Raw genomic sequence first — 57671 nt, 5'->3', positions numbered from 1 at the left:
GCGGCGGGGCCTGATCGGGGGCCTGGCGGCGGCCGGACCGCTGGCCGCCTGCGCCACGGCCCTGCCCGGCGATCGCCGCATGATCCAGGTCAACCTTGCCGACACGCCCCTGCCGCCAGCGCCCGCCGATACGGCGCCATCCTCCGCCGCTGATGCGGTCCTTCAGGCCGGTTTCGACCCCGTCCAGCGGATGACCGTCCCGGTGATGATCGAGGGCAAGGGCCCCTTCACCTTCGTCGTCGACACCGGCGCCAACCACTCGGTGCTGTCCATCGAGACCGCCCAGGGCCTGGGTCTGCCCAGCGGCGGCGCCGCCGCCATCCATGGCATCGCCGGGGTCGAACCCGCCGAGACCGTCTATGTTCGCCAACTGGCCATCGGGAGCGTCGTCTCCAAGCGCATCCGCATGCCCCTGTTGGCGCGCCGCAACCTTGGCGCCGACGGCTTGCTGGGGGTCGATGTCCTGACCCGGCGCGACGTCCAGCTCGACTTCGAGCGCAACCGCTTCAACATCGCCCCCTCGAATTCCAGCTTCCGCCAGACGACAACGACCGGCGGCACGGGCCGACTGGGAACCCCTGTGTTCAACCCCAACATCGTCGTGGTCGCCGCGCGCTACCGCTTCGGCCAGTTGACGATCATAGACGCCGAGGTGGGCGTCGGCCTGGCCATCACCGCCTTCCTGGACTCCGGAGCCCAGTCGACCGTGGGCAACCTGGCCCTGCGGAACGCCGCCTTTCTCCAGGAGCCGGGCCTCGCCCTGCGAACGACGCGGGTGCAACTGGTCAGCGCCACGGGGCAGACGGTCTCAGGCGACCTGGCGCGGCTGCCGGGCCTGCGCCTGGGAGGCTTGCGGATCGGAAACCTCTCCTGCGTCTTCGCCGACCTCCACACCTTCAAGATCTGGGATCTGGTGGACCGGCCCGCCATCCTGATCGGCATGGACGTCATGCGTCACTTCAAGACCATCGAGCTCGACTTCGGCCGCCGGGAGGTGGTGTTCGAGACAGGCGCCAAGGCGGCCCCTTCCGTCGTGGGCCTCCCCGGTTCGGCGCCGCCGACCTGACTAGAATGGCTGGGGGGCCAGGACGGCGGCCTTGCCGCCGCTCCGCAGGCGCTCGTCCACCAGTCCATCCAGGGTGCTCTGAGCGCGCGGGTCGCCGAGGATCCAGGCCGCCGCCGCCAGGGTCTGCAGCGAGGTCGCCGACACGCCGAGCGCGCTCTCCAGGGCCTCGAAGGGTGAACTCTGCCGGGTCATCCGCTTCAGCCTCACCTCGCCTTTGAGGTCGGCCAGGGCCTTGGCCTTGTCCACGGCCTGATAGAAGCCGCCGATCTCGTCGACGAGGCCCAGCTGACGCGCCTGGGCCCCGGTCCAGACCCGGCCCTTGGCGATTTCGCGCACCCGGGCTTCCGGCAGACGCCTGCCCTCCGACACGCGGGCGATGAAGTTGGCGTAGATCCGGTCCATCCATCCGGCGAAGGCGGCCTGGTCGCTGGCCGAGAACTCCTGGCCCACGCCGAAGGCGCCGGCATAGGGGCTGCCCACCGTGGTTTCGCGCACGTCGACACCGTACTTGGCCAACGCGGGACCCAGGGCGAACTTGCCGCCGTAGACGCCGATGGAGCCGGTGAGGGTCGTGGGCTGGGCCACGATGGCCGAGGCCTCGGATGAGATCCAGTAGCCGCCGGAGGCCGCGTAGGTCCCCATCGAGACCACCACCGGCTTCTTGGCCGCCTTGGCCGCGCGCACCGCCGCCAGGATCTGCTCTGACGCCGTGTCCGAGCCGCCGGGCGAGGAGACGCGCAGGACGATAGCCTTGACGTTCTTGTCTTCCACGGCGTCGTAGATCGCCTTGGAGAGATCGTCGGAAAAGATGGTCGAGCCGCCGGTGAACGGGTTGCGGGCGCCGTCCTTGCCGGTGACGATCGCACCCTCGCCCTCGATCACCGCGATGGCGGGGCCCGAGCCGGTGCTGCGGTCGTGGTTGGCGCGCATGTAGTCGTCGAAATCCACTAGCTTTGCGCCGTCGCCGGCCTTGGCCAGGATCGCCGTCTGCGCCTCCTTCACCTGGCCGACCTTGTCGATCAGCCCCAGCCTGGCGGCGTCCTCGGCGAGATAAGGCCCGGCCTCGATGGAAGCCTGCAGGGCGGCGGGGTTCTTCTTGCGGTCCAGGGCCGCCGTGGTCAGGCCGGTGCGGTAGACCGACCCCATCCAGGACAGGGTCCCTTCCTTGTGGGCGGCCGTGTAGTCGTCGTGCAGGAACGGATTGACCGCGTTCTTGTACTCGTAGCGCTGTTCGTAGTCGGCCTTGACGCCATACTTGTCGAACAGGCGCTTGAAGAAGACCTCCTCGCTGGCCAGGCCGGTGACCTGGAACGAGGCCCCCGGCTGCATCCAGAGGTTTCCGGTCGAGGCGCCGAGCATGTAGGTGGCCGTCACCACGCCAGAGGGATAGAGCCCTTGGCTGTGGGCCAGGATCGGCTTGCCCGCCGCCTGGAAGTGCTTGAAGGCCAGGCGCAGTTCATCGGCCTGGGCCGGCTCCATGCCGCCCTCGGGCAGGCGCACCAGCACCGCCTTGACCTTGCCGTCGGTCTCGGCCCGGCGAAGGGTCTCGATCACCGACATCACCGACATCGACCTGCGGCCGAAGGCGGCCAGGGGATTGGAGGGGTCCTGGTCCGAGAGCGACTGGCGCAGGTCGAGGGCCAGGACCGCGCGCGCCGGCGTCACGTCAGGCCGCGCGGCGCTGGCGGCCATGGCGATCAGTAGGAAGGGCACGCCCACGAGGAACAGCACCAGGCCCGCGAAAACGCCGGCCGCGGTGATCAGAAACTGCTTCATGGGAATCCCGCGCGAGAAAGTCGCTCTAAAGCGTGACAGCCGGAAGTGGATACCGGTTCAAGCGACCGTCACGCTTTAGACGTAAGAAATGAGCCTGTTCATCCGTTTCAGATGAAGCCATCTGAAACGGACAGGCTCAGGCTATATGGCCACGGGTTTGGTTCAAATGAAGTCCCTGCAATCCGGGCGGGAGAATTTCCTTAGGCCGCCAGGGCCAGGCTCTTGGGCAGGACGTTGTCCAGGGACAGCAGGCTGACGATGCCCTCGTCGGTGGACATCACCGCGTCGACGAACTCCCGCACCTGGTCGGCGCCCACGTCCGGCGGCTCGTGCAGCATGTTCTCGGTGACCGTGAGGATGTCGCAGACCGCATCCACCAGCAGGCCAACCTCGCGGTCATGGATCTGGGTGACCACCACGACGGAGGACTGGTTCGGCGTCGCCATGCCCAGGCCCAGGCGCGAGGCCAGGTCCACAACTGGCAGGATGGAGCCGCGCAGGTTGATCATGCCCAGCACGTGGGATGGCGCGTGGGGCAGGGGGGTCGAGGCGGTCCAGCCGCGGATCTCGCGCACCGACATTATGTCGATGGCGAACTGCTGCCCGCCGGCCATGATGGAGATAAGCTCGGCGCCGACGTGCGGCAAACCCCCGGTCGCTTGCATCAGAACTTCCCCGCTGGATGGCCTAGCGGCGCCGTTGCGCACGACGCCAGCCCCAGGTCTGAACCGCTACGGTTAATGTTTCGGAAATCGCGGTCCCAGGCTTGGCGCTCACGGGCGTGGCGCGTTGTCGCGCCCGCGACGGCTGCTGTCAGCGATCCAGATCGCAGGTCACTTGGACCCGGGGGGCGGTCCTTGTCGGGTCGCCTGGTCGCTGGGGGGTATCGCCCAGGGGTTCCAGGGGCCGGCCTGCGGATCGCGCGCCGTAAGGATCACAACCTCGGGGCCATCCAGGCGAACAGCGCTCAAAACCCCCGTCGCGTAGGCGCCGGTATCCAGCCCGACGCGATGACCCAGGACCTCGGCCGTGTCGCCGCGCCAACTGTGCCCATGCACGATGATCTTTTCGTACGGCCCGGGCGCGTCGGTGAACGCCTCCCGGATCCCCAACAGATCACGGGTCTCCTGAGCGGCAAGGGGCTTGCTTGGCCGAATTCCGGCGTGGACGAACGCGTAGTCGCCCACCACGACCATCAGTTCAAGGCTGTCGAGCAGCCTGAGGTGCGAAGCTGGCAGACGCGCCAGAAGATCGTCGCGGGCGCGGAACAGGTCCACGATCCCCGCATCTGGACGCGGCGCCTCAACCCCGTACGCCGCCAGGGTCGCCAGGCCGCCGAACTCAAGCCAGCCGCGGCCCGCATCGGGGTCGTCAAGGAAGGTCAGCAAAGCCTGCTCGTGATTGCCCTTCAGCAGCCTGACCTGCAGGTGAGCATGACGCTGCAGCCAGATCAGGGCTTCCAGGACGGCTGCGGACTGCGGGCCCCGGTCGATGTAGTCGCCGCAGAAGATCAGCATTGGCCGACGCCCGTCTGCGCGCGTCGGATAGTCTTGTGTAATCGTGAGAAGCAGGGCTTTCAGCAGATCATAGCGTCCGTGGATGTCGCCAATGGCGAAGACGAGTTCCCCCGCCGTGCCCGGCCCTGGGCCCCCGTCGGCGGTCGAGGCGGGGCGGATTTTGTCGATGCCGGAACGGGCCATACGCAACCGCCTAGAATTCGGGGAGATCTTCGGCGCGATCACGCTCGACCGCAGCATGCCGGTCGAGTTCGGCGGCCAGGTCCCGGTAGCCCGCCGCCACCGCTAGTGGCGGGGCTTCGGCGCTCTGCAGGAGATCAGCCCAACGGTAATTATAGTTCGCCAGCACCTCGCTTGGGACGCCGGCGCGGCGGGCTTGGGCATAGGCGCGCCGCAGATGCTGATCGGCGGTCATCATCGCCTCATGACCGCAGTGGGCCTGCTCATAGTCTGACCCGCCCGCGCAGTCCGTCGCCGGCGCGGCGCGTTTCACGGGATCGCGCGCGCGGCTGACCAGGGCGGGGCGCAAGGCGACCCGGGCGGGCTGCTGTTGCGTTTCCCGGGGGACCGGCGTTGCCGATACAGCCGCGGCCTGGACGGGCGCAGCTGGGGAGTCGTCGATAGCCGGGGCCTGTCCAGTGACCATGTCCGCGGCTGTCGGCGCCGGCGCGCTCACGATGACCCGCGGCGCCGGCGGAGTCCCTGGGCCGGGCGCCGCCCTCTGGGGTGGGGAGCCGGGAGAGGGTCCATCAAGCATGAAGGCGAACAGGGCGCCGGCGGCGATGGCCACCACGAGGGCGCCGAGGATTGTCCGAACGCGAGGCCTCGATCTTGTTGTGTCGGGCAGGGCTTCAGGGGCTTGCGCGGCGGTCTGGTCTACGGGCGGGTGCAAGACCTGAGCGCCGAAGATGGACTCCATGTCGCTGGCGACCTGACCAAAGGCCCATGGATCATGTGGGGGCCCTGCAACTTGGCCCGATGGGCTGGCCGACGCGCCGGGTCCCGGCCGCCCAACCGTTTCGTATACCATTGAACTCGGGCTCTCCATGGGCTGCGACCCGTCTGGGCGGCCGGCATGTGGAGATAACGAGGAGCGGCGAAGATTGATCCCGTCGACGCCGTCAGGGCGGCAAGCGCGGGGTCCGGTCGATGAGTCCCGGACCTCAGCGCGAGGCCTCGGCGCAGCAAGAGATCAGGCGAACAATCAGATGATGAAAGTGACCGTCGCCCAGACGAGCGAGGCGAGCAGCACCCAGGCGAGCGAGGCGGCGACCAGAATGAAGAGCTTACGCGGCGCTAGGCCGGTGTTGTCGCCGGACTTCATGGTCGTCCGCTCGACGGTTGGATAGGGCGCAACAAGCGGCGCCTGAGCGCCGGTCGGCACGGTGTCTGCGGAGACCGCATCCATCGTCCGCTGCAGCGATTTCTCGCCTACCGGTCTCATAGGTCCTCCACAGCTTGCGGGCATGCGGTCGAGCCAGCACGCGCCTTCCAGGCCTGTCCGAGAAATCTACCACATCTGAAATGCGCCGGGCTTGTAAATCTTCCTCTCTGCAACCGCGCGATTGGCGTCAGGGCCGCGGCGCGATGGGAGCCACGCGGGGCGTGCTGCGGCTGAACCAGGCCGACAGCGGCCGTTCGACCACCGCGTAGACCACCAGGCCGCTGGCGACGCCCACCACCAGGGACGCCCCGAACGTCACGGGCGGAGGCAGGTCCGCGAGGGGCCGCAACAGCCGGACGACGGCCGAGATCGCCAGGCCGTGAACAAGGTAGATCGAGTAGGAGGCGTCCCCCAGGCGTTGCATCGCGGGCCAGGCCGGAACGCCGAGATGACGCTCGATGGCGACGCAGCCGGTCACCAGCAAGGCGGCGGGCGCCCCCCACAGCAGCAACCGGGCAGGCGCGACATCCACCCCGGAGACGGCTGTCCAGGCCAGGGCTCCGAGCCCGCCGGCGATCAGCAGTCCCGCCACGGCAGGCCCCGGAAGACGGTCGTTGGACCAGGCCCAACCCAGCCAGACGCCGGCGGCGAACTCCAGGAGGATGGGATCGGTGAAGGTCGCCCACAAGGCGTTGCTGGGGTCGCCAAGCGGGCGCGCGAGGACCAGGGCCAGAAGGCAGCCGCTCACCAGCCACGCTCGCAACCGCAGCGGCGCGAAGAGCAAGGCGGCGAATATCAGATAGAAGAAGAACTCGTAGCTCAGGGTCCAGCCGGGCACGATGAGCGGGGCGATGAGCCCGTCCGGCGCGACGTGCGGGATGAACAACAACGACTGGCCGACGTGCGCGAGGGTGGGACGCATCGCCGGAAAGGCCATGGGCGCCGCGATGGCCAGCGCCGCTGTGGCCAGTGTGACGAGCCAGTAGAGCGGAACGATGCGCTCGATCCGGCGTAGCAGGAACACGCCGGGGTGGGGCGGTCGGCCGGAGGTCACGACCCACATGATGAACCCGGAGATCACGAAGAAGACGTCGACGCCCGCGGCGCCCACTCCGAATGACCCTCCGGCGCGGTCGGCCGCGTGGAACACCACGACCGCCAAGGCGGCGACGCCACGCAGGTATTGGATCGAGCGGACCAGGTTCGGCGCTGACGGCCGGATCGCCGCGTCGGCCGGTGAAGCTGAGGTCATTGGGAGTCCGATCCGCGCCGGCTTGTCGCGCCTGGGCCCAAACGGCCTGTCGCGCGTTTGGTTCGCATCGCGCCAACCCCCACCGTGGATCGCCCTTTGAAGCTCGCCTATTTCGTACACGATCTCAACGACCCGGCGGTGGCGCGCCGGGTGCGCATGCTGCGCGCCGGCGGCGCCGAGCCGGTGGTTCTGGGGTTCTACCGTGGTGACGCTCCGCCCGACATGATCGCCGGCGCCGAGGCCATCGACCTGGGCCGGACCTATGACGGCCGCCTCGGCCATCGCGCGCGCGCCACGCTGCGCGCCACGCTGGGCGCCGGGCGTCTGCGTGAGATCCTCGCCGGCGTCGAGGTGGTTCTGGCGCGCAGCCTCGAGATGTTGCTGGTGGCTGTCGCGGCCCGGCGGCTATGCGCTACCAGCGCCGGGGTCGTCTATGAGTGTCTCGACATCCATCGCGTGATGTTGGGGCAAAATCTGGCGTCCCGGACCATGCGCGGCCTGGAACGCGCCCTGATGAGGCGCTGCAGCCTGCTGGTCGTGAGTTCCCCGGCCTTCACGCGCGAGTATTTCGAGGCGCTGCAGGGCCTCGGCCCGGACGCACCGCCCCCTGTGCTGCTGCTGGAGAACAAGGTCCTCGAGCTCGACGAGCCGTCGCTGTCACGGGCGCGGGAGCGGGAGCGGTCGGCAGCTCGGCCTTGGCGTATCGCCTGGCTTGGGGCCATCCGGTGCCGCCGGAGCCTCGACATCCTCACTGACCTGGCCCGTCGGCGGCCAGATCTCGTCGACGTCCGCATCCATGGCCGGCCCGCCTATTCGGAGTTCGCCGATTTTGCAGCTCAGACCACCCAGACGCCCAACCTGATGTTCGGAGGCGCCTATGTGGCCGATGACTTGCCGCGGCTCTACGGCGACGCCGACTTCTGCTGGGCGATCGATTACATGGAGGAGGGCCAGAACTCGGCGTGGTTGCTGCCCAATCGCGTCTATGAGAGCTCCCGTTTCGGCGCCACACCCATCGCGCTCAAGGGCGTGGAAACCGGGCGCTTCCTGGAAGCCCGTGGGTTCGGTGTCCGCCTGGCGGACGGCCTCGATATCGAGGCGTTCCTGGATCAGCTGACCCCCGAGGCCTACGCCGCCCTTCGGACCAGGCTGCAGGCCGCGCCAAGCCACGATTTCTACGCTGATCGTTCGGACTGCCTCGCGCTGGTCGAGACTCTGTCGGCCGCGCGGCGCCTCCCGACGGACGGGGGAAAGTGAGAGCCAAAACCCGACAGCAAGCGGAACCCTAGGACGATCCAGGGCTTCCCCTGTTGGGACGTGCCAGCCCTTCGTGGGCCACGGCGACGGTGAGACTTTATCGCATGCAAAACGCCAATCCAGACGCTACGGCGCGTCTTGACCGGAGATCGGATGTCCTGACCGAGCGCCCGCCGAGTCGAAGGGTGCGGGTCTCCAAAGGGCGTCCGTCGGACAGTGGCTCGTGGTCAGGCTTGAACACGGCCACGGCGGATCAGGCACTGATCGTTATCCCCTGTCTGAACGAGGCGCCGATCATCGCCGACGTCATCGCCGCAATTCTCCAGGACGATGGGCTGAAGCGCCCGCTCGTCGTGGTCGCCGACGGCGGATCCACGGATGGCTGCCTGGAGATTGTTCGACGCCTCGCGGCGCAGGATGACCGTATCCGCCTCCTGCCCAATCCAAAGCGCCTGCAGGGCGCGGGCGTGAACCTGGCGGCCTTGGGCGCCGAGCCGGGAACAACCTGGCTGGTCCGCGTTGACGCCCATGCGGAGTATCCGCCGAACTACGTATCGACGCTGATCGCCGAGGCGCGCCGTACGGAGGCGACCTCGGTGGTGGTGGGCATGGACACCCAGGGGACCGGCTACTTCCAGCGGGCGGTGGCGGCGGCGCAGAATTCGCGACTGGGAGCCGGTGGATCAGCCCACCGCAACGGAGGCGCCGCAGCCTGGGTCGATCACGGTCATCATGCCCTGTTCAGCCTGGCCGCGTTCCACGCTGCGGGGGGGTATGACGAGAGCTTCAGTCACAACGAGGATGCGGAACTCGACATCCGTCTTGTTCGCCAGGGCGGGCGCATCTGGCTGACCGACAAGGCGCAGATCGTCTATCACCCCCGCAGCAGCCCGCGGGCCCTGTGGCGTCAGTACTTCAATTATGGAATTGGCCGGGCGCGCACCGTCCTGAAGCACCGCACCCGGCTCCGACTTCGTCAGGCGCTGCCGCTCGCCGTTGCGCCGGCGATCATCCTGGCCGCCGCCGCGCCTTGGGCGTGGCCCCTGGCGCTGCCGGCGGTCGCCTGGGCGGGTCTCTCCCTGACCTATGGATTGGCGCTCGGACTTCGTCGCCGCGACGCTGCCTCGGCCCTGTCTGGACTGCCCGCCATGATCATGCATCTGGCCTGGTCGGCCGGTTTCTGGGTCGCGCTGCTGCGCGCACGCCTCTCCGCTGCGCGTCCGGGCGGCTAGGCTCTCCATGGCAGACGAGCGGCCGCTGGTCTCGATCATCACCGCAAACCACAACGGCGCGGCGTTCCTCGCCGCCGCGGCGCGTTCGGTGCTCGGCCAGACGCTGGCGGCGTTCGAGTGGATCATCGCCGACGACGCCTCCACGGACGACAGCCTTGCGGTGATCGCCGCGGCCTGCGGCGGCGACTCTCGCGTTCGGGTCCTGCCGGCGGCGGTCAACGGCGGACCCGCGATGGCGCGCAATCGAGCTCTCGCCGCGGCCCGCGGCGCCTGGGTCGCGGTCTTCGACAGCGATGACCTGATGGAGCCCGATCGCCTGGAGCGTCTGCTCGCCGAGGCGCGGTCCAACGACGCCGACATCGTGGTCGACAACCTGCGCGTGTTCAGCGCGGTTGACCCGACCGGCCAACCCCTCCTGAACGGTCAGGCCTATGCGGACCCGCGCTGGGTCACCCTGGCCGATTACATCACCAGCAGCCGGATGTACGCACCCCGACCGGGGCTTGGTTACCTCAAGCCGATGTTCAATTCTGACAAGCTGGGGCCACTGCGCTACCGCGAGAACCTGAAGATCGGCGAGGACTATGACCTGGTCCTCAGCTTGATGGCGCGCGGCGCCCGACTACGGTTCACGCCGCCGGCGCTCTATGGGTACCGCAAGCACGGCGCCTCGATTTCCGCGGTGATGCGGGGCGATCATCTCGTGCAGATGATGGCGGCCGACGCCGAATTTGAAGCGGGCCTCGCGGCCCACCCACCACAGGTACGACGCGCCCAGCAGCGACGTCGGCGCTCTCTGGAAACCGCGCTGGCCTACGACACGATCATCTGCGCCCTCAAGCGTGGGGATCTGCGCGCAGGGTTGGTGCTCAGTCTGCGACAGCCCCGGTCATGGCCCCTGCTGACCCTGCCCGTGAGGGTGCGCGTCCGGCGGCTCTGGACACGCCTCTCGGCCACCTGCCGCACGCTGGTGCTGAAACCCATGTCGCGTTAGGCCGCGCCTTGGAGACGCGGTGCGGCGTCGGCCGCAGGCGGCGGGCCGTCGGACTGAGCGCTTGCGAAGGCGCGGGCGTCCTGCAGGAGCTGGCCACGAAAGACGAATATGACCGCGCCATAGCTTATCGCAGCCGTGGCGACTGTCGCCCCGAACACCACCAGCGCGAGCTCCTGACCGAGCAGCATGCGCGTGGCTAAGGCCACAGCGGCCATCACGGCGGTGGCCGTCGCCGCGGGCGCCAAGGCCGCCAGAAGTCTTGGAGCGGGCAGGGTCAGGTCGCGGGCGAGGCGGACAACATAGAGCGCCCACACCCCCGCGATCCCGGCCGCCAGGGCCGCCGCCACGGCCCGCAGGCCGAACCGCACACTGACCGCGACGACAAGGACGCAGACGATCGCCAGGATGATCGACATGCCCAGCTGCAGGCGTGAACGCCCCAGGCCCATCGCCGTCGTGCTGAGGATGGAGAACATGCAGAAGAAGAAGCCCGCTATGGCCAGGAACTGCAGCGCCCCGACCGAGCCCAGCCACTTGGGGCCGAGCACCAGCGCGACCGCCAGGTCCGCCACCAGGGCGAGCCCGCAGAACAGGGGGGCAAGGGCGACCGCGCCGAGCCGCAGGCCGGCGATGGCCAGGACCCGCGCCGACTGGCCGCTGGGGTCGCCGGCCGCTCGCGCCACCGCGGTGAAGATGTACAGATAGAGCGGCCCCGAGATCAGCATGTCTGGCGCGCGGACGATCTGGTAGGCCATGGCGTAGTAGCCCAGGGCCGAAACGCCGAGCACGCCTCCGACGATCAGGCTATCGAGGTTGCGCGCCACAAAGTCGGCGAGGATCGCCCCGATGGTGCTGCCGCCGAACGCCAGGAGGCCCCGGGCCTCCTCGAACCTGCAATGGAAGCCGATCTCCGCGCGGCCGTTGACGGTCACCCAGACAAGCTTGGCGCCCCACAGCACAAGCTGTTGCGCGACCAGGCTCCAGGCGCCCCAGCCGTTCATCGCGGCGGCCAAGGCGGTCGCCGCGCCCAGGATCGTGGAGATCACGTCCCCCACCGCAAACACCGCGAAGCGCCCCTCGCGGATGATCCGCCCGTTCGAGACCGCCGTGAGCCCGTTCATGAAGAGGATCGGGCTGAGGGCCATGATCAGCGCCGGTAACCGCGGCTGCTGCAGGATCGCCCCCATGGGCAGGGCGGCGAGGCAGCAGGCGAGGGCGAGCGCGGCGCCGAGCCCGGCGGTCAGCCAGAAGACGGTCGACTCCAACTCCCGGCTGGCCTGGGCGCGCCGGCCGAGCGCGTAGCCCATGCCGCCGTCCGACAGCACGTTGGCCAGCAGAATGAACGGCATCGCCAGGGCCACCAGCCCATATTCGGCAGGTCCCACCAGGCGGGCCAGGATTGGCAGCAGGGCGAGTTGCAACAGCAGTCGCAGGCTGCTGGCCGCGGTGAGGGCGAGGGCGCCGAAGGAGGTGCGGTGAAGGCGGGGCTTGCGCGACGCCAGGGGTGAGGGTTCGGCCCCGGCGGGCGGACTCATGGCGTGGGCTGAGGCGGCCGCCAGATCGAGCCCCCAGCGGCGCCATCGCGACCTGCCCGGCCGTGGCCCGTGCGGTCCACCTCCCAGGCGCGAAGTTGCAGCACCGGGCGCCTCACGACCGGACGCCGTCGGGCCACGGTGACCTGACGAACCCCGCCGAACGCCGCCCCCAGCGCGCCGAAGGTCAGGACCGTCGAGAAGTAGAAGGGCGCGATCCCGATTGTCTCGATCGGCGTGCGCGCCATCTGGTAGAGGAGAATGCTGATCCAGAAGACCAGCGACAGGTCGGGGCGCGCCACGAAGCGGCGAAGGATGGCCGCCATCGCGATCAGCACCACCACGGCGATCACCACCACTCCCAGCCATCCCAACGTGACCAGGATGTCGACGAGGGTGTTGTGGAAGGTGAAGCCTCCGCGGCTTTCGATCCCGAAATAACGCCAGAGGCCTTCGGCGTCGGTGTTCCCCTGACGCCAGAAGGCATAGTAGCCGCGACCCAGCATGGGCTTCTCGTGGATCAGGTCAGCGGCCCGGTACCACAGGTAGGTTCTTCCGGTGAGCGTCGGATCCTTGTCGAAGAGATCGGCCCCCAGGTTGATCATTCCGGCGACGATGGTTCGGTAACCCAGGCCGCCGGCGAGCAGGCAAAGGGCCACCGCCCCGGTGAGCCAGCCACGCAGGAGGGGCCCGACCTTGGTGAGGGGCGTCAGGGCGCACATCGCCCCAACCCCCATGCCGAGACCGAGAAGCGCACCAGCCGAACGCGCCGCGACCACCGCATAGAGGTCAAGGCCCATGGCGAGGCCGCCGATGGCGACCCAGGTCCAGCTGCGGCTGCGGATCGCCATCATGACCGCCGCCATCGAGACCAGCAGGCCGGTTGAGGCGATGTCGCCGAGCAGGTTCTTGCTCTCGGTCAGGCCGGCCAGCGCCTCGCCCCCGGTGCCGACGCCGATGCCCACTCGGCCGCCGGCCAAGACCGCCACCGCGACATAGGTGAAGAAGGCCAGGGTCATGCCGCGGATCACCGTCTCCTGGCGGGGAGCCGATGACAGCAGCAGGCCCGCGAGCGCGGTCAGCCCGAGTTGGGCGGCGAAGCGGAAGGTCTCTCGCGGCGCTTCCGACCAGAGCACCGACAACATGGCGAACGCCGGCACGATCAGGAGGAAGGCGCGCGGCAGCAGTGCGCGGACCAGCCCCTTGCGACGGACGAAGAGATAGATCGGCGTCAGGGCGGCGACAAAGGCGGCCCCCAGGGTCGCCAGCTGCACGATGAAGAGCAGCGGCAGGAAGATGGCCAGAGCGAACAAGCCGTTGGCGTCAAGCGTGAGCCGACCGATGCGAAGTCCAGATGGGCGCTCGGGCGCGTCCTGGTCGATCACGGCCTGCGACGCTCCGCGGTAGCGCCGCCATTCAGGATCTGCCGCCGGACCTACTCCTGGCCGCAGGCGCCCGTACAGAACGGGCGCCCGGGTCTCGTTTCCCCAGCTGCTCACGGCGCGAACCTGTAAGCGCGGATGTAGTCGATTACGAACTGGGCTGGAAACGGCGTGGTTGCGTCAGGAGCGCCAGCCCAATCGCCTCCGATGGCCGTGTTGGCCAGAAGGTACATCGGCTTGTGCATATCCATCGGGGTCGGCTGGCGACGAACCTCCTGTCCATCGACATACCAGATCAGAAGGTCACGGTCCCAACTGACCGCGTAGGTGTGGAACTCGCCTGGCGTCACCGACACCTCTGTCCCGGTGCTTTTTGCGGCCTTGGAATGGGACGTGACAAAGACCTTCGCGGGGTCGCCCACACTTTCCATGACATCAATTTCAGGCGGCCAGTCGAAATCACTCGGCAAGAGCCAGAAGGCGGGCCAGATCCCCTTGCCTGCGGGCAGGAGGGCTCTCATCTCGAAGTACCCATAGGTCTGACTGAAGGTCGGCTGAGTGGTGATCAGGCCGGAGGTATACTTGAAGCCTCCGAGCTGATCCTGCAGGCGCGTGGGTGTGCGGTCCGTGGTGATATGCAACGCGCCTCCACGGACACTGAACGGGTTCAGCCCTAAGGGCCGGCCGGCGAGGGCCGAGGCCCCCTTGGCCTGGTCGGACACGGTGTTGTGCTCACCGGGGTGGGCGCGCATGCCGGGGTCGACGTATAGCTGCAGTTCCTTGTTCCATTTCAGGGTTCGCAGGTCGTAGTCGTCCTCCGCCTGACCGTCCCGAAACGTGGTCCGCCATACGCCCGACCCGCCACTCCACGGCCGGAAGCTGTCGAAATCGTCGAAAAAGGCGAGCGCCAGGCGGCGACCGTCAGGTGTCGCCTCGAGAGGCGCGCTGCGAGCCGGCGCGCAGGCGGCCATGATCGCACCCGCCACGAAACAGGCTAGGATTCTGGCGTCGAGGCGTGCGCACGAGAGAGAAGCGGAACGGAGCAGCATCGCGTCTGCGCCTAGGCCGCCGCGATGTAATAGTTCTTGAAGTAGCCGTAGTAATCGCTGGAGTCCCCGTACCCGTAGCGTGCCTGCCCCTTCACATCGACCTTGGTCAACAAGGCGCCGGCGACGTTGGCCCCGCAGTCGTGGAGGATCTCCACGGCCGACTGGGCGGCGCGCAGGGGGGTCTTGTTCCACTGGACGATGTAGAGCACCAAGTCGGCCTTGGCCGCGAGGATCCGGGCGTCGGCCACCCCCAGGATGGGCGGGGTGTCCAGGATCACGTAATCAAATTGGTTGGCCAGGCTGCGCAGGACGGCGTCGGTCCTCGGGTCGGAGAACAGATCGTGAGGCACCGATTTGCCGCTCGCGGGCAGGATGAAGAGGTTGGTCTTGGGGTCGTGGATCAACGCCTCGCGCACCGAGACACCGTTCTCGACCACTTCAACGATGCCGATGTCGCGATCTCCGACCAGCTTGCTGACGCCGCGTTGGCGCAGGTCACAGTCGACGAGGGCGACGCGCGCGCCTGACAGAGCCAGGGTTCTGGCCAGGCAAAGCGAGGTCAGGCTCTTGCCTTCGCGCGGCACCGCCGAGGTGATCGCAAACAGGCGGGCGTCATCTCGGCGGGCCGAGATCATCAGGAAGGCGCGCAGGTTGCGGAAAGCCTCGGCGAATCCGGAATAGGGGTGGTTGAGCAGGAACTCCGCCGGCGTGGCCTCCAGACCGCGCAGGCCCTTGGGCTGGATCGACCTGAAGTCGGGCAGGACGCCAGCGAACGGCACGCCAAGGTCACGTTCGACGTCCGCCCGGCTGCGAAGCTGCTTGTCCCAGAACTCCGCCATCAGCATGGCGCCGGCTCCAGCGATGAGCGCCCCCAGAAGCGCCAGAACCCCGGCGATCTTCATGTTGGGAGAGGAGGGCGACGTGGGGAGTGTCGCGGGCGAACTGATCTTCGCGTCGGATTCCTGCAGGCTGCCTTCGGCGGCGACCTGTTTGGCGCGATTCAGGTAGGCCTCATAGATCTGCTTGGCCGCGTCGGAACGCTGCTGGATCGCCAGCAACCCCACCTGCGCCCGGCTGTTGGACGCCAAGCCCCCTTGCGCCGCTCCGCGACTGCCGGTCAGCGAGGCCTCGCGGCCCGCCGCGGCGCTGGATTCCGCCCGCATGCTGGAGAGGATGCGGTTGATCTCTGCCTGGATCTGCGAGCGGATATCGTCGAGCTGGGCCTGGGTGCGCAGCACCTCCGGATACTCCGGCTTGAAGTCTGCTTTCAGCTGGGCGAGGCGGATGCTGGTCTCGGCCTCCTTCTTGCGGAGTTCCTTGACCGTGTCCGACCCAAGCGCGGCGCCCACATCAGCGCCGCCGCTGCCGTTGCGAAGCTGGGCCAGGGCGGCCGCCAGACGGGCGGCCTTCTCGGCATGATCGGCCTTTGAAATCGCCACTTGCTGGTTGAGCGTGGAAACTTCCTGCTCGGCCATGGTGGCGCCTTCGGCGCTCAGCAGGCCGTTGGCGTTCTTGTACTGTTGAACCCGCGCCTCCGCGGATTCCGCTTCCTGGCGCATCTTTTCCAGGCTGGCGCCCAACTGGGCGTTGGCGCGGGTGACTGCGACGACCTTCTCGTCGAGCTGGCGGGACAGATAGGTTTCGAGGATCGTGTTGGTGATCAACGCCGCCTTCTGGGGCGACGCCGCGCTGACCCCCACCTGGACGACATAGGTCAAGCCGGCCCGACGCGCCCAGGTTCGCGCCATCATGTTGTTGGTCACCTTGGCCAGGGTGCGCGCGTCCGGTTGGTTGATCGGCTCTTGGCCCGGGATCGCGCCGAAGAACCGAGGTCCCATGGCCGGGTTGAACTCTGGGTCATTGTACAGCCGCAGGCGCTTGACCACGTCCTGGGCAAGGGCAGGCGAGCGCAGAATTTCCACCTGTGTGTCGACCGCGCTGGTGTCCGGCGGCAGGCCGCCCTGCTGGAAGGAGGTGTCGGTCAGATTCTGTTGTTTCGGATCGATCACCACCGAGCCGACCGCCGTATAGGTGGGTGTCTGTAGGGCGAAGAGCCCCAGCACAACGACGAAGATGACCGCAGCCACCGCCAGACCCAGGGGCGCGCGCTGCAGCACGATGCCGAGCAATTGGCGCAGGCGCATACGCTCGGGTTCAGTCGGACGAAACGATGAGGGGCCGGGATGGGCGGGCAGTTCGGCACCAGCGACCGGTATTATAGCGTTCATGGGAAGCCTGTGTTTCGCAAATTCGAGGTCAGCAACCGGGTTGGCGCGTCAAAGCCAGCAAGCAAGATCAGGCACGCGGCCAAGTGGGTCGGCGTGGTGTGTCAGTCTTTTCGTCGAGCTCGCAGAGGTCTGTGCGCCGGACTTGGCCAAGCTTGGCGGCTTGGTCACCAGGGGCGGACGAGCATCCCCAACAGGCCAAACGACCCCTGGAAATTCTGGAAGAAGGACTTCGAGCCGGAGGTGTCGACCACGACGATATCGTTGCCGTAGATTTCCGGATCCTCGGCCTTGCCGCTCCGCACCTGCCCGAGATCATAGAAAGCGCTGCGACGCGATCCGCCGACGGTGCGGAAAATCGCCACGCGCTTGATGTTCGCCAGGCGCGGATCAGGGCCCTTGGCCAGCGAGACGGCCTGCAGCAAACTCGTCCGGCCGGTGAGAGGATAGACGCCAGGTTGGACAACAGCCCCATCGACCGTGACGCGCTCGCTCTGCGCCTCCTTCACCGACACCGTCACCTGCGGATCCTTCATGAAGGACTTCTTCAAGGCGGTGGCGATATCGTCGGAGAGTTCACTTGGCGTCCGGCCGCTCGCCTGAAGCGAGCCCAGCAGGGGCAGCAAGACCTTCCCCCCGGAGTCGACGGTGACCGTCCGGCTCAACTCAGCGATCTGGAAGACATTGATGTCGAGCTTGTCGTCGGGGCCGATACGATAGCCGCTGGCGCCCACACGCGTCGGCGCACTATCGGGCGGAGGCAGCGGCGCGGCGAAGGCGGGTTGACCGAGCGTCAGCAACACGAACGCTGCGGAAATGACGGAAAGGTGCAGACGCATTTAGCAGGCTCCGGGGGCAACGGCGCGGCCACGAAGGGGCTAGCCACAACTCACTGAGCCAACCAACGCTGACATTGCCGCAGTGTTCCGTCGGCCGTCCGGAGATTTCGTCAGTACAGCTCAAGCACCTTCAACCCGGCGAGCCGCGCGACGGCGCCGGCGTGAAGCGCGCCGCGCACCAGCCAGCGGGTGCGCGACTGGACCGAACCGATCGCGGTCAGGGCCCCGCCGAGGCAAAGGGCGACCTTGGCGCCGGCCATCGCGATCTGGACACCTCGAGCAAACCAGCCTCGGCGCACGAGCAGCCTCGAGCCATGGGTCTGGCCGGTGCGAAAGCTGCGCTTCAGCAGCCAGGTCAGGCTCAGGCGCGCCGGGGTCACGGGCTCATAGGCCACCGCGTCACGCGCATAGCCTATCGACCCCCCGCCATCGGTCAGGCGATAGAAGAAGGCGTCGTCCTCCCCTCCCATCCGCCCCAGAGCCGGGTCGAACCGCAGACCGTATTGCTCGATGGCGCTGCGCCGGATCAGGACGTTTCCAGCGTAGCCCTTTAGGATCCGTCCATTGGTGAAGGTCGGCGCCGTCGAATGGAAGTCGGCGGCGACCAGCCAAGAGGGAGCCTGCGGCGGGTAGGTCGCCTTCACTGGCCCGAGCACGGCGTCGCAGCCGGATCGCTCGACTTGCGAGAGCAGGGCGACCAGCCAGCCGGGGCCCGCAGTTTCGTCATCGTCAAGAAACGCAAGCCAGTCTCCCGTGGCCACGTCGAGACAGGCATTGCGCGCCACGCAGATATTGCGCTCCGGCGCGTGGACATAGGCGACTGAGAGTCCGTGCAGCTCCGCCGCGGCGAGGACGCGCGCCTCGGCTTCACGGCCGGTGTCGTTGTCGGCGACGATGACCTCAACCCTAACGCCTTCAGGCAGCTCCTGCTGCGCGATGGACGCGAGGGTGGCGACCACGGCGGGCCGGCGATAGGTGCAAACCGCTACACTGACGACCGACGCGATCATGATCGACCCCCGTGAGAGCATCCCCAACGATAAATGGGGCGTTGCGTTCCCTGTAGGTTGAAGAAGCGATGTTAGCTTGACCAGAACGCAAGCTTTGCGGTTCGGATGAGAGCTAAATTCTTTGCTTAAGCTTGGAACCACATGCTTGGGCATGGACGTTGTTGCGGCAAATCAGACGTGCATTTGGTTCGTCGGGATCTTCTAGTAGCGGTCATGTCAGAAATTTTTCGTACCACCCCCCAGCCGCAAGCCTTTTCGCAGACACTTGCTCCTATGGACGATGTCGCATCCGAGGCGATGCATTTCGCCATAGCCCTCGTGGCGCTGATTTTCGTCGCGCCCTTGATGCTCTTTGTCGCCTTGGCGATCTTCTCCCATGATCGGGGTCCGATCATGTTTGCGCACCGCCGGATTGGTCGGGGTGGCGCGAGTTTTCCCTGCCTTAAGTTCCGCAGCATGGCGGTGGACGCCGAGGCGCGCCTCGCCGAAGTTCTGGCCAGTGATCCGGACGCCCGCGCAGAGTGGGATAAGGATCACAAACTGCGCAACGACCCGCGTGTCACCAAGCTGGGCGCCTTCTTGCGTCGCACGAGCCTCGACGAGCTTCCCCAACTGTTCAACGTGTTAGCGGGCGATATGAGCCTTGTCGGCCCGCGACCGATCGTCGACGCCGAAATTCAGAAGTATGGCCGGCGCTTCCAGCAATACTGCGCGGTCAAGCCTGGCATCACCGGCCTATGGCAGGTCAGCGGGCGTAATGACACGTCCTACCGCGCCCGCGTCGCCCTGGACTGCATCTACGCCAAGCGCCGCACGGTCGCCCTGGATCTGGCCATCATGTTCAACACAGTGCCCGCCGTCCTACTGCGACGCGGGTCCTACTAGCCGGGGCGGACCGCCGCCTGGGTACTTAAAGCCGCGACCCGATTTCCGAAGCTCGACCTCGACCACCTCAACATCATCCCTTCAGCGGCCTCGGCGCGGATCGTTTCCACGCCGGCAGCGCCGCCATTTTCCGGGCGTAGTTCGCGATGACCTATTACAATTATCTCGGCCAGGCGATGGCGGTATCGGCGCCGGAACAGTCGAGCATCGATGGCTCCCCGGCCGGCGACGAAACCATCCAGGCGTCTGCCGGAAGCTCCTCCATCTCCGGCGGCGGTGGCGGTGACCTGTTGATCGGATCGTCCGGCGACAACCGCTTCTACATCAAGGACAGCAACGACCGCGTCCAGGAACTGCCCGGCGGGGGCGTAGACACACAGATCGCCTACACCTCGGTGATCCTGGCCCCCAACGTCGAGAACTTGACGGTCCACATGGACTTCAACTTCGCCGTGGGCAACGGGCTGGACAACCTCATCATCGTGGACGGGAGCCAGTGGATCAACGGCCTCGCCGGCGATGATGTCCTGGTCGGGTCGGTAACCCAGCGCACCTCGTTCCAGGTCAAGATCGGCGAAGGCAACGACGTCATCTACAATTGGAACGGCAACTCCCAGCTACAGCTCCTGAACGCCGCCGGCTTCGAGACCGCGGCGGACGTCCGCGCGCAGATGACCCAGTCAGGTGCGGACACCATCCTGCAGCTCTCGCCGACCGAAACCCTTACGTTCCGCAGCATGACGCCGGCCGAGTTTACGGACCGCCAGCTGCTGGGCGCATTGGACACCTCCAAGCTCGGGGCCCTGACCTTCAGCGACGAGTTCAACAGCCTGCAGATACGCGATCCGTCGCTCGGCGGGGGTCAGTGGAACACCAATTTTGGTGGCAATCTGAAGGACCAATACAGCTACGCCCTGGTCCAGAACGGGGAGCAACAGTCTTATGTCGCGCCGGGGTTCCAGGGACGTGGCGACCACGACATCGGGGTCAATCCGTTCTCGATCGAAGACGGCGTGCTGACGATCACGGCGGCGCCCTTGGCGGTTGAAGATGTCTATGCCGCGTGGGGCGCCACCCACACCTCCGGCATGCTCAACACCCTCGGCAGTTTCGCGCAGAAGTTCGGTTATTTCGAGATGCGGGCGGAGGTCCCCACGGCGGCCGGCGCCTGGCCCGCCTTCTGGATGATCCCCAGCCCCTACAAGCCGAACGCTGAGGCCGACATCATGGAAGGGCTGGCCGCCACCCCCAATGTTGACTACCGGCGGGCCTATGGCGGCGCCGAGGGGTCCGAGACGCAGTACGACAACGTCCTGACCGTCGATCCCGCAGGCTTCCACACCTACGGGATGTTGTGGACGCCCCAAACCGTGACCTTCTTCTACGACGGCGTCACCGTGCTGCACGGCGCGACGCCCTCCACCTGGACAAGCCCGATGTCGCTGATCGTCAACCTCGCGGTTGGCGGGTGGGGGGGCGAGCCGGATCCGACGGCCTTCCCGGCGCAGCTGAACGTGGACTATGTCCGCGCCTATGCGCTCGCCGACGGGTCGAGCGAGGTGCTCCACCTGACGCCGCCGCCGCCGGTGGCCACGTTGCAGGACAACGGACCGGCCAGCGGTCAGGTGAACACGCCCGTCACCTTCGAGGCGGGCGGCGCGGCGGTGACCACCTCCCACATCCAACTCTCCTCGGCACCTCCGACGACGCTGCCGCCGGGCCAGACCATGATGATCTGGGAAGACGCTGGCGCGGTGTTCGGCGCGGTGTCCGACGGGTCCAATCTCGCGGTGCCCACTGCGCTGATGGCGGGTTCGATCAGCCAGTTCACCGGAGCGGGAACCTGGCTCACCAGCGGCAAGGTCGTGTTCGCCTACCTGCAACCCGGCAGCGACGGTGGTCAGCACCTGTGGGACATCGTCTTTGATCCGGTGCGCAAGACCTTCGTCCGCCAGGATCTGGGCGCGGCGAGCGCCACCCCGGACGCCACCTTCGTCGCCACCGGCCACGGCGGCTTCGCGGTCAGTTGGCACACCCCTGACGGCACGGTGGTGGCGCGGGGATACGATGAGTATGCCTACGGCGGCGACGTGCCCGGCTGGTATGGTCCCGCGCGCGAAGTGACCGGAGATCTCGTCGGGGTCACGGCGGGCGGTCAGGTCATCGCGGCCAATGGCGCCGATCAGCAACTCTACACCCTGGCCGACGCATCGACCTACACTCCCTCGACCGTCGCGATCCAGTCGGCCCCGGTCGCCCATCTCGAAGGCGACACGGGGGTCACAGCCTTCACCTACACGGTCGTGCGCACCGGCGACACCTCGGCGGCGGGGGACGTCTCCTGGAGCGTGTCCGGCGCCGGGACGCACCCGGCGGTCGGCGCTGACTTCCAGGGCGGCGCCCTGCCCACCGGAACCGTGAGATTCGGCGCCGGCGAGCTCAGCAAGACCCTCACCGTCAATGTGGCCGGCGACGCTGTCTCGGAGTCCGACGAGGGTTTTGTCGTGACGCTTTCCAACCCGACCGGCGCGGGCGTCGAGCTGCGGAACGCCACCGCCAGCGGGGTCATTGAGAACGATGACACCGGCGCTGGCCCGACAGACCCCAGCGGCTCGGGCCAAGTGTTCACCGCCTCCGGTACCGGCGCGACCCTGGCCGGCGGCGCCGGCGACGATACGATCTACGCCAGCCAGGGGAACGACGTCCTGACCGGCGGCTCAGGCGCCGACCAGTTCGTGTTTGGCAAGGAGCCCTGGTCGCCCAACCGGATCACCGACTTCACCGTCGGTTCCGACAAGCTCGACCTTTCGGCCCTGCTGCAGGCGGCCGGCTATACGGGATCGGACCCCGTCGCCGACCAGTACGTCAGCCTGATCGACGACGGGGTAGGGGGGACAAAACTTCTGTTCGACCGCGACGGAGAGGGGGCGAGCCCGCAGTGGGGGAACTACGTCATCCAGCTGGATCACGTGTCGAGTTCAGGGCTCACCTGGTCGGCGCTCAGCCAGGGCGCCGGTTCCCCGCCGCCGCAACCGCCCGGCGCCGGGACGCTCGTCGTGTTTGCGGGTCAGTCAAACATGGGCGTCTACGGGACCGATGCGTCAAACATCTCGAGTCTCTGGTCGCAGAGTCCTCTGACCCAGATCTGGAACCAGACGACGCAGGCTTTCGAAGAGATGCGCCCGGGCGTCAACACCGGCTACGCCGGCGCGCCCAATGGGTGGGGCCCCGAGGTCGCGTTCGCGATCGACATGCGCGCCGTCCACCCGGGAGAGACCTTGTACATCGTCAAGTCCGTGGCCGGCGGCACTCAGCTGGCGCAGGATACTGCGCAGTATCACGCCGACTGGTCGCCCATGAGCGCGGGCGAACTCTTCGACCAGACCACCCAGATGATCAGCCAGGCCAGCGCCGCGGCCGGCGGCCTGCGGCCCGCGGCCGTGTTCTTTGGTCAGGGAGAGGAAGACGCCAACTACCAGGCGACGGCTCAGGCCTATGGCGGCAATCTGACGGCCTTCTTCTCGGCGGTTCGGGCCGATTGGCTCCAGGACCCCAACGGCAAGATCGGCTTCTTCGCAATCGGAACCTCTCCGCTCTATGCGGCCGATGTCCGGGCTGGTCAGCTGAGCGTCGATCAGGCTGACGCGAACGCCCTGAGCTTCGACGCCGCCGGCCTGCCGCTGCAGGCTGATGGCCTGCATCTGGCGGCCGAGGGCGTCAACACATCTGGCGATAACTTCTTCCAGATCTTCCAAAGCTGGGCGGACGGCTCAACAGGCCCTGGCGGCGATGTCTTCATCTCCGCGGGCCCGGGTTCGACCTTGGCCGGCGGCGCGGGAAACGACACCTTGATCGGCGGCCGCGGCGACGAAGTCCTGACGGGCGGCGCTGGCGCCGATACGTTCTCGTTCCCGGCCGAGCCCTGGTCGCCCAACCGGATCACCGACTTCACGGTGGGCGTCGATCGGCTGGACCTTTCGTCGCTCTTCCAGAAGGCCGGCTATACGGGGGCCGATCCGGTCGCCGACCGCTACGTCACTCTGCTGGACGATGGAGCCGGCGGCGCTCAGGTGCTGTTTGATCGCGACGGAACCGGCCCCAGCCCGCAGTGGGCCAACTACATCCTCAAGCTCGACAATGTGTCGGCCTCAGGCCTGACATGGTCGGCCCTGACGGGCGCCGGAGCCTCGAGCCCGCCACCTGTCCAGGCCCCCCAGCTGGCGTTCAGCTCCTCGGCGGTCAGCCTCAACGAGGGCGATAGCGGGTCGACGGCCCTGGTCTTCAACGTGAGCCGCACCGGCGACCTCAGCGGGACCGCCAGCGCGTCCTGGTCGGTTAGCGGATCGGGTGCGGCGCCCGCCATGGCCTCCGACTTCGCGGGTGCGATCCTCCCAGCCGGCACGGTGGCCTTCTCGGCCGGCGAGGCGAGCAAGTCGATTGTCGTCCAGGTCGCCGGAGACACGACTGCCGAAACCGACGAGAAATTCACGGTCACGCTCAACAACGCGACAGGCGCCACGCTGGGGGCCAAGACCGCCGTCGGGACCATCCTTGACGACGACGGCGCGCCCGCGCCGCACGAGACAGTGCGGACGTCGGCGGGGTCCTACACGCTGTCCGGATCCGACTACAACCTCGAGCTGGTCGGTTCGGCCCCCCAGAGTGGTACGGGCAGCGCGCTCGACAACACCCTGACGTCCAATGACCACGGCTCCAGCCTCCAGGGGCTGGACGGCGCTGACACCCTGGTGGCGGGCCATGGCGCTGACATCCTTAGCGGCGGCGCCGGCGCCGATGTCTTCGCCTTCCGGGTGCTGCCTTGGAATGCGGGCCACGTCACCGACTTCGTGGTCGGAAGCGACAGGCTCGATCTCAGTGCGCTGTTCAATTCCAGCGGCTATTCGGGCTCGGACCCGGTCGGCGACGGGTATGTGAGCCTGTCGTCTGACGGCGCGGGAGGCGTGCGGATCGCCTTCGACATCGACGGCCCTGGCGGCGCCAACCCCTGGCCCACGACGATCACCACGCTTGATGGGGTCGCGAGCACGGGTCTCACCTACGCCCAGCTGGCCGCGGGCTACTCCACCCCGCCTCAGCCTCCGCCTCCGCCTCCGCCTCCGCCCCCGCCCGCCGGCGACGGGACAGGCGGTCAGGTCCTCACTTCAGCCAAGTACGGCGACGTGCTCGCCGGCGGGAGCGGGGCCGACACGCTCAACGCCGGGCAAGGGCCCGACATGCTGAGCGGCGCGGGGGGGGCAGATGTGTTTGTCTTCGCGAACGCCCCCTGGAACGCCGGCCACATCACCGACTTCACGCCAGGTACGGACGTGATTGACCTAACCCAGCTGATGGCCGCCACGGCCTACAGCGGCGCCGATCCGCTCGCTGACGGCTGGCTTGAATTCCGCGCCGATGGCTCGGGCGGAACCCAGGTCTATGTCGACCTAGACGGCCCCTCGGGGTCGCAGTGGCCGACTTTGGTCACCACCCTTGATCACGTGAGGCCGGCGCAAATCTCGCCCCAGGACTGGCTGTTCCACTAATGGAACAGCCAGTCACCCGCTCTGATCGTGTTGAGGGCGACATGGTCGAGGGTCGTGATCAGGAAAGGCCACTCCGCACCCTGGGGGCCGTCGATGTCCACGAAGACCCGGACGCCTCCGGCTCCGTCCGACTGGAGGCTGAAATAGCCGTCCATCAAGGGATCGGATCCGCGGTAGTTGGCGGCGGCGAAGATGGCCCTGAGGTCGAGAACATCCGACCCGGGCGCGAAGTCAGTGATATGACCGGCGTTCCAGGGCGTCTCCCGGAATACGAAGTGGTCGGCCCCCGCGCCGCCGGTGAGCACATCGGCATAGCGCCCGGCCATGAAGGTGTCGGCTCCCGCGGTCCCGTTGAGGCTGGCCGCCGGGCCAGTTGAAGCCACCACGAGGCCGCTGGGCTGTTGCGTCCCCGTCGGTGTCATCAGCTTGGCCGCGGTGAGATCCCCGGGGCGAACCCCGTCCAGCGTCGTGACGGTGATTGGCCATGGATTGCCGATGCCGCGACCGTCCACGTCCCAGAGCACCTGGCTTCCGCCGGCGCCGTCGTCGCGCAGCACCAGGTAGCCGTCGGCGATCGGATCGGCGCCGGTGTAGTGGGATTGGGCGATGAATGCGGAGAGATCGAGACGATCCACCCCCACGACGAAATCGGTGATGTGACCGGCGTTCCAGGGCAGGTTTGCGAAGGCGAAGCTGTCGGCGCCCGCTCCGCCGGTGAGGACGTCAGGGCCTTGGCCCGCATTGAGGGTGTCCGAACCCGACCCGCCCGTCAGATGGTCCCTATAGGTTTCCGACTGCAGCGCGACGCCGCCTGAGCTGGGGGGCGGGCTGCCTGGGGTTGCGCCCGTCGGCGTGGCGGTCTCTCCGAAGACCTTCGCGGCGGTCAGGCCGACCGGCGACACGCCGTCGAGGGTGGCGATGGTGAACGCCCAGGGACTGCCGCTCGCGGGGCCGTCGATGTCGAGCATGACCTTCGTCCCGCCCAGTCCGTCGGAGACGAAGGAGACATGGCCGTCGGCCACCGGGTCTGCGCCACTGTAGCCAGCCTCGTACAGGGCGGAGAGGTCGATCTTGTCGACGCCGACCTGGAAGTCGGTGATGTGGCCGGCGTTCCACGGCAGGTTCTTGAAGACGAACGCATCGGCGCCGTCCCCTCCGGTGAGCCTGTCGGGGCCCTGGCCAGCAGTGATCGAGTCCGCGCCCGCGCCGCCCGTCAGGGTGTCGGCGTAGCCGGAGGCGGTGAGGCGGAGGCCTGAGGAGCCAGCCTGGGCCGTATCGGTCGGGACCGTGCCCGGGAGCGCATAGGCCCGGATGTAGTCGATCTTCATCTCGGCCGGCAGGGCGCCCTGGTCAATCGCGCCACCCCAGCCGCCGAGGGCGAGGTTGGCGATCATGTACATGGGCTTGTTCATGTCCGCCGGAGTCGCGGCCTGGAACACCTCCACGCCATCGACGTACCACTTCAGGCTCGTGGCCGTCCAAAGAACGCCATAGGTGTGGAAGCCGTCGGCGGTGTCGGGCACGAAGGCGGCCTGACCCGAGGAGACGTGGTCGCCGTTCAGCCCCGAGTGGGCGGTGGTCCAGGCCGCTCGGGGATCCGATGAGAGGGTCTCCATGACGTCGAGTTCCGGCGGCCACGATCCGTCGGCCGGCAGCAGCCAGAAGGCCGGCCAGGCGCCGGCGGCCTCGGGCAGGTCGGCGCGCATTTCGAAATAGCCGTAGGTCTGGCTGAAGGTCGGCCGGGTCGAGATCATGCCAGAGGTGTAGTCGTAGCCGTAGGTCTCCGGGTTCGAGGTCGGCCGCGCCTGGATGGAGAGCGTGCCGTCCGCGTTGGAGGTGAACGGCGTCACCGCGAAGTCCCCCGCGTGACCGCGGAAATAGGGGGAGACGTAGACCTGTTTCTCGTTGTTGGTGGCGAGGGTGTAGGAGCCCAGACCCTGCTCGCCCTGGTACCCGTAGTCGGGACGCCAGACGCCGGTCGGATTGCTTTGCGCATCCCACAGCGACAACGGCTGGTCGAACTCGTCACGGAACGTCATGGCGCCCAGTTGGCCGGGGTCCAGCTGCAGTTCGAAGTCCTGGGCGCTGAGCTGTGAGACGGTGAGGTTCCTCAGCATCAAACCGTCACCGCCGCCGAGATCGAGCTTCACGTCGCCGCCGACCTGGGTCAGGTGGGCCTGCACTTGGCCGAAACTCGTATAGCCGCCAGTGAGGCGGATGACGTCCTCGCCCGGGGAGAAGTCCTGGATGACGTCGCCGCCCTCACCCTTGACCACCACGAACACATCCGAGCCGGCCCCGCCGATCAGAATGTCCTGCCCGCCCCCGCCATAGAGCTGCTGGGATCCGGCCCCGCCCTGGATGATGTTGTCGCCAGCGCCCCCGGCGCCGTAGGTGCGGTCGCCATTGACCTCGAGGTTCTCAACCTCGGCGTACATCGGAAGGTAGACGTTCGACCAGGCGACAATCTTATCGACCCCGCCATTGGCCTGTTCGACCACCTGATCGGATGACGATTTCAGATAGTAGGTGTCGTCCCCGGCGCCGCCCACCATCCGGTCCCCCTGGCCGCCCCACAGGGAGTTGGCGTCGGCGGTTCCGGTCAGGGTCTCTCTGCCGTCGGTCCCGTAGAGGTCGGAGACAGGCGTGTTTGTTCCGACGGCGACTGAGCCGTCATATTTGAGCCAGGACATCTAGTTTCCCCGATCCGGAGTTCGACCCCTGACACACCAGGAGTCTCTCGCGGTCCAGCAACGCTAGCGCTGAGAGCCTTTCCAACACATGACCCAAGATGTCGCACAAATAGTTTCCACGCTGCCTGGGAGGGCATGGATGCTGTTTCTACGGTGCGCTGGTAAGCTTAGCCATAGGCGGGTTAAGACGTCTTGGGTGCCTCGTCCGATGAGAAAACAATATCCTTAGAGGCTTGATCTAATAGGAGAACAAGCGTCACCTTGAGTGCGCCCCGCCTGCCCAGATACGTCGAGCCGTCTGCGTGTGGATACCGGCGATTTTTGGGTGGGAGATGTGGCAATTTGACCAAATCCCCTGGGCCGCCGTTGGCCCGCGTGGCCCCTGGCGCGGGGCTCAAGTCCCTCGCGCTCAGGTCAGGCGCCTCTCGACCTGAGCGCAAGTCACGGAGTTTACGCCAGCCAGTCGGTCGAATGCAGGGCGCCGGGCTGGACGTGGTCCAGGGTCGTGACCGTGATCGGCCAGGGGTTGGCGCCGCCGCGGCCGTCGGAGTCGAACATCACCTTGGTTCCGCCCGCCCCATCGGCCACGAAGCTGAGGTACCCGTCCGCCACGGGGTTTGAACCGCTGTACCGGCTGGCCGCGAACAGGCCGCGCAGATCGAGCACATCGACACCCGGTGTGAAGTCGGTGACATGGCCCGCGCTCCAGGGCGGCGCCTTGAATACGAAGCTGTCAGCTCCGGACCCGCCGGTGAGCCGGTCCGACCCCTGGCTGGCGTTCAGGGTGTCGGCCCCGGCGCCGCCAGTCAGTGTCGCGCCCGGATAGGGCGATGTCTGCACCTGGCCGGCGACGCCCGGCGCGGGGGCGGACGCGCCCCCGAGCAGGCTAGCGCTGGTCAGAGACGCCGGCGCGACGCCGTCCAGGGTGGTGATGACGAACTTCAGGCTGTTCGCGCCGCCCGGGCCGTCAGTGTCGAGCAGAACCTTCGTCCCCCCGGCGCCGTCTGACACCAGGCTCACATAGCCATCCGCCACGGGGTTCGCACCCGAATAGCCGTTCGTGTAGAGGGCGGAAATGTTCAGCCTGTCGGTTCCCACCTGGAAGTCGGTGATGTGGCCGGCGTTCCAGGGCAGGCCCTTGAAGAGGAAGGTGTCGGCTCCGGCGCCGCCGGTGAGCCGGTCAGAGCCCTGGCTGGCGTTGAGGGTGTCCGCGCCAGGTCCGCCGGTCAGAGTCGCCCCGGGATAGGGCGAGGTCAGCACCTGCCCGCCGCCGCCCGGAGCGGGGGCCACCGTCTCAGGCCCGCCGCCGACGAGACTGGCGCTGGTCAGGCTGGCGGCCGCCACCCCGTCCAGGGTTGTGATCTGGAACTTGAGGCTGTTGGCGCCGCCCGGGCCATCGGTGTCCAGCAGAACCTTGGTCCCGCCGCCGCCGTCGGAGACAAAGCTCACATAGCCGTCAGCGACAGGATTGGAGCCGTTATAGCCATTGGCGTAGAGGCCGGAGAGGTCGAGCTTGTCGGTTCCCACCTGGAAGTCGGTGATGCGGCCAGCGTTCCAGGGGATCGCCTTGAACACGAAACTATCGGCCCCGGCGCCGCCGGTGAGCCGGTCCGACCCCTGGCTCGCAATCAGGGTGTCGGCGCCGGTTCCGCCGGTCAGTGTCGCGCCGGCGTAGGCTGAAGTCAGCACCTGGCCCGCGCCGCCCGCCGCCGGAGCGGGGGCCGGGGGAGGCGCCGGGGGAGGCGCCGGTGTGGCCGGCACCCCGCCGTCGGCCTGCGCCAGACTGAAGGCATGGATGTAGTCCACGCGCAGGTTGGCGGGGAACGGCGTGGACGCGTCCGGCGAACCCGCCCAGTGGCCACCGACCGCGAGGTTCACCAGCATTCGCATGGGGGCATGCATGTCCGTCGGCGTGACGGTCTGCCAGACCTCGGCGCGGTCCACGTAGAAGGTGATGGTCTGCGCGGTCCACTTCACCCCGTAGGTGTGGAAGCCGTCGCCATAGGGGTTGAAGGCGGCGTTCCCCAGGGTCGGGACACTGTTGCTGTGGATGGCGTTGTGCGCCGCCTTCGTATCGCTTCCGAGCCCTTCGAGAACATCGATCTCCTTGTTCTCGGGACCCAGCAGCCAGAAGGCCGGCCACAAACCCTGGCCCTGCGGCAACTCGGCGCGCATTTCGAAATAACCGTAGGTCTGGGTGAAGTTGGAGACGAGGAGGCCCGACGAATAGTCATAGCCCCACATCTGGGCCGATTGCGCCTCCGTCACCGGCTGGGCGGTGATCGTCAGCACGCCGTCATTGAAGGAAAACGGGTTCAGACCCAGAGGCGAGGCGGCGGTCCCCTGGAAGGCCGAACTGGTGTAGATTTGCTGTTCGCCATTGCGGGGAAGGGTGAAGCTGTTCAGCCCGGTTCCGGCATAGCCAAAGTTGGTGGCCCAGTTCGCCGAGATTGTCTGCGGGCTGTTGAACTCTTCGCTGAAAGTGGCTCCGCCCAGGCTGGCCGGGTTCAACGGCAGCTTGAAGTCATTGGCGGTGAACTGTCCCGTGGCGGCGTTGCGGAAGGCGATCATCGTGCCGCCGTTGTTCAGAACGACGTCTGCGCCCTGCTGGGTCATCGCAGCCTGCACCGCCTGAAAGGTGACCAGAGGTCCGCCAATCAGGCGAACGGCGTCCTGCCCATGGCCAAAATTCTGGATGACCTTGTCGCCTTCGCCGAGCGCAACGATGAAGGTGTCCCTGGAGTCGCTCCCGATGAAGACGTCCTGTCCGGTCCCGCCATACAGTTGTGCATCATGACCAAGCGACTTGATGATGTTGTTCTGGGAATTCCCGGCCGCATATTGATTGTCGCCGAATGTTGTTAGATTCTGGACCGAATGCGGCAGAGTGTAGGATTGCCATATCTGTACAGTATGCGGACCTGTTCCGGGATTTTGAGAAATAGGCTGATAGGGGTTGCTTAGCCAATCAATAGACCATGGCGAAGTTTCAGGCAAAATGGTCCCGGAGTAGTTTGCGTATCCCATTGGACGTTGCTCTCACGCGCTCTGATTGCAGAAAAGTTAACGCCGCTTCCCGCCCCTGAGGCAACCGACCCGAGGCGAGATAGATGGCGCGTTTCAGTTCAGCAATGCAATTGTATTGTAGAGCTTGAATTCTCTTTAGCTGTACAATTAGAATTCGCGATTTTCAACATCTTGGCGAGATGGGCCAAAATTTTGACACGAATACACGTCGGAGATAATAAATCCGCGCTTGATTGCGCCATCGACATTGCTCGTCCGCTGGCGGCCTCCAGCACTTATGAACCTGCAGGACAACGTCGGAATCCGCCGGCGTGCGGGGCCCCCTCTCTCACCTGATCTGTTCCCAGGGCCGGAAGTCGGAAAGTCCTCCCTAAGGGTCCCACCAGCTGCCTCGAGCCCACGCGGGGTGAGAAGGAGCGGGTGACCGAGCGGTGTCGGGCCTCTATGAGAAGCGTGCAACGTCTGCCCCTGACATAGAGACTTCCATGAGCCAAGCCGCCGCCCAGCGCCCTGAGACCCTGGCCATCCACGCCGGAGCCACGCCCGACCCAACCACCAAGGCGCGGATTACGCCGATCTATCAGACGGCCTCCTACGTGTTCGACGACAGCGATCACGCCGCGGCTCTGTTCAATCTGGAGGCCGGCGGAAATATCTACACCCGACTGGGCAACCCCACCCAGAGCGTGCTGGAGGCCCGGGTCAGCGCCCTGGAGGGCGGCATCGCCGGCCTGGCGGTGGCCAGCGGCCATGCGGCCCAGTTCCTGGTGTTCCACACCCTGCTGGAACCCGGCTGCAACATCGTCGCCTCCCGCAAGCTCTACGGCGGCTCCATCAACCAGCTCTCGCAGAGCTTCAAGAAGATGGGCTGGGGCGTCACCTTCATCGACACCGACGACGCCGCCGACTACGCCAAGGCGATCAATGACAAGACCCGCGCGGTGTTCATCGAGTCCATCGCCAACCCCGGCGGCGTGATCTCCGACATCGCCGCCATCGCGCAGGCGGCCCACGCGGCGGGCGTCCCCCTGGTGGTCGACAACACCCTGGCCTCTCCCTACCTCTGCCAGCCCTTCGCCCATGGGGCCGACATCGTGGTCCATTCCCTGACCAAGTTCCTCGGCGGCCACGGAAATTCCATCGGCGGCATGATTGTCGACAGCGGCCGATTCGACTGGGCGGCCGGCGGCAAGTACCCCTACCTCTCGACGCCCAACCCCAGCTATCACGGCAAGGTCTTCACCGAGGCCTTCGGCCCGGCCGCCTTCATCGTCGCCTGCCGCGCGCTCGGCCTGCGCGACCTCGGGCCCGCGATCTCCCCCTTCAACGCCTTCATGATCCTGACCGGGATCGAGACCCTGCCGCTGCGGATGGAGCGTCACTGCCAGAACGCCCTGGCGGTCGCCCAATGGCTGCAGGCCCACCCCAAGGTGGCCTGGGTCTCCTATGCCGGCCTGCCGGAGGATCGCTATCACGCCTTGGCCCAGCGCTACGCGCCCAAGGGCGCCGGGGCGGTGTTCACCTTCGGCCTGAAGGACGGCTACGCCGCCGGCGTGAAGCTGGTGAGTTCGGTGAAGCTGTTCTCGCACCTGGCCAATATCGGCGACACCCGCAGCCTGATCATCCACCCCTCCTCCACCACCCACAGGCAGTTGGAGGAGGCCGACCAGATCGTCGCCGGCGCCGGTCCAGATGTGGTGCGTTTGTCAGTGGGTCTCGAGCACATCGAGGACATCATCGCCGACCTCGACCAGGCGTTGGCGGGCCTCTGATCTCGCCCAAAACGTCGCCATGAAGCGCCAGTGATCAGGAAGGACGCGTGGAGGAATTCTATCCCGCAATTCGGACGATCCACATATGGGCGGTCGTGGCCAGCGGCCTACTGTTCGCCTTGCGTGGTGGGGCCTGGAACCTGCTGGAGGCGCGCTGGCCGAAGCTCCTGCCCGTGCGGATCCTGTCCTGGGTGATCGACACGGCGCTGCTCGCCGCGGCGCTCATACTGACGACCATCATCCAACAGTACCCGTTCGCCGATGCCTGGCTCACGACGAAGGTGGTGTTGCTCGTGGTCTATATCGGCCTTGGCTCCATGGCCTTCTCCCCCAGACGCTCCCGCTCGGTCCGGATTGGCTTCTGGGTGGCCGCCCTCTGTGTGTTCGGCTTCATTGTCAGCGTGGCGCGGGCACATAGCCCCCTCGGCCTTTTCGCGAGCCTCGGCGCCTAGTTCTCGCTCAGCTTGCGAGATGGCGCGCGGCCGGCGTGATCATCTTCGAGAGCCGAGTTGACCCCCGTCAAGGTGTGCGGCGCCCCAGGGGGCTAAGGCTCGCCATCGAGTGGTGGAGGCCGCACATGAATTTTGACCTGTCTGAACGTCAGGCGCTGTGGCGCGACCGCGTGCGGGCCTTCATGGCGGCGCATATCTACCCCTCCATTCCGCTCTATCAGCAGCAAGCCAACCAAGTGGGCGCAGCGCGCTGGCAGGTCATCCCGATCGTGGAGGAACTGAAGGCGCGGGCCTATTCCGAGGGACTTTGGAACCTGTTCCTGAACCCATCGGAACAGGACGACGACGCCTATACGGGGCCGGGACTGAGCAACCTCGAATATGCGCTGTGCGCCGAGGAGATGGGCCGGGTCGCCTTCGCTTCGGAGGTGTTCAACTGCTCGGCGCCCGACACCGGCAACATGGAGGTGCTGCGCCAGTATGGCTCGGCCGCGCAAAAGGCCCAGTGGCTGCGGCCGCTGATGGACGGCGAGATCCGCTCGGCCTTCCTGATGACCGAGCCCGACGTGGCCTCCTCCGACGCCACCAACATCCAGACCTCGATCCGCCGCGACGGCGACAGTTACGTCATCAACGGCCGCAAGTGGTGGTCTTCGGGCATTGGCGATCCGCGCTGCAAGCTGGCAATATTGATGGGCAAGACCGATCCGGAGGGCGCCCGCCACTCCCAGCAGTCCCAGATCCTGATCCCCACCGACGCCCCCGGGTTCGAGGTGGTCCGCATGCTGCCGGTCTTCGGCTATGACGACGCCCCTCACGGCCACGCCGAGGTGATGCTGCGCGACGTGCGCGTCCCGGTGGAGAACCTGATCCTGGGGGAAGGGCGAGGCTTTGAGATCGCCCAGGGCCGTCTCGGCCCGGGCCGCATCCATCACTGCATGCGCGCGCTCGGCGCCACCGAGGTGGCCCTGGAGAAGATGGTCGACCGCCTGCTCTCCCGCGTGGCCTTCGGCAAGCGCCTGGCCGACCAGTCAGTCTGGGAGGAACGGATCGGCGAGGCGCGGCTGGAGATCGAGATGACCCGGCTGCTGTGCCTGAAGGCCGCCGACATGATGGACAAGGTAGGCAACAAGGCCGCCCAGTTGGAGATCGCGATGATCAAGGTGGCCGCGCCGCGCACCGCCCTGAAGGTGCTGGACGACGCCATGCAGGCCCATGGCGGCGCGGGCCTGTCGGAGGACTTCGGCCTGGCGCGCGCCTATGCCGGCATGCGCGCCCTGCGGATCGCCGACGGTCCCGACGAGGTGCACAAGCGGGCCATCGCCAAGCTGGAGATGGGTCGCCACGGCGCCCGCCTGCGGGCCTGGCGCGACGGCGCGCCGCTGGACGCCGGGCAGGTCCCGAAGCCGGCCTAGACCCACAATCCTGGAACCTGATCTCCCATGAAGACCGGCATCGACGAACGGCTGCCCTTTCACCCGTTGAACATCGCGGTCCTGACCATCTCCGACACCCGGACGGAGGTCACCGACACCTCCGGCGGCCTGCTGGTCGATCGCCTGACGAGCGCCGGTCACGTCCTGGCCGCCCGCGCCATCGTCGCCGACGAGGTGGGCGCCATCGCAACCCAGGTCCGCGCCTGGGCGGCGTCGGCCGAGGTGGACGTCATCCTGACCACCGGCGGCACCGGGTTCTCGCCGCGCGACGTGACGCCCGAGGCGGTTACGCCCCTGCTGGACAGGACCATGGACGGTTTCTCGGTGGTCTTCCACCAGGCCAGCCAGGGCACGGTAGGGGTCTCGACCCTGCAGTCGCGCGCCCTGGCCGGCCAGATCGGCGAGACCTTCATCTTCTGCGTCCCCGGCTCCACCGGCGCCTGCAAGGACGCCTGGGACCTGGTGCTCGCCGAGGAATTCGACAGCCGCTTCCGCCCCTGTTCGCTGGTGGGCCAGATCCCGCGCTATCGGGGCGTCTGCAATTGATCAGCTTCGACGACGCCGCGGCCATGGTCTCCGGACTGGCCCGGCCCCTGGCCACGGAGCGCGTCGGGCTCGACCAGGCCGACGGCCGCGTGCTCGCGGTTCCCCTCGTGGCGAGGGGGGCGTCACCTGCCGTCGCGGTTTCGGCCATGGACGGCTACGCCGTGCGGGAGGCCGACCTGTCGCATGGCTCGGTCAGCCTTCCGGTGGTGGGGGTCGCCTATGCTGGCCAGGGCTTTGGACAGCCCCTGGCGCCGGGCGCCTGTGTGCGCATCTACACCGGCGCTCCGGCCCCTGCGGGGGCCGACCGGGTGGTGATGCAGGAAGCGGTGCGTGATGAAGGTGGCGTCGCCTACTTCGCCGAGGCCCCCTGCGGTGGGCGGCATGTCCGCGCGGCTGGCTGCGACTTCCGGGCTGGCGACGAACTGTTGGCTGCGGGCCTGCGGCTCACACCACAGAGGCTGATTGCGGCCGCCGCGGCCGACCAGTCCGAATTGGCGGTCGTGGCCCGGCCAAGGGTGATGATCCTAAGCACCGGCGACGAGCTGCATGAGCCGGGCCAGGGTCCCGGCGGTGGGGCGTCGATCCCCGAAAGCGTCTCCTTCGGCCTGGCCGCTCTGGTGCGCGCCTGGGGCGGAGAGGTCGTCGGCCGACGGCGGCTTGGGGATGACCTGTCCCTGCTGCAGGCCGCCGCCGGCGAAGCGCTGCAGGCCGCCGACCTGGTGGTGGTCACCGGCGGAGCCTCCGTCGGCCAGCGCGACTACGCCAAGGTGATGTTTGCGCCGTTCGGCCTGGACTGCGTGTTCGCAAAGGTGGCCATCAAGCCTGGAAAACCCGTCTGGCTGGGGCGAGCCGGCGGCAAGCTGGTGGTGGGCCTGCCGGGCAATCCCACCGCGGCCCTGGTGACGGCGCGCCTGCTGCTGGCGCCGCTGGTGGCCGGCCTGGGCGGGCAGGCGCCGGATCGCGCCCTCGCCTGGCGCCGGGCGCCCCTGACGCAGGCGCTGGAGGCCTGCGGCGATCGGGAGACCTTCGTGCGCGGACAACGCCTTGCGGCGGGCGTCGCGCCGCTGTCGGACCAGGATTCTTCGTCCCAAAGGGCTCTGGCCCTGGCCGACGTGCTTATCCGTCGCCGACCGGGTGACTTGGCCGCGGCGATCGGAGACCGGGTCGAGGTGCTCGAGTTCTGAGGACCTCGCCTACAGGAAGTGGGGGAAGAGGACGTCGTTCTCCAGGCGCATGTGCTCGCGCAGGTCTCGGTCCAGCTTGCGGCAGGCCTGGGAGAGCGCGCGCCAGGTCTTGCAGGCGTCCCGGGGCGGGGTGAAGTCCCGGGTCAGGGCCGCCAGGCGGTCGAGCTGCTCATAGACGTCGTCGTGTTCGGCCATCATGCGCGAGATGGGGAATCGCAGGACCCCACACGAGCCGGCCAGCATGGTGGGAAAGAGGATGTTCTCCTCCTTGAGCTGGTGGCCCTCCAGGTCGTCGGCCATGACCGCCAGGTGGTCGGCCAGGCCGCGGGGGCAATCTGGGTCGCCGGCGTGAACCCGCTCCACGGTGCGCGCCAGCTCGATGGCCTGGGGGAACTCGCGGCGATGGGTTTCGTGATAGCGCTCCAGGATATGCTCGATCAGCTTTCCGGCCGCGCGCTCGGCGGTCTTGCCTCCTCGGGTGGCTGCGGTCAGGTCACGCTCAAGCTTCTCCAACTTCGTCAGGGGCCCCCTGACACGGAAGATGTCGCTGGCCTCTGGGGATCGCTTGGCCAACTCGCGGGCCCAGAGATCAAGTCCAGGGGTGGGGATCGGGATCATGGCGGCCTCCTCAATGAGGACAGACTAGACCGCCGGCGTTCCCCGCGCCTTGAGCCGGGCCTGACTCCGGCTTGATCTTGGCCAAGTGGCCGCCTGGCTGATTTGGCGGGCTGCGACACCCATCGCGCGCGCCGTACGCCGCAGGGAATCGGACAGCCTCGTTCTCCCACGCAGAGAGACCACCATGGCCTTCGACAATCCCTTCGCCGGAGAAATCTGGTCCAGCAAGTACCGCTTCGCCCCGGCCGGCGGAGGCGGAGACGCCAGTCTCGCCGAGACCTGGGCCCGCGTCGCCCGCGCGGTGAGCGAGCCCGAGGCGCCCGACCGTCGTGAAGCCTTCCGCGCCGAGGTGATGGACGCGCTCACCGACTGCCGCTTCCTGCCCGCCGGCCGCATCCTGGCCGGCGCCGGCACGCAGCGCTCGGTCACCCTGTTCAACTGCTTCGTCATGGGAGAGATTCCGGACGACCTGGGTGCCATCTTCGAGCATGTCCGCGAGGCCGCCGTCACCCTGCAGCAAGGCGGTGGGGTCGGCATGGACTTCTCCACTGTGCGACCCAACGGCGCCCTGGTCCGCGGTGTCGGGGCCGACGCCTCGGGACCGCTCAGCTTCATGGATGTCTGGGACTCCATGTGTCGCACCATCCTGTCGGCCGGTCAGCGGCGGGGGGCGATGATGGGTTGCCTGCGCATCGACCACCCAGACATCGAGGCCTTTATCGACGCCAAGCGCGAACCCGGACGCCTGCGCAACTTCAACCTCTCGGTGCTGGTGAGCGACGCCTTCATGCAGGCCCTGGCGGCGGACGGGGAATGGCCGCTGGTGTTCGATGGCAAGGTCCACCGCAATGTGCGCGCGGCCGACCTGTGGGCGCGGCTGATGACCGCCACCTATGACGCGGCCGAGCCCGGGGTGATCTTCATCGATCGGGTCAACGCCAACAACAACCTGGCCTATTGCGAGGAGATCCTGGCCAGCAATCCGTGCGGCGAGCAGATGCTGCCGGCCTATGGGGCCTGCCTGCTCGGATCGCTCAACCTGGCCCGGCTGGTGGAGGCGCCGTTCTCCGACGGCGCGGTCCTGGACGAGGCGCGGCTGGCCGGATTGACCCGCACGGCGGTCCGCATGCTGGACAATGTCATCGACATCTCGCGCTTTCCGCTGGAGGCCCAGGCGGCGGAGGCAAGGGCCAAGCGGCGGATCGGCATCGGCGTCACCGGCCTGGCCGACGCCCTGCTGTTCTGCGGCGCCCGCTACGGCGGGGATGAGGCCGTGACCCTGACCCAGCGCTGGCTGCAGGTGATCAAGCGCGAGGCCTATCGCGCCTCGGCGGCGCTTGCCGCCGAGAAGGGCTGCTTCCCGCTCTACGATCCTCAGATCCTGGAGCGACCGAACCTGCTGAGCCTGGATGAGGAGACCCGGGCCATGATCGCCGAGCATGGCCTGCGCAACGGCTGCCTGACCTCCATCGCGCCCACCGGCACCACCTCGCTGCTGGCCGGCAATGTCTCCTCCGGCGTCGAGCCCGTCTTCGCCTACGCCTATACCCGCAAGGTCCGCCAAGCCGACGGGACCTCGCGCGACGAGCAGGTGGAGGACTATGCCCTGGCCGTCTGGCGCGGGCTGAAGGGCGACACGCCGCCGCCGGCGGAACTGTTCGTAAGCGCCCAGGATCTCACCCCCGCCGACCACCTGCGCATGCAGGCCGCCGCCCAGGCCTGCATCGACAGCTCGATCTCCAAGACCGTGAACTGCCCCGAAGGCATCGCCTTCGCCGACTTCTCCGACATCTACCTGGAAGGCTACCGCCTGGGCTGCAAGGGCCTGACGACCTACCGGCCCAACGCCGTCACTGGCTCGGTTTTGTCGGTGGTCCCCGATGTGAAGCCCGAGCCGAAGCTGTCGCCCCGCCCGGACGTCCTTGAGGGCGCCACCTACAAGATCAAGTGGCCGCAGAGCGCTCATGCGGTCTATGTGACCATCAACGACGCCGACACAGGTGAGGGGCCGCGGCCCTTCGAAATCTTCGTCAATTCCAAGAACATGGAGCACTACGCCTGGACCCTGGGTCTCACGCGGATGATCTCGGCGGTCTTCCGGCGGGGCGGCGACGTGGCCTTCGTGGCCGACGAACTGAAGGCGGTGTTCGATCCCAGCGGCGGCGGCTGGATCGATGGGCGCTACGTGCCGTCGTTGCCGGCGGCCATCGGCGGGGTGATCGAGCGGCACCTGAGGATCGAGGCGGTCGCTGCGCCCGCCCACGTCGGGCACGCGGCCCAAGCCGAGGCCAAGGCCTGCTGTCCCCAGTGCGGTGGGTTCGAGCTGGTCCGCAAGGAGGGCTGCGACACTTGCTTTGGCTGCGGCTACTCCAAATGCTCATGAAAGGGTCGGCGATTGATGTCCGACAAGGGCCGCGGGGCGGGGCGGGGCTAGAAGGAAGCCCCGTCCTCTAGACGACCGGAGTCCGTCATGGCCACCGCCGCTGATCGGCGCGCCTACCGGGGGCCCAAGCTGTTCAGCTACGGCTTCCGCCCCTTCTTCCTCGCCGCCGCCATCTGGGCCGCCCTGGCCGTTCCCCTCTGGCTGCTGTCCTTCACCGGCTACCTGCCGTGGGCGGCGCTCACCCGCGAGTGGCACATCCACGAGATGCTGTTCGGCGTGCTGGGCGGCATCGTCGCCGGCTTCCTGCTCACCGCCGTGCCCAACTGGACCGGCCGCTTGCCCGTGATGGGAACGCCGCTCGCGGCTCTGGCGGCCCTGTGGCTGGTGGGACGCTTGGCGATGTTGGCGGCTGCCCAGCTTGGGGTCTGGGCCAGCGTCATCGACAGCGCCTTCCTGGTGGTGTTCGCCGGTGTGATCTGGCGCGAGGTCCTGGCGGGGCGCAACTGGCGCAACCTTGCCGTCTGCGGCTTGGTCACAGTGCTCGCCTGCGCCAATATCGCCTTCCACCTTGGGGCCCTGGCGCCAGAGGCCGCCGGCCAGCGGGCCGCGCTCGGCGCCATCGCCCTGCTGATCGCCCTGATCGGCGGCCGGGTCACCCCCAGCTTCACCCGCAACTGGCTGATGCAGCGCGCGCCCGGCCCGCTGCCCGCCCCCAGTGACCGTGCGGACATGGCCGCCCTGATCCTCACGGGCCTAGCCGCCGTCGCCTGGGTGGCGGTCCCCGACGCCCCGCTGTCCGGCGCCCTGCTGACTGTCTCGGGCGTCGCGGCCCTTGCCCGCCTGGCGCGCTGGCAGGGCCTGCGGACCCTGATCGAGCCCCTGGTCTGGAGCCTCCACCTTGGCTACGCCTGGCTGGGCGTCGGGCTGATGCTGATGGGCCTCACCATCCTGGCGCCCGACATGTTTCCGCGCACCGCGGGGGTCCACGCCCTCACGGCCGGGGCCGTCGGGGTCATGACGCTGGCCATGATGACCCGGGCCACCCGGGGCCACAGCGGCCGGCCCCGGACGGCCGACGGCTGGACGCTCGTCATCTATCTTCTGGTCAACGCAGCGGCCGTGGTGAGGGTCTGGGCCGGCTTCGGCGGGGCGGGGAGCGAGGTCCTGCTGGCGACCTCTGGTGTCCTGTGGAGCGCCGCCTACGGCGGTTTCGCCCTGGCCTACGGGCCGATGCTGCTGGGCTGGCCGGCTCAGTGGCGGGGCCGGCCTCTGCCGGCTTAACCGAAGTCAAGGCTCGGCCCCTCAGCCATCATACCCAGACGGGCCTGGTCCCTCTAGGTTCACCCTCGATCCGCCCACCATGTGCGACGCCATCCTCCCATCGGCGTCGGCTCGGGTGACATCGACACCGGCGACCCGCCGGGTCTTGGGGCGCCGGGAGACCGGCGCCTCTTCTGTCCCGCGAGGAACCTGTCCCATGGACCGACTGATCGACGGGTTCGGTCGCCGTTTCCGCTACCTGCGACTTTCAGTGACGGAAGTCTGCAACTTCCGCTGCACCTACTGTCTGCCCGACGGCTACAGAAAGACCGCCGGGCCCGCCTTCCTGGGCGTCGACGAGATCGGCGCCCTGGTCTCAACCTTCCAGCGGCTGGGCATCGAGAAGGTCCGACTGACCGGCGGAGAGCCGACGGTGCGCAAGGACATCGGCCAGATCATCGCCCGGGTCGCCGAGGTGCCCGGAATCGCCAAGGTGGCCATGACCACCAACGGCTGGAACCTCCACCGCCACGTGGCCGACTGGCGCGCCGCGGGCCTGACCAACCTCAATGTCTCCATCGATACTCTCGACCGGGACGGCTTCACCCGCCTCACCGGCCACGATCGCCTCCATCAGGTGGTGGCGGGCCTCGATCAGGCGTTGGCCATCGGCGTCCCGACGGTGAAGGTGAACGCGGTCCTGCTGCGCGACAGCCTGGAGAACGGTTTCGCCGAGTTCGCCGAGTTCGTCCGCAGCCGGCCCGTGGCGGTCCGCTTCATCGAACTGATGCGCACGGCCGACAACGCCGCCTATTTCACTGACCAGCATGTGAGCGGCGAGCGCCTGAAGACGTGGCTGGGCCAGGAGGGCTGGAGCCCTCGCCCCCGGGCCTCAGACGATGGCCCGGCGACGGAGTATGAGCATCCAGACTTCGCCGGACGCATCGGATTGATCGCCCCCTATGGCGCTGGGTTCTGCGACGGCTGCAACCGCCTGCGGGTCACGGCTCAGGGGCTGCTGCGCCTGTGCCTTTTCGGCCAAGGGGGTGTCAACCTGCGCGACCTGCTGACGGGCGAGGCGGAGGCTTCGCATCTGTTGGCGGCGCGGATCGCCCAGGCCCTGACGGGCAAGGCCAGCGGCCATGAGCTGGCCCGCGGACAGGCCGGGGACACTCGCAACCTGGCCCAGTTCGGCGGCTAGCCCGCGCGGCTGGCGGGCCACACTTTCCGCTCGGCCTGGCCCAGAGGCGTGACGCTGGGGGGTGGTGATTGTCGATCAGCGGGTCGGGCTTGGCCAGGCGCTCCAGGACCACGGGCCGGGCGATGGTCACCTCGGGACCGTTGATCACGACGCCGTAGCCGGTGAGGGTGGCGAAGGCCCGCGACAGATTCTCGGGGGTCATGCCCAGCAGGGAGGCCAGCAGGCGCTTCTCGTGGGGCAGGGTGAAGGTCTCGGCTCCGCCCTGACGCACCCTTTGGGTGATCAGGTAGTTTGCCAGGCGTTCGGCGCCGCCGCGCAGCTTCTGGTTCTTCAGCGATCGCACCAGGCCGCGATAGCAACCGGCCAACTCAAGGGTGGCGGCGTAGCTGAAGCGGGGGTCTGTCTGCATGGCCCGGCGCAGGGCCTCGCCAGACAGCATCAGGATGTCAGACCGCTCCACCGTGCGCGCGCTCATGAGCGCGTCGGCGTCGAGAGCGACAGCGGCGAAGATGAATGTGGAGACCGGCCGGAGCACGGCCAAGGTGGTCTCCTTGTCGTTCCAGGTGCCCTCCAGCTCCACCAAGCCGTCCAGCAGGACATAGAGAAAGTCCACCGGATCGCCTTCATGGAGAAGGGTGGTGCCGGCCGGGAATTTCTGCAGGAAGGCGCCGGCGGTCACTGCGCCGAAGGTTTCCTCCGAGACGCCGCAGAACAGGGGCAAGCCCCTCACGCGCTCGACATCCACCACTCGCATCGACATTGGCTCGGTCTCCTAGGTCGCCCACCAATCGCCCCGCTCAACGAGTCGAGCCTTGATGTGGATCAAGTGCGGCTAAAGCGCCGCGGGCCGTTGCGTCGCTTGACGATCATCAATTGAGCGAGCCACCAAAAGTAATTGTAGGTGTTGCAAGCGCAAACCGAGCTGAATATTCGCGTCGCGTTGCGGCGAATATAGCAACATCGACGCCTGAATTTGATCATCATCAATCCAATCCCTCCGCGCCCTCGTCATAGCAGTGATCGACGCGAGGGCGCTTGGCCCCGCCACAGAGAAGTCGGGGGACAAGTTGACCGTCGCCATCACACCGCCCGCCACCCAGACCGCGCCCGGCGCAGGCATGGCGCTCTGGATGAGCACCTTCTCCTTCACCGCCTGTTTCGCGGTGTGGACGATCTTCTCGATCATCGGGGTGCAGATTAAGCAGAACCTCGGCCTCACCGAGGCCCAGTTCGGGCTGCTCGCCGGAACGCCGATCCTCACCGGATCCCTGGTCCGGGTCTTCCTGGGGATCTGGGCCGATCAGTACGGCGGCCGGGTGGTGAACCTGATGGTGATGCTGTCGGCGGCGCTCGCCACATTCCTGCTCTCCCATGCCCAGACCTATCCGCAATTCCTGCTGGCGGCGCTTGGGGTCGGCATGGCGGGCGGGTCCTTCGCCGTCGGCGTGGCCTATGTCTCCAAATTCTTCCCGAAGACAAAGCAGGGCACGGCCCTGGGCATCTTCGGCGCCGGCAATGTCGGCGCGGCGGTCACCAAGTTCGCCGCCCCCTTCGTGATGATCGCCTATGGCTGGCAGACCGTCGCTCAGGTCTGGGCCGCGGCGCTGGCGGTGATCGCCGTCATCTACTTCCTGCTGACCCGCGATGATCCGGAGCTGGTGGAACGCCGCCGGACCGGCGCCAAGCCCGTCGCCGCGGCGATGCAGTTCGCGCCGCTCAAGAAGCTGCAGGTCTGGCGCTTCGCCCTCTACTACTTCTTCGTCTTCGGCGCCTTCGTGGCCCTGGCTTTGTGGCTGCCCCACTATCTGGTGGGGGTCTATCACCTGGACATCCGCACGGCGGGCATGCTGGCGGCGGCCTATTCGATCCCTGGGTCCTTGTTCCGGGTGTTCGGCGGCTGGCTCTCCGACAAGATCGGCGCGCGCAAGGTGATGTACATCACCTTCGGCATCAGCGTGGTGGCCACCTTCCTGCTGTCCTATCCCCCCACCAGCTACGTGGTGGACGGGGTCCATGGGCCGATCGCCTTCCGGCTGGCCACGGGGCTCGTTCCCTTCATCGTCCTGCTGTTCTGCCTCGGCTTCGCCATGAGCCTGGGCAAAGCCGCGGTCTACAAGCACATCCCGGTCTACTACCCCGACACCATCGGCTCGGTGGGCGGTCTGGTGGGCATGGTGGGCGGCCTGGGCGGCTTTGTCCTGCCCATCGCCTTCGGAGCCCTGAACGACCTGACCGGGGTCTGGACCAGCTGTTTCATGCTGTTGTTCGTCCTGGTGGCCAGCGCCCTGACCTGGATGCACTTCGCCATCCGCCGGATGGAGCATGCCGACGCCCCGCAGCTGGGCGACCTGCCCGAACTTCCCGAAATGGCGGCTCTCCACGCCGACCTTCAGCCGCGCCCGGTCTCCGGCGCGTCCGCCCGCGCTCGCGCGGCGACCCCAGCAACAAGAGGAGCGCCTTGATGGCTTCCCGCAAACCTGCCCGCCATGTCCTGACCGACTGGCGTCCCGAGGACCCGGCCTTCTGGTCGGGATCGGGCAAGGCGATCGCCAGCCGGAATCTGTGGATTTCGATTCCCAACCTGCTCCTGGCCTTCTCGGTCTGGATGGTGTGGTCGATGGTGGTGGCCAAGCTGAAGCTCGTCGGCTTCAAGTTCACCACCGAGCAGCTCTTCTGGCTCACTGCGCTGCCCGCCCTCTCGGGCGCGACCTTGCGGATCTTCTACACCTTCATGGTCCCGATCCTCGGCGGCCGGCTGTGGACGACGCTCACCACCCTTTCGCTGCTGCTTCCGGCGATCGGCATCGGCCTGGCCGTGCAGGATCCCACCACGCCCTATGAAGTGTTCGTGGTCCTGGCCCTGCTCTGCGGCTTGGGGGGCGGCAACTTCGCGTCCTCGATGGCCAACATCGGTTTCTTCTTCCCGAAGAGCCAAAAGGGCAATGCGCTGGCCCTCAACGCCGGGTTCGGGAACCTTGGCGTGAGCGTCATGCAGTTCCTGGTGCCGGTGGTGATCGGGGTCGGGATGTTCTTGCCCCTGGTGGGCGCGCCCCAGACCGTCGTGGAAAAGGGCGTGTCGAGCACGATCTGGCTGCAGAACGCCGGCTTCGTCTGGGTCCCCTTCATTCTCATCGCCGGCAGCATGGCCTGGTTCGGCATGAACGATATCGCCTCTGCGCGGGCCTCCTTCGCCGAACAGTCGGTGGTGTTCAAGCGCAAGCATAACTGGGTGATCTGCTGGCTCTACATCGGCACCTTCGGCTCGTTCATCGGCTTCTCGGCGGCCTTTCCGCTCCTGATGAAGACCCTGTTCCCTGATGCTCAAGCCATGCAGCTGGTCTTCCTCGGCCCGCTGGTCGGGGCGGCCTCACGGGCGCTAACCGGCTGGGTCTCCGACAAGTTCGGCGGCCACAAGGTCACGCACTGGGTGTTCATCGCCCTGGCGCTGGGCGTGCTCTCGGTGATGTACAGCGTCGGCGGTTTTGGCGCGGCGCCATCCTTCCCGATCTTCTTCGCCAGCTTCATGTGGCTGTTCTTCTGGACCGGGGTCGGCAACGCCTCGACCTTCCAGATGATCCCCGCGATCGTGCGGGCCGACATGCCCCGGCTTCTGCCGCAGGCCGATCCTGCCGCACGCCTGAAGGCTGCTGAAATGGAGTCGGCGGCCATTGTCGGGTTCAGCTCGGCGATCGGTGCCTTCGGCGGCTTCTTCATCCCTCTGGCCTTCGGCAATGCGATGAAGGCCACTGGCGGGCCGAGCGCCGCCCTGTTGGCCTTTCTCGCCTTCTATCTCAGCTGCGTCGCGGTGAACTGGGTGTTCTACGCCCGCAAGAGCTCGCTGCTGCACGCACCCCAATCCTCCTCGAAGATGGAAATCGTGGCATGAGCCATACCCTTGATCGCCTGACCTTCTTCGCTCGGAAAACCGAGCTGTTCTCCGATGGCCACGGCGTCCTCACCGACGAGGACCGCCAGTGGGAGGAGGCCTACCGGCGCCGCTGGCAGCACGACAAGGTCGTCCGCTCCACGCACGGCGTGAACTGCACCGGCTCCTGCTCCTGGAAGATCTACGTCAAGGGCGGGATCGTCACCTGGGAGACCCAGCAGACCGACTATCCGCGGACCCGGCCCGAGCTGCCCAACCATGAGCCGCGGGGCTGCGCCCGGGGCGCCAGCTACAGCTGGTACCTCTATTCCGCCAACCGGGTGAAGTATCCGCTGATCCGCTCGCGCCTGCTCAAGCTCTGGCGCGCGGCGCGGGCCACCCTCAGCCCGGTGGCCGCCTGGGCCTCGATCCAGAAGGACCCGACCCAGCGCGCCTCCTACGTCACCATGCGTGGGGCAGGGGGCTTCATCCGGGCGACCTGGGACGAGGTCACCGAGATCATCGCCGCGGCCAACGCCTACACCGTCAAGGAATGGGGTCCCGACCGCATCTTCGGCTTCTCGCCGATCCCGGCCATGTCCATGGTCTCCTACGCCGCCGGCGCCCGCTACCTGCAGCTGCTCGGCGGGGTCTGTGGCTCCTTCTACGACTGGTACTGCGATCTGCCGCCGGCCTCGCCCCAGACCTGGGGCGAGCAGACCGACGTGGCCGAGAGCGCCGACTGGTTCAATTCCGGATTCATGATCCTCTGGGGCTCCAACGTCCCGCAGACCCGCACCCCGGACGCCCACTTCTACACCGAGGCCCGCTACCGCGGCGCCAAGTCGGTGGTGATCTGTCCCGACTATTCGGAGGCCTCCAAGTTCTCCGACCTGTGGCTGCCCGTGAAACAGGGGACCGACGCCGCGCTTGGCATGGCCTTCGGCCACGTGATCCTCAAGGAATTCCACATCGACAGGCAGGTGCCCTACTTCCGCGACTACCTGCGGAAGTACTCCGACCTGCCGATGCTGGTGCGCCTGGTCCCGCAGGACGGCGCCTATGTGCCCGAGCGCCTGCTGCGCGCGGCTGAGTTCGACCAGGCCCTGGGCGAGACCAACAACCCCGACTGGAAGACCGTCGCCCTGGATGAGACCACCGGCGAGGTGATCGTCCCCAACGGCTCCATCGGCTTCCGCTGGGGTGAGGACGGCAAGTGGAACCTGGAAGAGAAGGATGGGGCCGGCCGCGAGACCACCCTACGTCTGGGCCTGAAGGGCGTCCATGACGAGGTCGCCGCGGTGCGCTTCCCCTATTTCGGCGGGGCGGCCACCAACGGCTTCGCCATGACCGACCACCCGGACGTCCTGGTCCGCAATGTGCCGGTCAAGCGCATGATGCTGCCCGAGGGCGAGACCCTGGTGGCCTGCGTCTATGACCTGTTCCTGGCCAACTACGGCGTCGATCAGGGCTTCGGCGGCGACCACATGCCGGCCAGCTATGACGAGGTGGAGCCCTATTCCCCGGCCTGGGCCGAGGCGATCACCTCGGTGCCGAAGGACCAGATCATCGCTGTGGCCCGCGGCTTCGCCGGCAATGCCGAGAAGACCAACGGCAAGTCGATGGTGATCATCGGCGCGGCCATGAACCACTGGTTCCACATGGACATGAACTACCGCGCGGCCATCAACATGCTGGTCATGTGCGGTTGCGTCGGTCAGTCCGGCGGCGGCTGGGCCCACTATGTCGGCCAGGAAAAGCTGCGGCCGCAAACCGGCTGGGCCCCGCTGGCCTTCGCCACCGATTGGGTCAAGCCCCCCCGTCAGCAGAACTCCACCTCCTTCTTCTACGCCCACTCCGACCAGTGGCGGTACGAGACGGTGGAGATGAGCGAGATCCTCTCGCCCACCGCGCCGGAAGGCGTGTGGGACGGGGCGATGATCGACTTCAACGCCAAGGCCGAGCGTCTGGGCTGGTTGCCCTCGGCGCCCGCCCTGCAGACCAATCCGCTGGAGGTGGCCAAGGCCGCCGCCGCGGCGGGGCAGGACCCCAAGGCCTACGCGCTGGCCCAGCTCAAGAGCGGCGATCTGAAGATGTCCTGCATGGACCCTGACGATCCCGCCAACTGGCCGCGCAACATGTTCATCTGGCGCTCCAACCTGCTGGGCTCCTCGGGCAAGGGCCACGAGTACTTCCTCAAGCACCTGCTGGGCGCCTCTCACGGCGTCCAGGGCAAGAACCTGGGCGAGGACGGTCGGCGCAAGCCCAACGACGTCGTCTGGCATGACAAGGCGCCGGAGGGAAAACTCGACCTGCTGGTCACCCTCGACTTCCGGATGTCCACGACGGCCGTCTATTCCGACATCGTTCTGCCGACCGCCACCTGGTACGAGAAGAACGACCTCAACACCTCCGACATGCACCCCTTCATCCACCCGCTCAGCGCGGCCGTGGATCCGGCCTGGGAGTCGAAGTCGGACTGGGAGATCTTCAAGGCGATCGCCAAGACCTTCTCCGAGGTCTCCCCGGAGGTCCTGGGGGTCGAGCAGGACGTCGTCCTCACCCCCATCCAGCACGATAGCGCCGCCGAACTGGCCCAGCCCTTCGACGTGAGGGACTGGTCCAAGGGCGAGTGCGAGGCGATCCCCGGCAAGACCATGCCGCAGATCACCGTGGTCGAGCGGGACTATCCCAACACCTACAAGCGCTTCACCGCCCTTGGCCCGTTGCTCAAGGCCACCGGCAACGGAGGCAAGGGAATCAGCTGGAAGACCGACCACGAGGTCGACCTGCTGACGGCCCTGAACGGCGCGGTGCTGGAGGAGGGTCAGACCCAGGGCCTGGCGCGGATCGAGACCGACATCGACGCCTGCGAGACCATCCTGATGCTGGCGCCGGAGACCAACGGCGAGGTGGCGGTCAAGGCCTGGGAAGCCCTCGAAAAGCAGACCGGCCGCGAGCACACCCACCTGGCCGTGCCCAAGGAAGACGAGAAGATCCGCTTCCGCGACCTGTTGGCCCAGCCGCGCAAGATCATCACCTCGCCGACCTGGTCGGGCATCGAGAGTGAGAAGGTCTGCTACACGGCCGGCTACACCAACGTCCACGAGCTGATCCCGTGGCGGACCCTGACCGGCCGCCAGCAGCTCTATCAGGATCACCTGTGGATGCGGGCCTTCGGGGAGGCGCTCTGCGTCTACCGTCCGCCGATCGATCTGAAGACCACCTACGTCATGGGTCAGAAGCCCAATGGCGAGAAGGAGATCGTCCTCAACTTCATCACCCCCCACCAGAAGTGGGGCATCCACTCCACCTACTCCGACAACCTGATGATGCTGACCCTCAATCGGGGCGGCCCCGTCATCTGGGTGTCCGAGACCGACGCCAAGAAGGTCGGTCTGGTGGACAACGACTGGGTGGAGGCCTTCAACGCCAACGGGGCGCTCACCGCTCGGGTGGTGGTCTCCCAGCGGATCCGTGAAGGCACCACCTTCATGTATCACGCCCAGGAAAAGATCGTGAACACGCCGGGGTCCCAGATCACCGGCAAGCGCGGCGGCATCCACAATTCGGTGACCCGCACGGTCCTCAAGCCGACCCACATGATCGGCGGCTACGCCCAGCTCGCCTACGGCTTCAACTACTACGGCACGGTCGGCTCCAACCGCGACGAGTTCGTGGTGCTGCGCAAGATGACCAAGGTCGACTGGTTGGAAGAACCCCTCAACGCCAAGGATTTCGCTCAATGAAGGTTCGCGCGCAAGTCGGCATGGTGCTGAATCTCGACAAGTGCATCGGGTGTCACACCTGCTCGGTCACCTGCAAGAACGTCTGGACCAACCGGGAGGGCGTTGAATACGCCTGGTTCAACAACGTCGAGACCAAGCCCGGCGTCGGCTTCCCTCGCGACTGGGAGAACCAGAAGCGCTGGAACGGCGGTTGGGCCCGAAAGTCCAACGGCAAGATTGAGCCCAAGATGGGGGCCAAGTGGCGCTTTCTGGCGAAGATCTTCGCCAACCCCGACCTGCCGGAGATCGACGACTACTACGAGCCCTTCGACTTCGACTACGCCCACCTGCAGACGGCGCCGGAGATGAAGGCGTTCCCCACCGCCCGGCCGCGGTCGAAGATCACCGGCCAGCGGATGGAGAAGATCGAGCGCGGTCCCAACTGGGAGGAGATCCTCGGCGGCGAGTTCTCCAAGCGATCGGCCGACTACAACTTCGAAGGCGTCGAGAAGGAGATCTACGGGGCCTTCGAAAACACCTTCATGATGTACCTGCCCAGGCTGTGCGAGCACTGCCTGAATCCCACCTGCGTCGCCGCCTGTCCCTCGGGCGCCATCTACAAGCGCGAGGAGGACGGCATCGTCCTGATCGATCAGGACAAGTGCCGCGGCTGGCGGATGTGCGTCTCGGCCTGCCCGTACAAGAAGATCTACTACAACTGGGAATCCGGAAAGTCGGAGAAGTGCACCTTCTGTTTCCCGCGCATCGAGGTCGGCCAGCCGACCGTGTGCTCGGAAACCTGCGTCGGGCGCATCCGCTATCTCGGTGTCCTGCTCTATGACGCCGACCGCATCGAGGCCGCGGCCTCGACCCCCGACGAGCAGGACCTCTACCAGGCCCAGCTCGACGTCTTCCTGGATCCCAGCGATCCGGCGGTGATCGCCCAGGCGCGCGCCGACGGCGTGCCGGAGGCCTGGCTGGACGCGGCCCGCAAGAGCCCGGTCTACAAGATGGCCATCGACTGGAAGATCGCCTTCCCGCTGCACCCGGAATACCGGACCCTGCCCATGGTCTGGTACGTGCCGCCCCTCTCGCCGATCCAGTCGGCGGTGGCGGCGGGCGCCCTGGAGATGGACGGCGACATGCCCGACGTCCACTCGCTGCGGATCCCGATCAAGTACCTCGCCAACCTGCTCACCGCCGGCAAGGAGGCGCCGGTCCAGCTGGCCCTGGAGCGCATGCTGGCCATGCGCGGCTACATGCGGGCCAAGACGGTGGAGGGGGTCATCGACCACGCCCTGGCCGAACGGGTCGGCCTGACGGCGGCGGAGATCGACTCCATGTACCGCTACCTGGCGATCGCCAACTACGAGGACCGCTTCGTCATCCCGTCGGCTCACCGCGAGACCGCCGAGGACGCCTACGACATGCGCGGCGGCTGCGGCTTCTCCTTCGGCAACGGCTGCTCGGGCGGCCGCACGGAGCTGGGCCTGTTTGGTCCCAACAAGCGCTCGCGCGCCAAAACCCCCATGGAGGTCTGAGACATGGCCCGCACCTACAAGGCGCTCGCGCTGCTGCTCACCTATCCCAACCGCGAGCTGCAGGCCTTCGCGCCCGAGGCCGTGGCCGTGATCGAGGCCGAGGCCATGCTGAGCAAACCCCTGGTCCAGGCCCTGCGCAAGCTGGCCGCCGAGATCACCGGGGACGACATCTACGACCTGCAGGAGCGCTACACCGAGCTCTTCGACCGCACCCGGTCGCTGTCCCTCAACCTCTATGAGCACGTGCACGGCGAGAGCCGCGACCGCGGCGAGGCCATGGTGGCCCTGCTGGAGCTCTATCGGGCGCAGGGCCTCGACCTGGCGGCCAACGAGCTGCCGGACTTCCTGCCGGTGTTCCTGGAATTCCTCTCGACCTTGTCCGACCGCCAGGCCGCGTCCCTGCTGGGCGAGGCGAGCCACGTGCTGGAGGCCATGGGGGAGCGGCTCAAGACCCGCGGGAGCGCCTACCGCGCAGTGTTCGGGGCCCTGGCTCGCCTGGCCGACACCCAGGCCGATCCGGGCGTCCTGGCGGCTCTGCTCAGCGAGCCCGAGGAGAACCCCAACGACCTGGAGGCCCTCGACAAGGCCTGGGCCGAGACCGCCGTCACCTTCGGCCCGTCCGACTCCGACTGCCCCAAGGCCAGCGCCTTGGTCGAGGCCATGACCGCCGAACCGCCGCGCGCCTCACGTCGCGCCGGCGCGCCGGCCTGAGGAGCCCCTTGCGATGCAACTGCTCAATCAAATCCTGTTCGGCGTCTATCCCTACATCGCCCTCGCGGTCCTGGTGCTGGGGTCGGTCATCCGCTTCGACCGTGAACAATACACCTGGCGCTCCGGCTCCTCGCAGCTCCTGCGGCGCAAGCAGCTGGTCCTGGGATCGGTCCTGTTCCACGTCGGCGTTCTGGTCATCTTCGGCGGCCACTTCGTCGGCCTTCTGACCCCCATCTGGGTGTTCGACGCCCTGGGCGTGCCCCACGGCGCCAAGCAGATCCTGGCCATCGTCGCCGGCGGCGTCGCCGGGATCCTGTGCCTGGCCGGCGGCCTGCTGCTGCTGCACCGGCGCCTGTTCGACCCGCGGATCCGCCACAATTCCAGCTTCGGCGACACCGCCATCCTGATCATCCTGATGGTCCAGCTCTGCCTGGGCCTGGCCACCATCCCGCTGTCCCTGGGCCACCTCGACGGCGGGGAGATGCTGAAGTTCATGAGCTGGGCCCAGGGGGTCTTCGCCTTCCAGCCCAACGTCGCCGACCACGTCGCCGATGTGCACCCGATCTTCAAGGCGCACCTGGTGCTGGGCATGACCATCCTGCTGGTTTTCCCGTTCACTCGCCTGGTGCACATGCTCTCGGCGCCGGTCTGGTACCTCAACCGCCGGGGCTGGCAGCTGGTGCGGACGAGGCGTCCGCTGCCGCACCGCCGCGACAACGCTGCTCCGGTCTATCCGACCAGGCCCGGCGTGCAGCCCATCCCCCTCAGTGCGAAAACCGCCGCGGTCCGACCCGCGCCCTTCAAGCCCGCGGAGTAGCCGCCATGACCGCCACAGCCGCGACCGCCACCATCGTCGTCGAGGGGGTCGAGATCCCCGAGTTCCTCATCGCCGAGGAGGTGCAGAACCATCCCAGCCTGTCGGCCGGCGAAGCCCGCGCCGCCGCCGGCAAGGCGCTGGCCGTCAAGGCCCTGCTGCTGCACCGGGCCGACGAGCTCGGCCTGACGCCCCGGCCCATCAAGGACGAGGCCGGGCGCGAGGAGACCAACGAGGAAGCCTTGATCCGAGCCGTCCTCGACGCGGAGATCGACATCGAGTCCCCCAGCCAGGTCGAGCGCCGCCGGGTCTATGACACCCAACGCGCCCGTTTCACCAGTCCGGCCCTGCTGGAGGCGGCCCATATCCTCATCGAGCCGAAGGGCGACGACGCCGAGGCCTTGGAACAGGCGCGCCGGACCGCCCAGGGCATACTGGACCGCTGCCTGGCGCAGCCGTCGCAGTTCGCCCACCTGGCCAAGACCCTGTCGGACTGTCCCTCGGGCAAGCTCGGCGGCTCTCTCGGCCAACTGGGTCCCGGCGACGTGGTGGGGGAGATCGAGCGCGCGCTGGGCGGCCTGCAGGCTGGGGACATTTTCCCCCGCCCGGTCGCCTCGCGCTTCGGCTGGCACATCCTGAAGCTCGAGCGGCGGATCGAGGGGCGAGAGCTGCCCTTCGACTATGTGGAGGACAAGATCGCGCTTCACCTGGAGAGCCGCGCCTGGACCGCCGCGGCGACCCGATACGTCTCCGACCTGGCCGACCGAGCCCGTGCCCAGGGCGTGGCCTTCAGCCTCAGCCGCGACGGCCGGTTCGCCACCGGCTCCCTGTCGCTGGGCGAATTGCTGTCCCAGGGGGGCTCGGCCGACGAGCTCGAGGCCTGGCTCGACGCCACCGACCCGGAGCTGGCTGACCGCGTGAGGGCCGCGGCCCTGGCCGACAAGCTCGACGTCACCAGCTTCGTGCGCCGCGCCGTGGCCCACTTCGTCGACAACGCCGGCGACGAGAGCTGGACCCATCTGATCTCGGCCGCCCAAGGCGCCAAGGACCCCGCCATCGCCGCCATGGCGTCCCTGCTGAGGGCCAAGCTGACGCCCAAGGCCCGCACCTACACCATCGTTCGGAGAGTCTGAGTCATGCGCCTTCTTCCCGGCCTCCTGGGCCTCGCGTCCCTGGCCGTTCCATCCCTGGCCTGCGCGGCCGAAGCGCCCAAGGGCCTGATCCTGGAATCCCGCCTGCGATACGAGACCGTGTCCCAAGACGGCTTTTCCAAGGACGCCCAGGCGGTCACCCTGCGCACCCGACTGGGCTACGAGACCCCGGCCTTCCACGGCTTCAAGGCCCTGGTGGAGGGGGAGAACGTCACCGCGCTCTCCGACCGCTACAACAGCAGCACCAATGGCAGGACCGCCTATCCCCTGGTGACCGATCCCGAGACCACCGAGCTGAACCGAGCCCAGGTCTCCTGGACGGGGACGCAGGGCGAGGCGGTGGTCGGACGCCAGCGGCTGATCCTCAACAACGCCCGTTTCGTGGGCAATGTCGGCTTCCGCCAGAACGAGCAGACCTTCGACGCGGCAAAGCTGGTCTACCGGCCATCTCCCAAGGTCAGCGTGACCTACGCCTATATCGACAAGGTCCACCGGATCTTCGGCGAGGACCATCCGCAGGGAAACTGGCGCAGCGACTCACACCTGGCGCAGCTGGACGCCAAGACCAGCCTCGGCCAGGTCTCGGCCTATGGATACCTCCTGGACTTCGCCAATGCGCCCACCCAGTCGAGCGCCACCTGGGGCGCGAGGCTTACCGGCTCGCGGCCGCTGAACGCGGGCCTCAGCGCCACCTATGAGGCCGAGTACGCCCGCCAGACCGACTATCGCAACAGCCCCACCAGCTTCGACCTCGACTACATCGCGCTCTCGGCCGGGCTGAAGACCAAGACCAACGCCGTGGCGCTCGGCTTCGAGCAACTGGACGGCGACGGCCGGCGCGGCTTCTCGACGCCGCTGGCCACCCTGCACGCCTATCAGGGCTGGGCTGACGTCTTCCTCACCACCCCCGCCAATGGCGTGCGGGACCTGAGCCTGACCGGCAGTTCGGTGCTCAAGGGGCCGCACGGCAAGCCGCTGAAGATCCAGGCGAGCCTTCACCAGTTTGACGACGCCGACGGCGGCGCAGACCTGGGTCGAGAGCTCGACGCCTCGGTGTCCATGCCCCTGACCGCGAAGCTGGGCGCCGAGCTGAAGGTTGCGGCCTTCCAGGGCGACCGGCCCGCCTTCCCCGATCGGACGAAGATCTGGCTGACGCTGGAATTCAAGCTCTGACCCAAGGTCGAGAGGAGGCGGTGGTGAAACAAACGACCGAAATCGAGGAGGTCCCGATCGAGCTCCTGGCCGAGCCCCTCGACTGGTTCTTCGCTGAGCACTACCGCCACCGGCAGCTCTGCCAGATGATCGACGAAGTTTGCGCGACCACGGTGTTCGACGGCGACAAGATCGCCAAGGTGGTCGCCTTCCTGAGCCACGACCTCGCCCTGCACGTGATCGATGAGGAAGAGGATTTCTTTCCCCTCCTACGCCGACGCTGCCGGCCGGAGGACGAGGTCGAGCGGGTGCTGGGCATGCTCTCGGCGGAGCACCGGGCCGACATGACCAAGGCTGGTCAGGTGAGCGACCTGCTCAAGGCCTGCCTGCTGAAGGAGACCGCCCCGGGCCTCGATCCGGCTCGCCGCAAGATTCTCTCGGAGTTCGCCAGCCAGGAGCGCCGACACCTGGGCCTGGAGAACGCCGTCATCCTGCCCATCGCCCGGCTGCGGCTGGACGCCGAGGACCTGGCGACCCTGGGGCGGCGGCTGGCCGCGCGCCGCGGGCGCATCCTCCACGAGCCGGACGCGTGACCCAGGGAGTCTTCCGTCGCAACCTCGCCTGGGCGGCGGCCAGGGCTCGGGACGACCGGAACTTCTTTGCCGACCTGGCGGCCCAGGAGGCGCCGGATTATCTGTGGATCGGCTGCGCTGACAGCCACCTGCCGGCGCATGATCTGACCGGCCTGGCGCCTGGCGAACTCTTCGTGCACCGCAACCTGGCCAATCTGGCGCCGGCCCAGGACGCCAATTTCCTGTCGGTGCTGCAGTATGCCCTCGAGGTTCTCAAGGTGCGGCACGTCGTGGTCTGCGGCCACTATGGCTGCGGCGGCGTGCGGACGGCCGTCAGCGGCGAGCGCCACGGCCTGGTGGACAACTGGCTGCAGCCGGTGCGTAGCCTGTTCTGGCGTCATGCCGAGGAACTGGACGCCATCCTCGACGTCGAGACCCGGCTGAACCACCTGTGCGAGCGCAATGTCGTCGAGCAGGTCGGTGGCCTGGCCGGCAACCCCCTCGTCCATGACGCCTGGCGCCGGGGCCAGCCCCTCGCGCTGCATGGCTGGATCTATTCCATCCATGACGGCCTCCTGCGGGACCTGGAGACCACCGTCTGCGACCTGCACCAGGCTCGCGCCATGATCGGTGCGCCGGCCGCGAGCGACCCGCGCCGCAAGCCCGCGAGGACAAGGTCATGAGCGGCGTCGCCGTCGTGCTGGCCGGAGGCGAAGGCCGCCGGATGGGGGGCGGCAAGCCCCTGCGCGCCTGGGGCGGCCGGCCGCTGCTGTTCCGGGCCATCGAGCTGGCCGGCGGCTACGCCTCCCAGGTCGCCGTCGCCGTGCGGGAGGCGGGCCAGGCGGGGCAGGGGGCGGAAATCCCGCTGCTGTTCGATCCGCCAGAGATCGGCGGGCCGCTGGCGGGTCTGGCCTCGGCCTTGGACTTCGGACGCCGCTGCGGCGCCGCCTGGGTCCAGACCCTGGCTTGCGACATGCCCTACCTGCCGCCCGATCTCAGCGACCGCCTGGCCGGGGCCCTGGCGCCGGATGTCGGCGCGGTGCTTCCCACCAGCGGAGGCCGCCTGCATCCGATCTGCGGTCTCTGGCGCGTCGGGTCGCGGGATCGGCTGGAGGCCTATCTGACCACAGGCCGCTCCTCCCTGCGCGGCTTCGCCGAGCATGTGGGGCTCCGGGAGGTGGCCTGGGACACCCCGGGCGCCGACCCGTTCCTGAACCTCAATACGTTGGAAGACCTGGCGGCCTGCCAGCCGTCCGCCGTGGTCTCCGACCAGGCCTTGATGGGCCGGCCACTGGGCCTGTTGGGGTAGGTTGGTGGCTGTCGGAGCGCCAGACGCGCGCGCGCCGCAACCCGCCTAACCGACGGACGTCTCGGGCCAACTGGGCGCGGGAAAATCCCCCCGCGTCAGCGAGGGAAGAATTGGTCGTGGAGCCAGTCGGAACCGACTGGTCTCCGGGTTCCGAGTGGCTCGCGCCGGGCCTCGGAGAATGGGGCCCGGGGTCGAACGTCGGACGATTGATCCGCGCGTCGAATTTGGTCGAAATCCAGTCGCCGGCGACCTCGCGCCTAAGATAGCGCCGATGCGGTAGAAGGTTCAGTTCGGGCTTTCTCAGGTGAGGAGAACTATTGGGCGTCGACCATGTCGCGCCATCCGACGATGGTCCCCACACGCGATCACTACACCTTGGTGGCGTATTCATGTTCCAGCATATGCTGGCGCCCTTGCCCGTTGGATGGCGAGCCGAACCTGCTTTTCGGTCTCGAGAAGAGCGAACAGCGCCACGCCCACGCCGACAATAAGCGCGCCGTCCAGTAGCGGGATCGACTCCGTGGCGAAGACAGCCTGCAATGGCGGCAGGTAGGTGATAGCGGTCTGTGTCACCGTGAGGACGACCACGGTCGTCCACACGACCTTCGTGCCGCGCACGGCCTTCCAGGTGAGCGAGGCGCCGTAGATGTTGCGGATGAAGAACAGGTGGAAGATTTCCATCACGACCAGGGTGTTGAACACCATGGTGCGCGCCAGTTCCACAGAGTGCCCGCGATCGACCGCGTAGAAGAACATGCCGAACGTGCCGCAGAGGAACAGCGCTGACACAAGCAGGATATGCCACACGAGTTCACCACCGATCAGCGACTCGTTTCGGGGGCGCGGCATCCGGCGCATGGTGTTTTCCTCGGTCGGCTCGAAGGCCAGCGCGATGCCCAACGTCACGGCGGTCATCAGGTTGATCCAGAGAATCTGAAGCGGGGTCAATGGCAGCGTCATGCCTAGGAACAGCGCAAGTACAATCGTCATGCTCTCGCCCGCGTTGGTGGGCAGCGTCCAGCTGATGACTTTCTTGATGTTGTCGTAAACTGTCCGCCCCTCGCGAACAGCGGCCGCGATCGAGGCGAAGTTATCATCCGCCAGCACAAGATCTGCCGCTTCCTTGGCCGCTTCACTTCCTTTTCTGCCCATCGCAATCCCAGCATCGGCTCGTTTGAGCGCGGGCGCGTCGTTCACGCCGTCGCCAGTCATGGCCACGGTCAGGCCATGCGACTGCAACGCCGTGACGAGGCGCAGTTTATGCTCTGGGCTTGTGCGGGCGAAGATGTCGCAATTCACGACCGCGCCTTTGA

General features: G+C 67.5%; 42 protein-coding genes and 1 pseudogene (2 of these 43 running past the window's edge). 26 read left to right on the top strand and 17 right to left on the bottom strand.

The annotated features are described in order from the left end of the window. Positions 1-1066: the 3' portion of a retroviral-like aspartic protease family protein gene (locus Q8N10_RS14595; RefSeq protein ID WP_304777300.1), read on the top strand. 20 nt of this gene lie to the left of the window's left edge; only the last 1066 of its 1086 coding nucleotides appear in the window; its start codon lies off the left edge, out of view; it ends in the stop codon at positions 1064-1066. Here Q8N10_RS14595 and sppA read toward each other — a convergent pair whose 3' ends face one another. From sppA to Q8N10_RS14565, 6 genes are all read right to left on the bottom strand, one after another. Then, a complete protein-coding gene (gene sppA / locus Q8N10_RS14590; RefSeq protein ID WP_304777301.1) occupies positions 1067-2842 on the bottom strand; it encodes a signal peptide peptidase SppA in 1776 nt (591 codons plus the stop codon). 200 nt (positions 2843-3042) lie between these two features. Next, entirely contained in the window at positions 3043-3507 is a 465-nt protein-coding gene (locus tag Q8N10_RS14585; RefSeq protein ID WP_215341652.1) for a chemotaxis protein CheW, read from the bottom strand. 168 nt (positions 3508-3675) lie between these two features. Then, a complete protein-coding gene (locus Q8N10_RS14580) occupies positions 3676-4542 on the bottom strand; it encodes a metallophosphoesterase family protein (RefSeq protein ID WP_304777302.1) in 867 nt (288 codons plus the stop codon). 10 nt (positions 4543-4552) lie between these two features. After that, a complete protein-coding gene (locus tag Q8N10_RS14575) occupies positions 4553-4888 on the bottom strand; it encodes a hypothetical protein (RefSeq protein ID WP_304777303.1) in 336 nt (111 codons plus the stop codon). A 675-nt stretch (positions 4889-5563) separates the two neighbouring features. Beyond that, the gene (locus tag Q8N10_RS14570) at positions 5564-5803 is read right to left on the bottom strand and encodes a hypothetical protein (protein ID WP_304777304.1); all 240 of its coding nucleotides are present in this window, start codon (positions 5801-5803) and stop codon (positions 5564-5566) included. Positions 5804-5930: 127 nt separating this feature from the next. Beyond that, positions 5931-6995, bottom strand: coding sequence for an acyltransferase (locus Q8N10_RS14565; protein ID WP_304777305.1), 1065 nt, complete (start codon positions 6993-6995; stop codon positions 5931-5933). 96 nt (positions 6996-7091) lie between these two features. Between Q8N10_RS14565 and Q8N10_RS14560 the strand changes: the two genes are divergently transcribed. The 3 genes from Q8N10_RS14560 to Q8N10_RS14550 all read left to right on the top strand — a co-directional run bounded on the left by Q8N10_RS14560 (position 7092) and on the right by Q8N10_RS14550 (position 10478). After that, complete coding sequence (locus Q8N10_RS14560) at positions 7092-8252, top strand: glycosyl transferase family 1 (protein WP_304777306.1); 1161 nt, start codon at positions 7092-7094, stop codon at positions 8250-8252. A 233-nt stretch (positions 8253-8485) separates the two neighbouring features. Continuing rightward, positions 8486-9484, top strand: coding sequence for a glycosyltransferase family 2 protein (locus Q8N10_RS14555; protein ID WP_304777307.1), 999 nt, complete (start codon positions 8486-8488; stop codon positions 9482-9484). Between the two features lie 7 nt (positions 9485-9491). Continuing rightward, entirely contained in the window at positions 9492-10478 is a 987-nt protein-coding gene (locus Q8N10_RS14550) for a glycosyltransferase family 2 protein (protein WP_304777308.1), read from the top strand. On the opposite strand, the gene Q8N10_RS14545 is transcribed toward Q8N10_RS14550, so the two are convergent. The 6 genes from Q8N10_RS14545 to Q8N10_RS14520 all read right to left on the bottom strand — a co-directional run bounded on the left by Q8N10_RS14545 (position 10475) and on the right by Q8N10_RS14520 (position 18515). Next, positions 10475-12013 (bottom strand): oligosaccharide flippase family protein, encoded by a 1539-nt coding sequence (locus Q8N10_RS14545; protein ID WP_304777309.1) that lies wholly within the window; start codon positions 12011-12013, stop codon positions 10475-10477. The genes Q8N10_RS14550 and Q8N10_RS14545 overlap by 4 nt on opposite strands. Next, the gene (locus tag Q8N10_RS14540) at positions 12010-13395 is read right to left on the bottom strand and encodes an O-antigen ligase (protein WP_304777310.1); all 1386 of its coding nucleotides are present in this window, start codon (positions 13393-13395) and stop codon (positions 12010-12012) included. Before Q8N10_RS14540 ends, Q8N10_RS14545 begins: the two co-directional genes overlap by 4 nt. 110 nt (positions 13396-13505) lie before the next feature. Then, complete coding sequence (locus Q8N10_RS14535; RefSeq protein ID WP_304777311.1) at positions 13506-14441, bottom strand: glycoside hydrolase family 16 protein; 936 nt, start codon at positions 14439-14441, stop codon at positions 13506-13508. Between the two features lie 11 nt (positions 14442-14452). Next, positions 14453-16585: an AAA family ATPase gene (locus Q8N10_RS14530; protein WP_304777312.1), complete on the bottom strand. Its 2133-nt coding sequence runs from the start codon at positions 16583-16585 to the stop codon at positions 14453-14455. Between the two features lie 248 nt (positions 16586-16833). Continuing rightward, positions 16834-17505: a polysaccharide biosynthesis/export family protein gene (locus Q8N10_RS14525; protein WP_304777313.1), complete on the bottom strand. Its 672-nt coding sequence runs from the start codon at positions 17503-17505 to the stop codon at positions 16834-16836. 110 nt (positions 17506-17615) lie between these two features. Then, complete coding sequence (locus tag Q8N10_RS14520) at positions 17616-18515, bottom strand: glycosyltransferase family 2 protein (protein ID WP_304777314.1); 900 nt, start codon at positions 18513-18515, stop codon at positions 17616-17618. A gap of 273 nt (positions 18516-18788) precedes the next feature. On the opposite strand from Q8N10_RS14520, the gene Q8N10_RS14515 reads away from it, so the two are divergent. Continuing rightward, positions 18789-19400 (top strand): sugar transferase, encoded by a 612-nt coding sequence (locus Q8N10_RS14515; protein WP_304777315.1) that lies wholly within the window; start codon positions 18789-18791, stop codon positions 19398-19400. A gap of 146 nt (positions 19401-19546) precedes the next feature. Further along, positions 19547-24943: a type I secretion C-terminal target domain-containing protein gene (locus Q8N10_RS14510; RefSeq protein ID WP_304777316.1), complete on the top strand. Its 5397-nt coding sequence runs from the start codon at positions 19547-19549 to the stop codon at positions 24941-24943. On the opposite strand, the gene Q8N10_RS14505 is transcribed toward Q8N10_RS14510, so the two are convergent. Together Q8N10_RS14505 and Q8N10_RS14500 are read right to left on the bottom strand one after the other, a co-directional pair. Further along, positions 24940-27636, bottom strand: coding sequence for a family 16 glycosylhydrolase (locus tag Q8N10_RS14505; protein WP_304777317.1), 2697 nt, complete (start codon positions 27634-27636; stop codon positions 24940-24942). The genes Q8N10_RS14510 and Q8N10_RS14505 overlap by 4 nt on opposite strands. 450 nt (positions 27637-28086) lie before the next feature. Next, positions 28087-30252: a family 16 glycosylhydrolase gene (locus Q8N10_RS14500; protein WP_304777318.1), complete on the bottom strand. Its 2166-nt coding sequence runs from the start codon at positions 30250-30252 to the stop codon at positions 28087-28089. A gap of 63 nt (positions 30253-30315) precedes the next feature. Here Q8N10_RS14500 and Q8N10_RS14495 point away from each other — a divergent pair, with 63 nt between their 5' ends. The 6 genes from Q8N10_RS14495 to Q8N10_RS14470 all read left to right on the top strand — a co-directional run bounded on the left by Q8N10_RS14495 (position 30316) and on the right by Q8N10_RS14470 (position 36053). Beyond that, a complete protein-coding gene (locus Q8N10_RS14495; protein WP_304777319.1) occupies positions 30316-30501 on the top strand; it encodes a hypothetical protein in 186 nt (61 codons plus the stop codon). A 647-nt stretch (positions 30502-31148) separates the two neighbouring features. Next, positions 31149-32435 carry an O-acetylhomoserine aminocarboxypropyltransferase gene (locus Q8N10_RS14490; protein ID WP_304777320.1) on the top strand — a complete coding sequence of 429 codons (1287 nt, stop codon included), beginning with the start codon at positions 31149-31151 and terminating at the stop codon, positions 32433-32435. 47 nt (positions 32436-32482) lie between these two features. Next, on the top strand, positions 32483-32887 hold the full coding sequence (locus Q8N10_RS14485; RefSeq protein WP_304777321.1) for a SirB2 family protein: 405 nt from the start codon (positions 32483-32485) through the stop codon (positions 32885-32887). Between the two features lie 125 nt (positions 32888-33012). Next, the gene (locus tag Q8N10_RS14480; protein WP_304777322.1) at positions 33013-34302 is read left to right on the top strand and encodes an acyl-CoA dehydrogenase family protein; all 1290 of its coding nucleotides are present in this window, start codon (positions 33013-33015) and stop codon (positions 34300-34302) included. Positions 34303-34329: 27 nt separating this feature from the next. Beyond that, a complete protein-coding gene (gene moaB, locus Q8N10_RS14475) occupies positions 34330-34869 on the top strand; it encodes a molybdenum cofactor biosynthesis protein B (protein ID WP_304777323.1) in 540 nt (179 codons plus the stop codon). After that, a complete protein-coding gene (locus Q8N10_RS14470) occupies positions 34866-36053 on the top strand; it encodes a molybdopterin molybdotransferase MoeA (protein ID WP_304777324.1) in 1188 nt (395 codons plus the stop codon). Before moaB ends, Q8N10_RS14470 begins: the two co-directional genes overlap by 4 nt. Before the next feature lie 9 nt (positions 36054-36062). On the opposite strand, the gene Q8N10_RS14465 is transcribed toward Q8N10_RS14470, so the two are convergent. Next, positions 36063-36671, bottom strand: a complete 609-nt coding sequence (locus Q8N10_RS14465; protein ID WP_304777325.1) for a hemerythrin domain-containing protein — start codon at positions 36669-36671, stop codon at positions 36063-36065. 184 nt (positions 36672-36855) lie between these two features. Between Q8N10_RS14465 and Q8N10_RS14460 the strand changes: the two genes are divergently transcribed. The 3 genes from Q8N10_RS14460 to moaA all read left to right on the top strand — a co-directional run bounded on the left by Q8N10_RS14460 (position 36856) and on the right by moaA (position 41515). Continuing rightward, positions 36856-39054 carry an adenosylcobalamin-dependent ribonucleoside-diphosphate reductase gene (locus Q8N10_RS14460; protein WP_304777326.1) on the top strand — a complete coding sequence of 733 codons (2199 nt, stop codon included), beginning with the start codon at positions 36856-36858 and terminating at the stop codon, positions 39052-39054. An 87-nt stretch (positions 39055-39141) separates the two neighbouring features. Then, entirely contained in the window at positions 39142-40335 is a 1194-nt protein-coding gene (locus tag Q8N10_RS14455) for an NnrS family protein (protein ID WP_304777327.1), read from the top strand. Positions 40336-40531: 196 nt separating this feature from the next. After that, positions 40532-41515, top strand: a complete 984-nt coding sequence (gene moaA / locus Q8N10_RS14450) for a GTP 3',8-cyclase MoaA (protein ID WP_304777328.1) — start codon at positions 40532-40534, stop codon at positions 41513-41515. 115 nt (positions 41516-41630) lie between these two features. On the opposite strand, the pseudogene Q8N10_RS14445 reads toward moaA, so the two are convergent. Then, a pseudogene (locus Q8N10_RS14445) lies at positions 41631-42269 on the bottom strand (cyclic nucleotide-binding domain-containing protein); the annotation flags it as partial. 313 nt (positions 42270-42582) lie between these two features. Here Q8N10_RS14445 and Q8N10_RS14440 point away from each other — a divergent pair. From Q8N10_RS14440 to Q8N10_RS14390, 11 genes are read left to right on the top strand one after another with little or no spacing between them, the layout of a single operon-like run. After that, positions 42583-43977, top strand: a complete 1395-nt coding sequence (locus tag Q8N10_RS14440; RefSeq protein WP_304776905.1) for a nitrate/nitrite transporter — start codon at positions 42583-42585, stop codon at positions 43975-43977. Then, the gene (locus Q8N10_RS14435; protein WP_304776907.1) at positions 43977-45401 is read left to right on the top strand and encodes a NarK family nitrate/nitrite MFS transporter; all 1425 of its coding nucleotides are present in this window, start codon (positions 43977-43979) and stop codon (positions 45399-45401) included. Before Q8N10_RS14440 ends, Q8N10_RS14435 begins: the two co-directional genes overlap by 1 nt. Next, a complete protein-coding gene (locus Q8N10_RS14430; RefSeq protein ID WP_305336895.1) occupies positions 45398-49129 on the top strand; it encodes a nitrate reductase subunit alpha in 3732 nt (1243 codons plus the stop codon). Before Q8N10_RS14435 ends, Q8N10_RS14430 begins: the two co-directional genes overlap by 4 nt. Beyond that, on the top strand, positions 49126-50649 hold the full coding sequence (gene narH, locus Q8N10_RS14425) for a nitrate reductase subunit beta (RefSeq protein WP_305663946.1): 1524 nt from the start codon (positions 49126-49128) through the stop codon (positions 50647-50649). Before Q8N10_RS14430 ends, narH begins: the two co-directional genes overlap by 4 nt. A 3-nt stretch (positions 50650-50652) precedes the next feature. Next, positions 50653-51360 (top strand): nitrate reductase molybdenum cofactor assembly chaperone, encoded by a 708-nt coding sequence (gene narJ / locus Q8N10_RS14420; protein WP_304778842.1) that lies wholly within the window; start codon positions 50653-50655, stop codon positions 51358-51360. Between the two features lie 13 nt (positions 51361-51373). Further along, positions 51374-52177: a respiratory nitrate reductase subunit gamma gene (narI, locus tag Q8N10_RS14415; protein ID WP_304778840.1), complete on the top strand. Its 804-nt coding sequence runs from the start codon at positions 51374-51376 to the stop codon at positions 52175-52177. A gap of 5 nt (positions 52178-52182) precedes the next feature. Then, entirely contained in the window at positions 52183-53307 is a 1125-nt protein-coding gene (locus Q8N10_RS14410) for a peptidylprolyl isomerase (RefSeq protein ID WP_304778839.1), read from the top strand. Between the two features lie 3 nt (positions 53308-53310). Then, on the top strand, positions 53311-54498 hold the full coding sequence (locus Q8N10_RS14405; RefSeq protein ID WP_304778837.1) for a hypothetical protein: 1188 nt from the start codon (positions 53311-53313) through the stop codon (positions 54496-54498). A gap of 23 nt (positions 54499-54521) precedes the next feature. Then, on the top strand, positions 54522-55070 hold the full coding sequence (locus tag Q8N10_RS14400) for a hemerythrin domain-containing protein (RefSeq protein WP_304778835.1): 549 nt from the start codon (positions 54522-54524) through the stop codon (positions 55068-55070). After that, on the top strand, positions 55067-55732 hold the full coding sequence (locus tag Q8N10_RS14395; RefSeq protein WP_304778832.1) for a carbonic anhydrase: 666 nt from the start codon (positions 55067-55069) through the stop codon (positions 55730-55732). The genes Q8N10_RS14400 and Q8N10_RS14395 overlap by 4 nt, the downstream gene beginning before the upstream one ends. Further along, entirely contained in the window at positions 55729-56358 is a 630-nt protein-coding gene (locus Q8N10_RS14390) for a molybdenum cofactor guanylyltransferase (protein ID WP_304778830.1), read from the top strand. The genes Q8N10_RS14395 and Q8N10_RS14390 overlap by 4 nt, the downstream gene beginning before the upstream one ends. Positions 56359-56745: 387 nt before the next feature. Here the strand turns inward: Q8N10_RS14390 and Q8N10_RS14385 are convergent, their stop codons facing one another. After that, a protein-coding gene (locus Q8N10_RS14385; protein ID WP_304778828.1) for a cation-transporting P-type ATPase crosses the window boundary here: on the bottom strand, positions 56746-57671 show its 3' end. It continues 1792 nt past the right edge of the window; the window shows 926 of its 2718 coding nt (coding positions 1793-2718); its start codon lies beyond the right edge, outside the window; its stop codon occupies positions 56746-56748.

The sequence above is a fragment of the Phenylobacterium sp. genome, from assembly GCF_030693625.1.
GTDB classification, from domain to species: Bacteria; Pseudomonadota; Alphaproteobacteria; order Caulobacterales; family Caulobacteraceae; genus Phenylobacterium; species Phenylobacterium ferrooxidans.
The sequence above is the reverse complement of the archived record's forward strand: the minus strand, read 5'-3'. Positions and strand labels throughout refer to the sequence as shown.

What these genes read in the sequence shown, in the direction of transcription:
- Q8N10_RS14545 (WP_304777309.1), bottom strand. Translation starts at nt 12,013, where the DNA reads ATGAGTCCGCCCGCCGGGGCCGAACCCTCACCCCTGGCGTCGCGCAAG.
- Q8N10_RS14525 (WP_304777313.1), bottom strand. Translation starts at nt 17,505, where the DNA reads ATGCGTCTGCACCTTTCCGTCATTTCCGCAGCGTTCGTGTTGCTGACG.
- Q8N10_RS14410 (WP_304778839.1), top strand. Translation starts at nt 52,183, where the DNA reads ATGACCGCCACAGCCGCGACCGCCACCATCGTCGTCGAGGGGGTCGAG.
- Q8N10_RS14570 (WP_304777304.1), bottom strand. Translation starts at nt 5,803, where the DNA reads ATGAGACCGGTAGGCGAGAAATCGCTGCAGCGGACGATGGATGCGGTC.
- Q8N10_RS14490 (WP_304777320.1), top strand. Translation starts at nt 31,149, where the DNA reads ATGAGCCAAGCCGCCGCCCAGCGCCCTGAGACCCTGGCCATCCACGCC.
- moaA (WP_304777328.1), top strand. Translation starts at nt 40,532, where the DNA reads ATGGACCGACTGATCGACGGGTTCGGTCGCCGTTTCCGCTACCTGCGA.
- narJ (WP_304778842.1), top strand. Translation starts at nt 50,653, where the DNA reads ATGGCCCGCACCTACAAGGCGCTCGCGCTGCTGCTCACCTATCCCAAC.
- Q8N10_RS14530 (WP_304777312.1), bottom strand. Translation starts at nt 16,585, where the DNA reads ATGCGCCTGCGCCAATTGCTCGGCATCGTGCTGCAGCGCGCGCCCCTG.
- Q8N10_RS14510 (WP_304777316.1), top strand. Translation starts at nt 19,547, where the DNA reads ATGACCTATTACAATTATCTCGGCCAGGCGATGGCGGTATCGGCGCCG.
- Q8N10_RS14405 (WP_304778837.1), top strand. Translation starts at nt 53,311, where the DNA reads ATGCGCCTTCTTCCCGGCCTCCTGGGCCTCGCGTCCCTGGCCGTTCCA.
- Q8N10_RS14480 (WP_304777322.1), top strand. Translation starts at nt 33,013, where the DNA reads ATGAATTTTGACCTGTCTGAACGTCAGGCGCTGTGGCGCGACCGCGTG.
- sppA (WP_304777301.1), bottom strand. Translation starts at nt 2,842, where the DNA reads ATGAAGCAGTTTCTGATCACCGCGGCCGGCGTTTTCGCGGGCCTGGTG.
- narI (WP_304778840.1), top strand. Translation starts at nt 51,374, where the DNA reads ATGCAACTGCTCAATCAAATCCTGTTCGGCGTCTATCCCTACATCGCC.
- Q8N10_RS14465 (WP_304777325.1), bottom strand. Translation starts at nt 36,671, where the DNA reads ATGATCCCGATCCCCACCCCTGGACTTGATCTCTGGGCCCGCGAGTTG.
- Q8N10_RS14585 (WP_215341652.1), bottom strand. Translation starts at nt 3,507, where the DNA reads ATGCAAGCGACCGGGGGTTTGCCGCACGTCGGCGCCGAGCTTATCTCC.
- Q8N10_RS14455 (WP_304777327.1), top strand. Translation starts at nt 39,142, where the DNA reads ATGGCCACCGCCGCTGATCGGCGCGCCTACCGGGGGCCCAAGCTGTTC.
- Q8N10_RS14505 (WP_304777317.1), bottom strand. Translation starts at nt 27,636, where the DNA reads ATGTCCTGGCTCAAATATGACGGCTCAGTCGCCGTCGGAACAAACACG.
- Q8N10_RS14520 (WP_304777314.1), bottom strand. Translation starts at nt 18,515, where the DNA reads ATGATCGCGTCGGTCGTCAGTGTAGCGGTTTGCACCTATCGCCGGCCC.
- Q8N10_RS14430 (WP_305336895.1), top strand. Translation starts at nt 45,398, where the DNA reads ATGAGCCATACCCTTGATCGCCTGACCTTCTTCGCTCGGAAAACCGAG.
- Q8N10_RS14550 (WP_304777308.1), top strand. Translation starts at nt 9,492, where the DNA reads ATGGCAGACGAGCGGCCGCTGGTCTCGATCATCACCGCAAACCACAAC.
- Q8N10_RS14515 (WP_304777315.1), top strand. Translation starts at nt 18,789, where the DNA reads ATGGACGATGTCGCATCCGAGGCGATGCATTTCGCCATAGCCCTCGTG.
- Q8N10_RS14390 (WP_304778830.1), top strand. Translation starts at nt 55,729, where the DNA reads ATGAGCGGCGTCGCCGTCGTGCTGGCCGGAGGCGAAGGCCGCCGGATG.
- Q8N10_RS14495 (WP_304777319.1), top strand. Translation starts at nt 30,316, where the DNA reads ATGGCCAAAATTCTGGATGACCTTGTCGCCTTCGCCGAGCGCAACGAT.
- moaB (WP_304777323.1), top strand. Translation starts at nt 34,330, where the DNA reads ATGAAGACCGGCATCGACGAACGGCTGCCCTTTCACCCGTTGAACATC.
- Q8N10_RS14435 (WP_304776907.1), top strand. Translation starts at nt 43,977, where the DNA reads ATGGCTTCCCGCAAACCTGCCCGCCATGTCCTGACCGACTGGCGTCCC.
- Q8N10_RS14500 (WP_304777318.1), bottom strand. Translation starts at nt 30,252, where the DNA reads ATGACCCAGCAGGGCGCAGACGTCGTTCTGAACAACGGCGGCACGATG.
- Q8N10_RS14580 (WP_304777302.1), bottom strand. Translation starts at nt 4,542, where the DNA reads ATGGCCCGTTCCGGCATCGACAAAATCCGCCCCGCCTCGACCGCCGAC.
- Q8N10_RS14535 (WP_304777311.1), bottom strand. Translation starts at nt 14,441, where the DNA reads ATGCTGCTCCGTTCCGCTTCTCTCTCGTGCGCACGCCTCGACGCCAGA.
- narH (WP_305663946.1), top strand. Translation starts at nt 49,126, where the DNA reads ATGAAGGTTCGCGCGCAAGTCGGCATGGTGCTGAATCTCGACAAGTGC.
- Q8N10_RS14460 (WP_304777326.1), top strand. Translation starts at nt 36,856, where the DNA reads ATGGCCTTCGACAATCCCTTCGCCGGAGAAATCTGGTCCAGCAAGTAC.
- Q8N10_RS14565 (WP_304777305.1), bottom strand. Translation starts at nt 6,995, where the DNA reads ATGACCTCAGCTTCACCGGCCGACGCGGCGATCCGGCCGTCAGCGCCG.